Below are 55,904 nucleotides of genomic sequence, written 5' to 3'. Positions count from 1 at the left end.
GGCATCGCGCACTCGCCGACGTCCGCCTCACCCTTGCCGTCCTCCAGCGTCTCCTGCACGGCCGGTGGTCGACCTTGATAGACGTCGAGCGCATCGCCCTCATGCCGGCGAAGAAGCCAGAACTGCATGTTGCCGATCAGCCCGGCCTCTTCTGAGGAGGAGCGCCATGGCGCGCGTTCGCAGAGTCGTGCGAGCTGTCCACAGTTTGTCCACACCTCACCGCGACTGTGGATAAGTCGACTTGTCCCGATCGTCGTCGAAGGGTCCATCGCGATGCAAACTCTCGTTTGTCGGCCTATCGATCAGCTCACCGCCGGCAAGGCGTTCAGCGGTTAGCTACGTGCTGTACGCCGGGCCTGGTCGACCGAGCTGCAGCTGGACCGCGGCCAAGTCGACCAAGTAGCGCCCCCTCCCGCTCGACGTCAGGGAATTGCACCCCGCGAGTCGTGTGAGCGTGCTGCAGCGGAGCCCCCGGCTCGTCGAGCAGCTGTTCCACCGAGACGCGGTGGCTCAGCAGATTCGCCCGGGCCCGGCAGCCCCGGGGTGGCGTGCGCGCACTGGCTCACAAACAACTTGTAAAGTACGGACCTTCTCGTACGCTATGCGCATTCTACGGAGCTGCCTGTGTCGCGCCTCGGCCTTCCCGTCCGCCCAGAAAGTCCCAGAGAGTTGTGCTCTCAGACTGATGCGGGGGCGACCCATGTCGATCAGTGACTCGGATATCGTCGGCGCGTTCTCTGCCTACCTCGAGCGCTACCCCAACGAAGCCGCGCAGCTATCTAAGCCGATGCAGCTGCTGCGTACGGGAGAGAATTTCGCCTCGCGGCGAACCTTCCCGATGCACGTGACCGTCGGCGCACTGCTGGTCCGCAACGATGCCGAGATCCTGCTAGTCGAGCACCGCGCATACGGGATCACGCTGCAGCCCGGTGGCCACCTTGAGCCGACCGACACCACACTGATCGACGCGGCGGTGCGCGAGCTGGCGGAGGAAACCGGCCTCGACCCCAGCAAAGTCGTCCCAACGTCGCCGACCCCTGTCTACGTCGAGTACGGCCAGGTCCCGGCACGACCGGCGAAAGACGAGCCGGAGCACTACCACCTCGACATCGGCTACTCCTTCACGACGGCGCAGGCGGACATCGGGGACATCCAGGAGTCCGAGGTGACGGGTGCCGCCTGGTACCCACTCGCCGTGGCCGAGCGCCTTGTCGGGCCCCGCATCGCGCGGGCGATCAGCGCACCAGCCCAGATCGGCTGACCGGGCCTTTCAGATGCCCCTGGTCGGCAGCGGACCACCGTGCGGACCGGCCGAGGCTGCCCGGCGGTGGTCGCATCTTTCGAGCCACCCGCCGACGGTCGACGAGCTCACTCCAGCCGACGCTGGTCAAGGTAGCCGGATGCCCACTCACTCGAAGGACGGTTTCCGGTCCCGGCTCCGCTTGAGCTCGAAAAAGCCGTCCGTACCGGCGACCATCACCAGGCCGTCCCAGAGTCGACCGGCAGCTTCTCCGCGCGGGGCCGGCGTGACCACGGGGCCGAACAGGGCCGTTCCGCCGATGCGGAGAACGGGAGTCCCGACATCGAGGCCGACCTCGTTGAACGCTTCGTCGTGGGAGTCCTTGATGAGCTGATCGAACTCCGTGCTCGTAGCGGCCGACGCCAGCGAATCGGGCAAACCCGCCTCCGCGAGCGCTTCGGTGATGACGGTGGGATCGTCGCGGCGGCGGTGATTGTGCAGCCGGGTGCCGATGGCGGTGTACAGCGACCCGAGGACGCTGCTGCCAGCGTGCTCAGCAGCTGCCGCGCAGACCCGTACCGGCCCCCACGCGTTCGTCATCAGCTCGCGGTATTCGTCGCTGAGGCCCTTGCCCTCGCGCTGAACGAGATTGAGGTAGGCCAGCGACATGATCCGCCAATCGGCGGACACTGGCCGAACCTGCTCGACCTCCAGGAGCCAGCGCGAGGTGATCCACGCCCAGGGACACAGCGGATCGAACCAGAACGGGACCTCGTCGCGGCCCGACTGTTCCTTGATCACGAGAATGAGCACCGTCCAATCTCAGTTCGGGTTTGCATGCGCCCTTTCCTGTTGGCAGTCCTATATGTCGAACAATCCACTTTGGACAGGGACGTTGCATTTGGCCGTGCGCCCGGCGACTTTCACCAATGCTGCAAGATCGCTGATCTGAGACGTCTCGGCGGTAGCGTTGATGAGCCGGAAGAACACCTCCGCGGTGACATCGACGTCGGCGGCGGCCCGGTGGCGATCCGCCGGCAGCGGGACAGAGAAATGTGCCAGCAACGTGTCGAGCTTGTAGTTCGGCAAACCTGGAACGAGGTGTTTGGCGAGCGGGATCGTGTCGAGAAAGTCGACACAGGCCAGCGCTGGGCAGTGCTCACGCTGATTGTGGATGACGTTGGCTTCGGTGGCGGCGTGCTGTGCCACCAGCAGGTACCGGGTGTCAGCAGTGAATCGCCGATCCAGTGCGCCCAGCGCATCGGCCGGGCCGGGGGCCTGCTTCACCTGTTCGGGGGTCAGCCCGGTCTGGGCCGTATCTGCTGAGGTCACCGGGGCGAACGCGGGCGGGCGGATGAGGGAGGCGTACCTGCCGACCGTCGCCCACGTGCCTTCCTCGTAGCGCAGCGCGAGAGCAGCGACCTCGATGGGCTGGGCCGGGTAGCCCGAGGGGGTCGTCGTCTCGAAGTCGATGACCACGAACGTCGTGGCCAGGAAGGCTGGGTCTTCGGTCAAGCCCATGTGTCCACCGTTCTCGTAGGTTCCGTGACGGCCTGCGGCCTGCGCCGGCCGGATCGCGGAGAGCATGCCCGAGCGCCTGCCGCCGTGCTGCTCGTCACTGGCTGATGAGGCGAGCAACGGCCCGCGTGGCCGCCTGCAGGTCCGGCGCGTCCCAGAGGCGCTCGCCTGTCCAGGTCTCGCTCAGGGACCGGTACAGGTCCGACATCACCGGCAGGAACTCGGGCGGGAGTGGCGCTGGCCGCGGCCACCGGCTCCGGGGCACGCCCTCGGCGATCAGCCTGCTGACCGGCACCTCGAGCCCGTTGTCGACGTACCAGTTCCGGATGACCTGTTTGCCGCAGTGCACGCCGTTGAACATCAGGCGGCTTTCATCCGGTGTGCCGGGACTGTCGGCAAGCACGAGGTTCGCATCGCTCGACATCATGAACTCGATCTTGCCGTCGCAGTGAGTCAGCCCGAGTTCGCGTGCGCGCCTGGTCAACACGTCGTTGACGATGACGGTGGTGTCGCGCATCGCCTGGAACTGCTCGTCGCTCAGGCCGGCGAGGCGCTGGGCCTCCGACCCGCTGATGAACCGGTTGACGTCTTCCCGCGTCGTCGCGTACTCGATGATCGGATGCCGCAGCGTTTCGCCGACGGCGGGAATGCCGTCGAGCCCGACCTCGGCCGGTGTCAGCGCGCCTGCGGCGATTCGACGGTGAACGGAGCTTCCTTGCGGGAGCTCGTTGCGGAAGAGGACCTGCACGGGAACCAGGTAGTTTCCAGCGTCCGAGGTGAGTGGCCCTGCGTCCGGGGCCGGGACCCGCGCGAGCACGAATTCGACCCGGTTCGGGGCGATGAACCGGCGGAAATGCGTGCGCACGCCCGCCGCCTCCAACATCTCGAAGTTGAAGACGGCCATGCGGCACGTCGCCTCGCCTTTCCCGGGGATCGGGTCCGGCATCCTGCCGTAGTGGAAGACCGTGTAGTTGTCCGTGTACTCGAAGATTCCGACTCCCTCCCTCGTTGCCGTGGGCGGTTCGAGAATCTCGAAGTTCTTGGTCGAGCGGAGGACAGGCATCATGCTCCCTGGCGCGACGGCCTCGTGCCGTCATCTGGTGTTGTCCGCTGATCGTGGCGATGCTGCGGCATCCCGGCGTTCGTGGAGAAGCGGGCGGCTGCCGCAGCGCCGTCAGCGGTCGTCAGGTGGCCGTCGAGCACCGTGATGACCTGCATTCCGGCCGCGCGGGCGGAGGTGACACCGTCGGGAGCGTCGTCGACGGCGAGACAGCGGTCCGCCGCGACGTCGAGGCGGCGGGCGGCCTCGGCGAACAGGTCGGGGGCCGGCTTGCCGTGCATGACGTCCTCTCGTGCGACGACAGCCGCGAAAACGTCCATCAGACCCAGCGCCTCGATCCCGGGACGAACCAGAAGCCGGCTGGCTCCCGAGGCCACGGCGCAGGGCAGTCCAGCGCGGCGAGCGGCGCGCAGGAGCGCGACGACACACGCGACCGGGGTGATCATGTGCACTGTGGCCAGCAGATGGGTACGGCTGTGTCGGATGATCTCGTCGTGGGGCAGCAGCTGGCCTCCAGGGAGCGTGGTCAGCAGGTCGTGGATGGACAGGCCGACGTGATGGCGGTACCAGTCCAGGTCCAGGTCGAGGCCGTGTGGCTGCAGCGCCGCTCGCAGCGCCTGCTCGTGACTGTCGGTCGTGTCGGCGAGGGTTCCGTCGAAGTCGAGGATCAGGGCCTCGACGCCCTCGGGAATCACGGGCACGCAGCTCCTCGTTGGAGCCGGGTCCGGGCCGGTCGAAGGGTGCGCCGTTTGACTCATGCCGGCGCCGCATCCCCGCGGCGGCCGCAGCACATGCACCGGGCCCCAGGTCCCTGCCACGGCTCGCGCACGCAGCCGACGCCGGTCCTGGCGCCATGGATCCACGCCCGAATCTGATCGACGGCCTCGTGCTCGCTGATACTGCGCCGGTCGACGACTCGGTAACGTGCCGGATCGGTGGCGGCGACCCGCTCGTAGAGGACGGCTGCGTCACGCATGAACGTAGCCTGCTCGGCGGTGATGACGCACCCGTCGCGCCGTTGCGCGCGCGCAACGGCCTGTGAAGCGTCGTCGGTGACGAGGATCGTGAGGTCGGGGAGCGGCCGGTCGGAGGACGCGAGGTCCAGCAGGTCGGTTGCCGTCCGAAGGGCCGCGTCCGGGTTGTCGGGGTGCAGCAGCAGCGCTTGGCATACCGCTGTGGAGTCGACGCTGCGGCCCTCGACGACGGCACGTCCGCTGGACAGCTCGGGCAGTACGGTGTCCAGGTCATGGCGCTTGATGGCCAGCAGGATGAGTGCCTCGGCTAATGGAGCGCCCCCGCGCAGGAACGGATCCCCGGCGCTGGCCTCGCGCAGTGCGCGAAGCAGAGCCTTGCCGAGTCCTGGCTGCCCAGTCGTTCGCTGGGAGAACCCGTCGAGTATCAGCGGCTTGTCGTCGAGGGCGTCGATGGCGCGTTTGGTCAGGTATGTCTTGCCGACTCCGTTTATTCCCTCGGCGGCGATCAGCGGGCCGCGGGTGCAGGAGTGGCGTACCTGTGTGGTCGTCATGCGGGCAGGTCCGTTCGGGGACAAGGACAATGCGCTGTCGGAAGGGGGCGGTCCCGAGGAATTTGTCGATGCTGGTTGCGGAGCGTCGGTCACGGTGCCCATGCGGTGGCCTCTCGGGCGATGACGGCGGCGTAGCGGTCGAGCGTGGTCTCGGTGTCGCGTTCGGTGAGGACGACGGCGAGGGTGTGGTCGAGGATCTGCGCGGCGCCGCGGCACGGCCGGTCAGGGCTGGTGAACATGGGCCGGGTGTCGCAGGGCACAAGCCGGAAGCTGCCGGTGGAGTTCGGCACTCCCTGGTGCGCGAGATGTTCGGCGAACGCCCGGGGGTTCGGCAGGTCGATGTGCAGCAACGGCGAGAAGCCGTTCCACTCCTCACCCGCAGCTGGAGTGAGAGCGGCAAGGCCGGGTGTCTGTTCCAGGGCGTGCAGCACACGCCGGGTCTGTTCTTGGCGGAGCTCGACCAGGCGCGAGATCCGCCGGAGGTTGGCAAGGGCGATCGCGGCCAGGGGGGCGGCGAGGCGGGAGTTGGTTGCCAGTCGGCTCAGCGGTTCTTCGCCCGCCGGAGCCTGCTGCCAGTGGCTGCGGGACGCCCTCGCGTGCTCCGCCACCTCGCGGTGGGTAGTGAGCAGGAAGCCGCCTTCTCCGCTCCAGAGGATCTTTCCGTCCTTCATGCTGAAGCAGCCCGCAGTGCCGGCTGTGCCCGCCCGGTGCCCGTCGCGCGTGGTGCCGGCGGCCTGCGCAGCGTCCTCGATGACGTCGAGACCGTGCTCGGAGGCGAACGACGTCAGGGCTGCTGCATTTCCCATTCGGCCCCACAGGTGTACTGGGATGATCACCCGGGTTCGTGAGGTGACCTTTCGTGCGGCGTCGTCGTAGTCCAGGTCCAGGGTGGCCGGGTCGCTGTCGACGAACACCGGCGTTGCCCCGAGAGCGTGCAGCGGCGCCACCGTCATGACGACGGTCAGTGCCGGAACGAGGACTTCGTCGCCCGGGCCGATGCCGCAGGCGGACAAGGCGGCGTGCAGGGCCGCGGTGCCGGAGGCGACGGTCACGGCGTGCGGGACACCAAACGCCCTCGCCAGATCGCGTTCCAGTTCCGCGGCGGCCGGTCCGCCGCTCGGGTCGGGCATCTGCCTGAGCACGGCGCCGAGCTGTTCTTCGAGTGCCTGTGCGTCGCCGCGGGTGTGCGGAATCGTCATCGGGCGGCCCCCTCGTTCTGCAGCAGCTGCGGCATGCTGGGCACGAGGGGCCACATGTTCACGCAGTCTCGGCTGAACAGTGAACAGTCCGTGCACGTCGGCCTCGTGGCGAACAGCGTGCGCGCGTCGCCGTCTCGGATGGTGCGTCGCCGTTCGGGCGGGGTGGCGGCGATCCGGCGATCGGAGGGGCAGTCCCAGACCGAGCCGTCGGGCTGGATGAAGAACAGGCGAGCGCCGCCGAAGCAGTCGGGGACGTTTCCGCTGTCGTGGGTGGAGATCGCGGCGACAAAGCGCTGGACGTACGAGGGGTCGGGCAGGTTCAGTCCGTGGGGGTCGCTGTAGAGGCGGTCGAGTTGCTCGCTGACGTCGGCGACGTCGTCGGCGGTGTGGGACATCTGGTGGAAGAGCTTGTGGTCGGGCGCGAGGGAAATCGGTTGCGGCACGTAGTAGTCCACGCCGAGGTCGGCGGCCAACCGCGCCACTTCGGTGATCTCTTGCGGACGTGATCGCGTGACCACGGTGTAGATCCCGACCCTCGGTGCTGCCCGTCCGGCGCGGACGCGGAGCAGGGTCTTGATGCCGTCCAGGACGTCGTGGTATCCGAAACGACCCGACCGTGAGGGTCGCATCCGGTCGTTGGTTTCCTCGTCCGCGCTGTCGAGCGATACCGAAACGCCGTCGACGCCGAGGTCGACGAGGCGCTCGGCCACGTGCGGGCGGGTGAGCGGGACACCGTTCGTCGCGATGACGACTTGGCAGCCCGCGTCCTTGATCAGGGAGATGACTCCGAGCGTGCCGGGCCAGTCCAGCGGCTCGCCGCCCGCGATGACCACCCGCTCGACGTCCGAGCCGGCCAGCGTGCGCGCGAACGCTGTCACAGCCTCGGCGGACAGGTCGGTGCGGGACAGGTGCGACAGGACACCTGCCTGCCCCGGCGGGTTGTCCTTGTGCTCCTCGATGGTGCCGAAGTAGCAGTGCGGGCACGCGAACGCACACGGGGAACGCAGGCCCCACAGCAACGTCACGTCACGAGGCATGGGCGGCCTGCCGATCCAGCAACGTGGTCACGATGTCCTCGACGGCGGCGGCAGTGTCCTGCGGCGACAAGTCGCCCACGTCGACGAGGGTGTACCGCCCGGGATCGTCATCCGCCGCCGCCCGGTACAACGCGTCGACCTGTTCGATCACCCGTACGTCCGGAGGCGCCAGCGGATGCCCGATCCGGTCGGCGAAGCGCGCCGCACACACCGGGGGGTCACCCGTGAGCAGGATGGTCACGTCCGGGAACGCCCTCCACCGCCGGATTCCCGAGAGCACGTGTCGCACCACCGCGTCCGGCGACGCCTCCGAATACTGCGAGCAGAGGATCGCGGCCTGGTACACAGCGACGGAGTCCACGCCGCGGTCCTCGATGATCACGTCGACTCCGGCCAGGTCTCGCTGAGCCAGGCGCTCGGCTTTGCGGACCTGAAGAGCGAGCAGGGCGAGGGTCTCCACAACCGGATGGCCTGTGCGCAGGAACGGGTCGCCCTGAGCGCTCAACGCGGCGATCACCAGCCCGGGGAGCGTGTCGCCGGGCTGGTCGGTCAGCTCATCCAGAAGTAGGCCTCGCGCACCGAGCGTGGCGGCGACCGAGCGGGCCGCGGTCGTCTTCCCGACGCCGTTGATGCCTTCGATGCTCACCCACAGCGGCGTGGCACCAGGTATCGGCGTGGTGATCGACATCGTCATGCTGGCCTCCGGCAGACGTAGAGCAGTTCCGTCGCGACCTCGTGAACGGCGACGGCGGAGACCGCGTCCAGCAGCGCCTTGGGTACGCGTTCGACGAGGTCCCGGTACCAGGCGGCTGCGGGGTCCCCGTAGCGGTCGGCGAGCGCGGTCGCCAGGACGTCCGGCGCAGGCGGCAACAGGCCCAGCACGTTCTCGATGACCAGGCCCGTCTCGCCGATGACCTGCTCGACCTCGTCGCGCGACCACTCGTAGACGTGGACGCGGTACTGCAGCGGGCGCGGCGGGGGGCCGACAGCTGCCGGGGTGGACAGGTAGAGCACTCCGCCCGGCGCCAGCGCGGCGGCGGTGTTGCGCAGGCTCTGCGCGCCGAGTTCGAACGGCAGATGCTCCAGCGCCGAGGTGTAGAGCGCGATGTCGAACGAGGGCAGCGTCGGCCAGGGCTGGGCGACGTCGCATTCCACCAGGTCCACGGGGAAGGGGTCGCCGTATGTCGCGCGCAGGGCCTCGATCCGCTCGCGGGCCTCATCGAGGTTGTCCACGCTGATGTCCAGGCCGACGTATCGCGCGATCTTCGGGGCGTAGCGGTAGAGCAGCGGCAGCGCCAGCCCGCGGCCGCAGCACACATCCAGCACTCGCGAGTCCGGCGCGCACTGCTCGGCGACGATCAGGTGCTGCAGGAGGTTCATCAGGCCCGATGGCTTGGCTTCACCGCGGCCCAGTGCGTGGTAGAAGTCGTCCATCTGGTTTGTGCTGTAGGGCCCCACCATCGGGGTTCCCGGCCGGGTCGCGTACTGCTCTGGCAGTTGCGAAGCGTTCATCGATGTGCTCCCTGTGGATCGTCCAGATGGAAAGCTGGCGCCGCGACGGCGTATCGGCGCAGGTCCGGCCCGACGGAGTGCGACCGGTTCTGCCCGCTCATCCGTGGCCTCCGCGTTCGTTGGCTTCGACCTCGACGCCGCTGAGCGCGGAGCGGCCCCGCGGTGAGGTCGGCACGATCAGGTCCTCGCTGGTTGGGACCGGCTCGTTCCAGGGGAAGACGACCCAGTCCAGCGTGTCCCACACCCACGTGTCCGGGGTGAAGGCCGCCGCCTTGCTGCTGCAGAGCGCTGCGGTACGCACGGCGGCCGGCGCCAGGTGCGTAGCCAGCCACGGAATCACCGCGCGATAGGTCGAGCCGGTGCCGCAGATGTCGTCGACCAGCAGCACCCGGGCACCGTGATGCGCGATCAGCACCGCATCAGGTTCCTTCGGCAGCTCGACCTGCCCGGTCGCGGGAACGTGCAGGTCGTCGCTGTGATTATGGCGGGCCGTCACCTCGACAACCGGCACGCTGTAGTGGCTGGCGAGCAACTGGGCCAGCGGAACTCCCCCACGTGCGATCCCGACGACCACGTCGGGCGTCGGCTCCTGCCCGGCGATCAACGCGGCAGCGGAGGCGAAGGCGTCCTGCGTCATGCGCCAGATGCGCCGGTGCTCGAAAACGCGCTGTACCAAAGCTGTGTCGATGTTCTTGGTCATCAGCTGGCCTGCCATGTGCCGGTGGCGAGAGTGAGGAACTGTTGGGATAGAACGGGGTCGCTGTGAAATCGGCCGCGAGCCTGATGTGTGGTGGTGCGGGCGGTTTCCATCCGCACGCCCCGTGCGCTCATGCACAGATGCGTGCCGCGCACGGTGACGGCCACGTCCGTGCTCTCGATCAATGCGGCGATGTCATCAGCGACGTGACGCGTGAACCGTTCCTGCACCTGAAGGCGGCCCGCATGCCGCTGCGCGATCCGGCCGAACTTCGACAGGCCCACGACCTCGCCATCGGGCACGTAGCCGACAGCGACGTTGAGGTGCATGGGCAGCAGGTGGTGCTCGCACAACGACCAGACGCTCATGCCGTCGATCACGACCAGCTGGTCGCTCAGACTGTTCTCGGTGAAGCACGTCGGTGCGGCCGAAGGGTCCGGGGAGAGGAAAGTGCTCCACCACGCGGCGACTCGGTTCGGTGTGTCCACGAGTCCGTCTCGGGTGGGGTCTTCACCGAGTGCGGCCAGGAGCTGGTTGACGAGGTCGGCGACGCGCTCGGTGTCGACCGGCCTCGGTGCGGTCGGCTGGAGCTGTGGTGCCAAAGCCAGGCTCCCGCCGGCCGCAGGGCTGCAGACGGAGTTGGTCATAGAGGTTTCCTCGCTTCCGGGTGGCTGGCGAAGCTGGGCTGAGCACGACGCGGGTCAACTATGTGCGCGCGGGGAAGGCGTCCCACCAGGGCATCCGCGACGACTCGGATAGTCCTCATAAGACATTCGGCCGCAGCCTGCCGATGCACCTGCTCCGGAAATAGCTGGTACGTAGGAGAATTGGCTTTCGCACTCGGCGATACTCGATTGGCATCATCGGGCACCGGTCAGGATGTGCAGCCGAGTCGAGACGTTCCACCTTCGGGCGGTTGCCTGGTCGTAGAGCGCGTCCATGCCGGCCAGGACTTTCTCGCGGTCGGTGCCCTCCGGCATCACCCACACCGGGTCCAGTTGGTATTCCTTGACGAGCTGGGCGATCTCGTCGAGATCGTGCTCGGGGTCGGTAACGACGAACTTGAAGATCGCGCGACCAGTTGCGGCCAGCGCGGCGAGCGCATCGGGCTTGATCCGAACCCCATAGGGCATACCGGAGTTCGCAAGCTTGGGGCTCACCACCCACAGATCTACCAGGGGCACCAGTTCGGGGATCGGTGTCCTCGTTCCGTTGGTCTCGACTTGCACCCGCGACGGTCTGGCGCCGCGGGCGAGAGCGGCCATGGCAGGTTGCTGCAGCATGGGTTCCCCGCCGGTGAGCACGACCAGGTCCACGGCGTGTTCGCGCACCCACGACACCAGAGCGGTGACGGGGACTCTCTCGCTGACCTCGGTCGGGTTGTACTTGGTCCAGTCCCAGCTTTCTGGGGTGTCGCAGAAGCCACACCGGAGGTTGCAGTGAGAGAACCGGACGAACGCGCAGCGCTGACCGGTCCATGGCCCCTCGCCTTGGAACGACTCGAACTTCTCGGTCAGGATCGCGGTGCCCTGTACGCGCTCGGGTAGCAGCGCCGGTGCGTTCACGCCGCCCCTCCCCGTTCCCACAGTCCTGTGGTGGTTCCCGACTTGATTCGTGCGGACAGGAGACGACCGCGGATCTTCGGTTCGAGGTTGTCGACGAACCAGTGGGCGAGGTGGGCGACCAGCGCGGGGCCCGCGCGGCGTAGCCCCGCATCGGTGTCGCGGGCGCGCAGGTGGGCCGCGAACGGCTTCAGGTCACCGAAGTCGGTGACGAAACCGAATTCGTCGAGGCCGTCGGACCCCAGGACCAGTGTGATGTCGCCGTGGCCGGTTGGGAAGGTCTTCGAGATCGTGATCTCGCCGGTGACGCCGTCACAACGAGCCGCGGTGGTCGTCGTCTCGGAGACCACCATGGCGACCAGCGTGATCGGCGTCGCGGATTCGATGGTGTCTTGGAACCACTCGGCGAGGTGAGCAGCGAGATGTTCACACGTCGGGTGGAACGGGACCCGGTCGTTGAGGAGACGGTGGTCGAATGTCTCAGCGAGGTAGTCTCCCAGGGCTGACAGACTCTCTCGTGTGCCGTCACCTACGAGCGCCGAGGCAGTAACCGAATAGTTGTGCCCGTGGTTGCGGTGACATTTGTGACTGTCCGGCAACAGCCTCAGTTCATGGCTGGCACTGAAGTCAAACCTTTCTGAGATGGTGATCTGCTCGTCTGCGAGCGAATTCTCGCTCGTGGCCCTTGCCTTCATGCGGCCCTCCTTCCTCGGTCATGCAGAACGAAACGTGGGCGGCGTAAGCCGGCTGGCACGACCGCCTCAGGAGACCCGGAGTTCCGTGCCGGTCGGCTGTCCGGTAGCAGCCGCGTGCCTGCCGGGGGTGGCTCCACAAGGACCGCCGTCGGTGATCAGGTGCCGTTGGGCGATGGTCCACACCGAACAGGGATGGTGGCGAGGACGTCGCCATCCGGAGCACTGCGGGCATCGGCCGTGTTCATCGGGGTGGTGCGCGGCGAGCAGGTCCCGCCAGCCGGTGGTGAGCCGCGAGATCTCCGTGCTGGCCAGGGCTGCGCGGGACCGCTCATCGCCGTCGTCCACGAGCTGGTCCAGGTAGTTGAGGCGCCCGTACACCGCATCGCGCATGGTGCCAGCGAGAACTTCATCCATCGTGCTGCTCCCTATTGATCCGGGTGTCGGTCTGGCGGGCGGCAGGCGGTGACGGCTGAGGCCAGGCCGGCGGCCACAGGCGAGTGTGCAGGTCCGGTGGCACCAGCTCGCCCAGTCGAACGCCAGCTGCCTGAACGTGATGGGCGGCGTTCTCGAAGGGGGCGCAGGGCCACGACTGAGCAGAGCACAGCGGGCACGCACCCGGATTATCCGGTGGCGGCAGGTGCGCGGACATGTCGTCGATCGCCTGGGCAGCCCGGCCGGCCGGGCTGTCGGCCGCGACGATGACGGCGACGATTTCGCGTATCCCGCCCATGGCTCACTCCGCCGCGTCGGGACCGGTCGGGGTCTGATAAACGGGCAGGCGACGTCTGCCGCGCTCCACGTCGGCAACCAGGTCGTCGTAGCCGGTACACAGCTCGCCGAGTTGGTGCAGCGCCACCCGGGCCCAGGTGGACGCGGCCGGGCCGGTGGCGTGGTTGGTGATCAGACGGGAGCGGGTCCATGCCGCTGCTAGCCGGTCTACGAGTTGGCCCAGGGTTTCGGTGTGCAGCACCGAGGCCCTGGATTCGCCGAACTCGACGGCCGCCCAGCGATCGATCTGCTCGATCAGCACCGCGCAGGCGATCTCCCGTAAGGCGAGCGTGCGAGCGGCGGCGGCCATCACGTGATCGTCGGCGCGAGGATCGTGGATGAGTTGCTGGGCCTGCGCGCGCAGTTGATGCTCTGCGGCCAGCTTCACGGCAACCGCGATCACGACGTCTCGGCCGCTGGCTTCGCCCTGGTGGTTGAACGCGCGCACCATTGTCGCGGCTCGCGGAATCTCGAGGCGCCGATGGCTCCGGTTGTGTCCACGGGGGACGGGATCGTGTTGCGTCACGACAGTGGAAATGCGAATCACTCCTTCGGAGGTGGCGCTGAGAATCGCTCGCCCGGAGGCCCCGGATGCTGGCCTGTCACGTGATCAGCCGGTGTGCAGACCGGACAGCCGGGCGGTGGCGAACGCGAGGGCACGGTCCAGCGCTTGGTCGTGGCCGTCGGCGAGCAGTAGCTCGTGCGGTAGCCGCATCTCGTGGAGGACCTGATTGACGTAGCGGTCGGCCAACACGCGGAAGGCGCGGTGGGATTCGGGCGTCGCGTTTCCGCCTGCGGTCGCGCCGGGTTCCAGAGTGGTCCGCAGCATCAGGTCGTAGTGGCGGCTGTGCGCCTTGACCAGGGATTCCAGGTCGGCCACTTCGTCGGTGTCAGGCTCTTCGTTGCGGTAGGCCAGCGCGGCGCGGTAGTACCCCAGGGCATCGGGCACGGCACGGTCGACCAAGACCACGTCCGCGTGCAGCCACGCCTCCAGCTCGCTGCTGATCCCTCGGGTGATGATCCACAAGGTGGAGGTGAAGGTGTGGTTGAACGCGATCGGCAACCCGAGGCGCTGCGCTTGCTCGCCGAGACCGGTGACAGTGGCGACGTCGATGTCGTGCAGCCGGAGTTCGTGCGCGAGGCGCGCAACAAAGGTGGATTTTCCTGTGGAATGGGTGCCGAGCACGCCGATGGTGACCGGTCTCTCGGGTGAAACGCTCACCACAGTCCTCCATGCCGATCGGGCTCGTCGGCTCGGTCCGGCCGGGATACCCGCCCGGGGCGCTCGGATCCCGGCCAGTCCAGGCCGGACTGTTCGGTCACGGCGAGTTGCAGCGTCACAAAGTCCTCCTGCTCCTGGGAGTGATGTCCGATTGAGCTGATTGCCATGTGACCAGGAGCACCTATGCTCACGGAATGGGGCAAACCCGCAACAGCGTGTGGTCGGACCTTGTTGCCCCCTCCGTGACACACAGCGCCAGGAGCCCACGATGACGGACGACACGGCCGACACCCCGGTTGGCGACAGGGACATCGAGCCCGCGGCGGCCCAGCTCGCCGAAGAGATCCGGCGCCGCCGTCTCGCGGCCAACCTCAGCCACGCCCAGCTCGGGGCGAAGATCGGCTACTCCCGGCAGTACGTGTCCCTTGCCGAGCGGCCTCGCAAAGGCCTGCCCTCCTCCGACCTGGTTCGCGCCCTCGACCACGGCCTGGGCGCAGACGGCGCATTGCTCGGCCTGCGTGAGGGTGCCGAAAACGCCAAGCAAGCACGGCGCCGCTCCCGCACCGGCGCTCTGGTGGCGGGAATCTCGATACCGGTCGCCGGCCCGCCGCCCGCCGGCGTCCCCGGACTCACCTTGGACACCGGGCGCAATTCCGAGGGCGAGGTGGCAGTGCAAGCACCAGCGGGCCGGTTCTTCACCGGCACCGAGATCGCGGCCAGGGCGTATCCGGCCAGCGACGACGGCCGCATCCTCGCCACCGTACCGACCGGGTTCGCCGACGATCCGTTCCTGCGACGGCACCGGCGTGGACTGGTCATCGGCGTCACCCACGGGGACGGGCACGGTCCCAGCCTCTTCGGCCTGGACACTCGACAGGCTCGCCGCCGCCTGGCCGGGACACCCGATCAGGCGCGACTCCTGATGTCACGCGCCTACGCACTCGACGACCTCACTCTCGGCATCCTCTGGGCAGTGGCCAACCTCGACGAGGCACTGCTGGACGACGACGGATCCTTGGACGAGAGCCGGGGGCAACTGGCCGCCTACGAGCGATTGCCCCGTTCCGCGGCCGGGCGAGAGATCGCCGGCAACCTCGCGCCGGTGTCGCAAATGTGGCTGGGCTCGCAGTTCTGCGCCAGTCACATCCTGCGCCACACCGAAAAACTCACCGACATCCCGGCGTTCTGGACCCGCGAGCAGCGCGGCGAAGAAGCCAGCACCTGGCTGTTGTTCGCGCACAAGTACGCCTACCTATGCCAATCCGGCAGCGCACGTCCCGGATCGGATACCGCGCCCACCCGCGCGTTCTGCATCCCACCATCGGCCGTGGCCGACTCCAGCCGTCCCGAACGGATCATGTTGCTGCTCGCGATGGCGCTGATGGAGTCGTTCGGCATCACCGTCAACGTCACCGCAGAGCCCGAATACGCCGCCGTCCCCGGCTTCGTCTTCGACGGCCAACGGCACGCCATCGTCGCAAACTGGGTCGGCACCGACGGCATCTGGCAGGTCGACGTCACCGACACCTCGCCACTGCTGCGCGAGTTCGCCGACGCCACCGGATACGCCCGCGCCCACTCGATCGCCGCCGCCGAGACACCGGAAGAACGACTGCGGGCGCTGGCGGAGTACCTCGACCTCGATTGGGCCTGGTTGGTCCGCCGCTGCGCCGAACTCGGCGACTACGGCAGCAGCGGCATCGCCCAACCCCGCAGCCGCCTGCTGTCCACCGACGGCGTCGATCAGGCCTGTCGCTTCCTCGCACAGGCCGTTCACTGCTGACCTGAGGCCACCTCAGCGCGAAGCAGGCAGCCCGGCACGCTGGCAGCGTCGGAGGCGAGGTGATCGCCGAACGTCGCGCTAGGCTGCCTGACCGATCCCACATCGACCCAGGGAAAGGGGCGCCCTGTGCCCGAATTCTCTACCAACTCGGAACGCCGCGTGGTCGTGTTCGGGTTGGGCGGCACGATCGCCATGACCTCTACGTCGGGCGGCGGTGTGGTGCCTGCGCTGTCCGCAGATCAGCTCGTCGCGGCCGTGCCCGGCCTGGCCGATTCGGGCATCTCCATCGAGGTGGAGGACTTCCGCCAGGTCCCCGGCGCGTCCCTGGCCATCGAAGACCTGACCGCACTGGCCACCGCGATCGAAGCGCGGTTCGTCGCGGGCGCCGACGGCGTAGTGATCACCCAGGGCACCGACACCATCGAGGAAACCGCCTACCTGCTCGACCTCGCACACACCCGGCCGGAACCGATCGTGGTCACCGGAGCCATGCGCAACCCCACCTTGGCCGGGGCCGACGGGCCTGGCAACCTTCTGGCCGCCATCCAGACCGCCGCCAGTCCCAACGCCCGCGACCTGGGCGCGCTGGTGGTGTTCGCCGACGAGATTCACGCCGCCGCTCGCGTCCGCAAGACCCATTCCACCAGCGGCCACACCTTCGCCTCCGCCAACGGAGGCCCTCTTGGCTACCTCGTGGAAGGCCAAGCCCGCGTCGTCAACCACCCAACGGGCCGCACCACCATCCCGGCAGCTGTCGAACCCCGTTCGGTCGACATCGCGCTGATCACGATGCTGCTCGGCGACACCGGCACCCTGCTGCGCTCCGTCGCCGGCAGTTACGACGGGCTGGTCGTGGCCGGATTCGGCGTCGGCCACGTGCCCGCCACTGTCGTGGACACGCTGACCGACCTGACCGCGGCGATGCCCGTGGTGCTGGCCTCCCGCACAGGAGCCGGTTCGGTGCTCGCCCACACCTACGCCTTCCCCGGATCCGAATCCGACCTGCTGGGCAGGGGCCTGATCTCCGCAGGGTTCCTTGACCCCTTCAAGGCCCGCATCCTGCTGTATCGCCTCCTGGCGAGTGGACACGACCTGGCCAGTACCCGCGCTACCTTCGCCCACGCCGGCGGATACGCCGACCTCGATCAGCAGCCCGACCCTGCCAAGTCCGCCGTCCCGGGAGTCGCCCGTGCGTAGCCATGAACTGACCCTCGGCCGCAGTTTCGCCGTCGCTTTCGACCACGGGGACGACTTCTTCACTGCCCTCACTGACTTTTGCCGCGACAACGGGGTGCGTCAGGGCTTCATCCCCGGATTCATCGCCGGATTCAGCGAGGTGCAGATCGTCGGCACCTGCGACAAACTCGACGACCCGAACGCACCCGTGTGGACCAAGGTTCACCTGACCAACGTTGAAGCCTTCGGCGGCGGCACCCTCGCCTACGACCCAACCAACAACAGTGTCGCGCCACACATCCACGTCGCGGTCGGCCTCAAAGAACACAGCGCCGTCGGCCACACTAGCCACCTCCTTGGCGCACAAGTCCAATTCCTCACCGAGATGCTCGTCATCGAAGTCGCCGCACCTCAGATGCACCGCGTCCGCCAACCCGACCTCTACGATGTCCCGCTTCTCCGATTCGGCCCCAACGCCGACTAGAATCACGCAACCGTCGCCACCACGGACCGAGACATTCTCGACGTCGGCTCCAGCGTCGTCGACGCAGGCGCTTCGACCGCAGAAATCCTCGTCATACTGGTACACGTCAGCAGAGGGCGACCGATGAAGATCACTCCGCTGGGTCAGCACGACATCCCTGATGTCATCGAACTCATGACGCTCGGCGCGCCGTACATCCGGCCGCGCACCGCCTCCGACTACTGGCTCTACGCCAACCTCTTCTCCAGCACCTGCCCCATCGCACGCCACAACGAGCACCTTGTCGGCGCCATCATGGCCTTCCGCAGCCAAGACAACCCCGACGACCTCTACATCCAAGACGTCATCACCCACCCCGAGCACCGCCGTAAAGGCGTCACCTCCGCCCTACTGGATACCGTCTATGGGCGCGCCACCGCACTGGGAGCGGTTCGTCTCTATCTCACGTCGGAGCCGGACAACACCGCAGCGCACAACACCTGGACACAGCGCGGATTCGTCAATGTTCCCGGCGATCAGGAAGTCAACGGCGTATCTGTGATCTCTGACTACAAGGGGCCTGGCAAACACCGAGCGGTATACGAGCGCGTGCTCTGAGGCCACTGATTATCCGGCTTCAGCGCTAAAAAAGGATATTCGGAAGTTTTGAGAGCGTCGGCACCGTCAGAGTCGCTCCGGCGTGACGCAACTCAGCTTCACTTGTCTTGCCGGTGGCCACGGCGACGACGCGCACGCCAGCGGATAACCCGGCCTTCACGTCATTGGGCGTATCCCCGATCAGCACGACCTGTTCGTTCTTGAAGCGTGCTCCCGCTCTCGCTTCAGCTCGTTGCCGTGCGATCTGGACCAGTTCCGAGCGCTCGGCGTGATCGTCGCCGAAGGCGCTGCTGTCGAAGTCGAGGAAGCCAGCAAGCCCGAATACCTCCAGTTTGATTCGCGCCACCTTCCGCAGGTTGCCCGTAAGGATCGCTTGGTGGACCGACCGGTCGGCCGCGAATCGTTCGAGCGTCTCCCGCGCGCCGGGCAAAGCGCGCCCCGTGGCGGCCAGCTCGCCGCGAGCGTCCTCATAGCCCTGCACCAGGGTGTCAGCCAGCTTCTGCATAGCCCGGTCAGTTGGCTCGAGGCCGTTGACGTGTAGCGATTCAGCCATGATGTCCAGTTCGGTGCGCCCGGCGATGGTCGCTAGTTCGGCCAGCGGCTTGCCAGTCGCAATGGGAAACGCCCGGTCGTAGATGGCCCGCCCGACGCCCCTCGTCTCGATGAGCGTGTGGTCGATGTCCCACAGCACCAAGGTCCGAGGTGCGGCGTCAGGCGCGGTCATGTCGTGAGTGTGCCATCCGTGACGAATCGAACGCGGCGCGATACCATATGGCCTGGTCAGACGCCCTACTGGAGGCGACGCGAGATCGTGAACGACGAGTTGGCACGGGTAGTGGGTGACCGGCTGCGGTTCTACCGCACGGCCGCTCACCAGACGAAGACCGTCGTCGCCGGGCTCACCGGTATCACACCGGACTACCTTTACCAGATCGAGCGAGGGCAGAAGCTCCCCACGATCCCGGTGCTCACTCGACTGGCCGACGTGTTGGGCATTGAGCCGGGCGACCTGCTCAACAGTCGGCCGGCAGCACCGGTTCGGCGCGCATCCAACGTGACCGCGGACGCGATCTACCGTGCCATGACCACGCAGGCGACAGCCAGCCCGCTTCCGGTTGGCGAGCTCGGCCGCCAGGTCCGCGAAGCCTGGAGTACCTGGCAAACCTCCGGTCACCGCTATAGCGAACTGACCACCGACCTGCCGGAACTCATCGCAGCAACGGAAGCGACAATCCGCTGCGCGTCAGGTAAGCAGCGGCGCCAGGCTCAAGCTGTATCCGCCGATTTGTATGGCCTCATCCGGACCGTGACAAAGCGCGTCGGCCGCGTCGATCTGCCGCTCCTCGCTGTTGACCGCGCGCAGCGAGCGGCTGAGCAAGCCGACGACCCGATTCGGCTGGCCGGAGCGCGGTGGAACCTTATTCAGGTCATGCTCGCAGACGGCCAAGCAGAGAATGCGGAAGGGGAAGCTATGAAGGCCCTTGCCAGCCTCCGATCAGCTCTCGCCCCTGACGATCTCGACGCCGCGGCGATGGCGGGTGCCCTCTTGCTGATCGCTGCAGTGGCGGCTGTCCGCGCGGGCAATGTCTGGACTGGTCGGGACAGGCTCCGCCAGGCCGCGCCACTGGCCGAGCGAGTTGGCGACCGCAACGTCTGCTGGACGGCGTTCGGGCCGACAAACGTGGCCATGTACGCCGTGTCGATCGAGGTGGAGTCTGGCGAATCCGTGGAGGGTTTGCGGCTGGCCGCGCAGATCGACCACGAGCGATCGCCCTCGATTGAGCGGCGTGTGGCCTTTCTGCTCGACCAAGCCAAGGGCTACGCGCAGCGTCGCGACTTCGCCCAGACGCTCGCTCTCTTGAAGGCAGCTGAAGTTGACGCGCCGGAAGATGTCCATTTTCGACCCGCAGCCCATTCACTCATCCGGACCGTCTTGGAGCGCGGGCGACGGACCGAGTCAGTCGTGGCCTCGCAGTTCGCCAACCGGATCGGCTTACCGGCCTAGGCAAGCCTGCACCTTTCACCTACCCGAACTGACAGTTCGGGTTACCGGTCAGTAGCCGTCATATCGTGGCGTCTGGCACCTCGGCGGCCAGTTGATCTTCCTCTTGCCTCCGAGGTCACGGACGAACTCCCGCACGCACGACCTTCGTTCGCCGTGAATAACCCGGTCGTCGGGGTGCCAACCAGAGACCGCGAGCAACGATTGAGGCGATCCCGGTGTCCCGTTCCACCGTGCAAAGCATGCGTCGAACTACGCAGATCAGCGTTCGCGGCCACCGCCAACAGCCCGACCTGGATTCCTCCCCCCAGGCCCCATCGCGTCTCTCGTCAGCCAGCCTGACGGTACGCGGCACAAGAATCGGCGAGCACTTATTGATCCCGGATGAGCAGCTCGACCTCGCCCATCCGGCGCGCAAGTCTCGCGGAGTTGACCTCCGACGAGCTAGTGTCCCGTGATTCCGTTTGGTTTACGTCGGGTTGACTGGGCATGGTGTTGGCTGACTCGGTGGAGTTGACGACGGAGCAGCGCGCGGAGTTGCAGGCCCTGGTGTACAGCCCGGACGTGGCGGCGACGGTCGCGACGAGAGCCCGGATTGTGTTGTGGTGCGCCGAGGGCAGGCAGAAGAAGGATGTCGCCGTGCTGGCCGGGGTGTCGCGGCCGACGGTGGATCTGTGGCTGGACCGCTACGGCGCGGAGGGCATTGCCGGCCTGCTCGACCGGCCGCGGGGTGCGGCTCGCGAACAGGTCGCAGCGTCGATCCGGGCTCGGATCCTGGCGCTGAGCCGGACCAGCCCGCCGGTGCCCACCGGGCTGTCGCACTGGTCGAGCCGGGAGATGGCCGCGTTCATCGCCCGCACCGAAGGCGTGTCCGTGTCTTACCACTATGTCGCGAAACTCTGGCGGGACAACGGGATCAGACCCCATCGTCACGGCACGTTCAAGGTCAGCAAGGATCCGGAGTTCGCTGCGAAGGTCGCCGACATCGTCGGGTTGTATCTGGAGCCGCCCGGCGGCGCGGTGGTGCTCTCGATCGACGAGAAAACCCAGATCCAGGCCCTGGACCGGACTCAGCCGCTGCTGCCGATCGACTTCGACGCGGCCGAGAAGCGCACGCATGACTATGTTCGCCACGGCACCACGAACCTGTTCGCCGCGTTGAACGTGGGTACCGGCGAAGTCCTGGGCGAGTGCACTCCGACCCGCGACGGCGCGCGCTTCCTGGCGTTCCTGAAGAAGGCCGTGAAACCGCACGCGGGCAAGGAGGTCCACGTCGTGCTGGACAACCTCTCGACCCACACCACGCCGGAGGTCATGGCCTGGCTCTCGGACAACCCGCACGTGCGGTTCCACTTCACCCCCAAGGGATCCTCCTGGATCAACCAGATCGAGACCTGGTTCGGGATCATCACCCGCCAGTCCATCCGCCGCGGCACCTTCACCAGCGTCAAGATCCTGATCAAACAGATCCGCGACTACATCACGCACTGGAACACCACCGCCCAGCCCTTCACCTGGACCGCCACCGCCGACGAAATCCTGGCCAAAGTCAAACTCGTCCAGGTCAACATCAAGAAGCTCGTCGACAACAACGCCAAGTAATGGCATCAGAATCACGGGACACTAGCTCTCGCCTCGCTAAACGCGGCACGGGCCGCGTCCAGCTCGCCAGCGCGAGCGTAGGACTCAGCCAGCCACGTCCGGTACAGCGCCACCTCACGGGCGTGCGCGTGGTCGTAACGGTCGATCGCAGCCGTCAGCAGCGGCGCTGCGGCGCCCGGGTCACCCAGCTCGATCAGGCACCGGCCCGCCATGACATCAATCTCGTCCCGCGACATCCAATACACCCATTCGGGTTCCGCAACGTCGACGGTCCGCTGGTCGAAAGCAATGTCAACCGCATCCAGCGCCCGCCGGGTGGCGTCCCGGTCACGAGCCCGTGCGCTGGCCCACGCGAGGCGTTCCAGCAGGAGAGTGCGGACCACCGGTGGGGCTCGTCGGGCCCCGGTCACCGCGCTCCTGGCCAGCAGACGGGCGTCGGCCAAATCGCCCACGTTCGCCATCTGGTAGGACAGCGACGAGAACAGCTGCCCGACCAGCGCACTGTCCCCGGCTTCGCGAGCTGCGGAAACACCGTCCAGATACGTGTGCTCGGCCTGCAAGTACGCTCCGGCGTCGCTGGCGACCCATCCGGCCAGCTGCGCGAGCTCACCGACCGCTACGCGCAGCCGTCGGCCTACCGGCTCGGTGTAGCTGCCATCGTTCACGACGTCGGCGGCGTCCGCCAGTTCGCGCTGGACCAGCGGGCTCAGATCCCCTCCGCCGACTGTGTCGTCCAGGTGGCGAAGCTCGATCACGCGCCTCTCCAGCTCCTGGACGAGGCTGGCGCCGACGCGACGTCCTGCCTTCCGGTGCGCGACCACGGGCGTGTCGGACACGAGCCATTCGTGCGCCAGGCGCAGCGGGTCCATCGACGGCCCGTACAGCGCGTCCACGGCAATGTTCAACGCACGCGAGTAGGCGGTCACGTGCTCCGGCTTCACGGCGCGTTCGCCGTGCTCCAGCTGCCAGAGGTATGTCTTGCTGTAGTGCGTTCTCGCCGCCATCGCCGACAGGCTGATCCTGGCGGCTTCGCGTGCCGCCCGCAGTCGCTCACCCAGCTCGTGCATGATCTCCCGCCTCGCTGCGAACAGTTGCGAACGGCGTTTCGATTCCCATCACGCCCCGTAGCTACCAGGCTACCCGATACACCCATTCGACCGCCTGATTCGAAGCGCAGTCGGTTGTTCACCCAGAAATGCGCCGAGACGGTAAACGTGAGGAGAGCACGGTGACAATGGACTTCGCATCGCTGGCAACGCTGCTGCCGATTACGTTCACTGCGCTGTTCGCCATCGCCTTCGCCATCGGCCTAATCCAGCAATGGGTGGCCAGCCGAAAGCAGATCCGAGTCAGCAGTCGGAATTCTCGTCCGCACGGAGCAGAGCCCGACGCCTCGGGACGTGATCGACGATGACCATGCCTGTCACGAGTCCGTTCGCGTTTCTCGCCGACGAACCAGCCTCCGATCCTTTCATCACCTTGCTGAAGCGCGGCTGGGACTTCCACCCCGAGTTCGACACCAACGGCCTTCCCGAGCGGGTCACCGGCTCGTTCACGTGGGAGGAAGACGGCTTCGTCGACGCACTCCGTATCAAGAGCGAGACCGACGCCGCCGCCATCCGCGTCGACCGCGCCGGCGGGACAGTCTGGGAACGCACCGGCGACGCCCCCGGCATCCTGCATCAGCTCGTCGACCTCCCCGACCCCAGCAGCCCGCTCGCGCCCCGCCTCGTGATCGGCTCGGCTCCGCGGTTGTGGACGCCGTGAAGTCGCCGTGGGCGCGGCGAAGCGCGCAACGACACGTTGCCATCATGCAGGCACGACATGCGTTGGGGCCACGCGCTGAGGTTCCTTCGCCCGGGCTCGGAGCAAGCGTTGACGTACGCGCAAACGTGGTCGACGGCGTGGCTGGTGGGCTGGGGAGACACCGCCTTGATCCCGCCAGCCTACGAAGCGCCGATGTACGAGCGCCTCGCGGCCGTCATGGGCGTCATCTCCGCCCGCCTGACACCGGCGGCAGACACCGGCCCGACCGCAGGCCCAGACGATCCAGTACCGCGATCGTGACCGCCCCGATAAGCCCGGCCCGGACAGACGACACACCCCTTGCTGTCCGGTCCGCGCGCCCCGGCCGCACTCGAACTCCCCGATTCCGGGCGGCCGGGGCGCTCCACAGACCAACACCCGAAACGAGAGCGTGATCACCGATGGAAGTTGTGGCTCATGCCCCGCCGGCACCACCGACTGCTCGGCCAACCGCAACAGTCCTCCGGTCGCCCTCCACCAATCATCCGCGCGTCCACGGCATCCACGTCGCGACGTTCGACGCCACCGGCGCGCTCGCACCTGCCTGCATGTCGGCGACGTCCCGCGGCGACATCGCCGCGGCGACACGAAGCCGCACCCCGCGCTACCGCGCCACCACCGCTGCGGTCACCTGCGAGAAACCCGGCTGCGACATCGGCGACGCCGGAGCCGCTGCTGACCAGTCGGTAAAGCCCGAGGCTAACGCGGAGCCGCTATGCCGGTGACCGACGGCGCGAGACCCGAGACCTACTGGTGGAGCATCGCCCGCGCGCGACCTCTCCACGACTATCTCGACTCGCAGACACCCACGGCTCGCGTGCGGCACTGGCCGACTCGAGATCCCGACTTTCCCGACACCATCCACCCTCTCCAGCACGCCTTGGACGATCCTGATGAGCCCGACCGACACCGGCGACCTCGCCCACGCCGTGGGCGCGGAACTGCAGCAGCAGCGAGAAGACCGCGGCTGGTCCCGCGCTGCGCTCGCCGCCTGGTCCAACGGCCGGGCGGTGCCGAAGGCCCTCATCACGTGGGAGAAAGCCACCCGTTCGATGTCCCTGCGCCGGCTCGGCGACGCCGGCCGGATCTACCTGATCCGGCCGTCCGAGCTGCTGGCCCGCGCTGAGCGCCGCATCGGCTGGAACCCCGACCTCGCCGTCGACCTCACCGCACTGGCCGCCACCTCGCTCAACACGCTCCGTCCCGCCGCCCGCTGGGCACAACAACAACTCCACGCCGGAGAACCAGCGTTTCGCGGGCTCGCCCCCGATGAGCTCGCGGTGCTCGCGGACCGCTGCCGCCTAAGCATCGCGCACCTGACCATCCTGCTCTCCACCGAGGCACCGGTACACCCATGACCCAGAAACACAGCTCGCCCCACAACCTTGTCCGCGAACCGGTCACAAACATCCCGGCATGGTGGACACCGTGCGGAACCAACCCGGACCGCGTGAACCTGGCCTACCTCTACGACGCCTTCCGCGAGGGCCTCAGCGACGGCCGTCGCATCCCATCCGGCAAAGACGCCCACCTCAACGAACACGACGCCGCCCGCGCGCTAACGCGGCGCATCCCGCACGCGGGGTTCGTGTTCCGGTCCGAGCGCGAATTCCTCGACCGCGCCGTCAACTACCTGATCAAGTACCACAGAATCGACACCTTCGTGATCGCCGGCGTCGGACTTCCCAGCCTGACCGGTAACGACCTGCACTCCTACATCCGGCGCTGCGAGAACAACCACCGCGCCCGGACCCGCGCCAACGTCATCTACGTGGAACGGGACCCGCTGACCCGTGCAGTGCTGCGCACGATGGCCGACGAACGGGACAGCGTCTACGTCCTCGGCGCCGATCCCTGGGATCCCACGCGAATGTGGGACAGCCTCTGCGGCCCCAACCACGAATGCCCGGCGTCGATCTCGCCACAGTACGAACGGCTGGCGTTGATTCTGGCCGGCGTGATGTCGTTTCACGGCGGCAGCCGCGGCGAGGTCGCACGCGTGGTGCAGGAACACATCGGGCACCTGCCCACCGGCTCGTTCCTGGCGATGACGCACCTGCTCGTCCCCGAACATCCCGAAATGGCCGCCCACGCCCTCGAACTCGAGTCAGCACTACACGAGGTCGGTCCCGGAACGGGAACTCTCGCCACCCGCAGCGAGATCGAGGCGATGGTCGCAGGCACAAACCTCGTGCCTCCCGGGATCACCCCGGCATTCGACTGGTACCCCGACGGGCCACCGAACCCGCCGGTCTGCGGGTATCTCAACGCCGCGGTCCTTGCCCAGAAACCCGCACCGGCCCACGAACTGCCCGACCCGCCTTGGCGGCCAGCAGGCACCTGACTTCCTGCCCGTCCACGCCCCGATGTCGCGGGCGGGCCGGGATCCGGAGCCGTTGCCCTCGCACGAAACGGGATACCTGCGCGAGGACACCGGTTGCCCGGAGACGACCGGCTACCCGAGGGTGGCCGGTCACCCACTCGCGATCCCAGGGTCCAGCAACCGGCCCTCACCGGGTCGCGGGTGACCAATCGGTGCCTGGCCGTGCTCACGGCTCCTGAGCACGGCCAGGCACCACCTACGCGCGCCGCGTCCGACGGCCGCGCGAAAACCACGACTGTGAAGGGACATTGTTGCTCGTGCGTTTCAGAAAGACACTCGCAGCAGCCCTGGCGCTGCTGCCGATGCTGACCGGCGTCTCCGCTGCCACCGCCGACACCGGCACACCTGCCCCCGCACCGCCCACCGCCACGGCGTCCCCGCGGATCGTCGGCGGCGACCCCGCCCCGATCGCCTACGCCGGCGCCGGATCCTTGCAGCTGCTCGACCACGACGACCCGGACTGGCACTCCTGCGGAGTCACCCTGCTCGCCCAGGGCTACGACGAAACCGGCCAGCCGGCCGCGGTGGCCGCGTCAGCCAGCCACTGCCTGAGCAACCCACCCAGCCTGGCCGAGCAAGCGCGGATGACCCCTCAGGCGAAGAAGATCTTCGCCAGCTTCCGCACCGACCTGCGCGACCCCACCATCGACCGCGGCGACCCCGCGACCTACCACGCGAGATTCGGCTCACCCAACCGGTTGCAGGGCGGTGTCGTCCGCACCGGCAGCAAGATCGTCGTCCCGCCGCGCTGGGCCTGGGGCCTACCGGACCCGGACGGCAAGATCTGGGATGCCTCCCTCATCCGGTTCGCCGGCCACGTCGACGGTGTCCGCCCGGCCCGCATCGCCCCCGCGCGGCTGTGGCAGCCCGCACGAGCGATCGGCTGGGGCATCACCACCGACCCCGCCGCCTGGACTGGCCCCGCACCCGCCCAGCTCAGCCAGCTCGACGTCCCGCTCCTGCGCGCGAGCCAGTGCACCCCGGGCGGCATCGGCGCTGGCGAGCTGTGCGCCGGGGTCCCGCCGACCGGCGGTGGCGTCTGCTCCGGTGACTCCGGCTCCGGCCTGTTGCAGCGCCACGGCGGTGACTGGTACCTGCTCGGCGCGGCCTCCCGCACCATCGCCGCTTTCTGCGGCAGCGCGGCCATCTACACCGACCTCAGTTCCTACGCGTCGTGGATCAGGCAGCAGATCCACCGGCTGCTGCCCGGCGCACCCACCGCCGCAACCCACAATCCGCCGGTGTTGGCCCCGATCGGCTGAGAACCGCCGACCGACGCAGCATCAGAAGATCTCGTCAACCCCACTTAGTCCATGACACCCGCAATCGCCGGTACCGCCTGCACTAGCTCGCCGGAGGCGCGAACGCGGATGACGGGTTCTCTCAGGCGATACCGATGAGCATGAGCCGTCGCCAGACAGGGATCGTCGATCCCCGACACCCGAATTCGCCTGAGACGGAACGAGACCGGGGCGAGCTAGGCCTGGTGTGACGGCAGATTCACACGTAGTTTCGGTGGGCTGTGCCGGCCCGCCGAACGAAGGGTTCCGCGTGCGACCCGACATCACACGCGGAATTACAAAAGGGACCTGGCATTTCTTCACAGTGGAGCCGGGCGTGACGTGCGCTGCGGACGCCCGGTTCCAGGACATGTCAGGCCAGCACATCGCGGACTGAAGCCAGCGGGACTCAACAAGTTCAGACCGCGATGCGGGGTGCCGGTCGGCATCCCCAGGGACGCGCCGATCGGCACTCCACTCCTCGCACCGCGCAGAAACCCGAATCTCTTGTCACGACGCCGCTCGCTCACCGTCAGCGAGCATGCCTTTGGGAAACACATGAACCAGAAAAAGACACCACCCGCGACGGAGCCGACACGGGCATCGTGGACGCGCATGTCGTCCTACTTCAGCGACAGCCCAGACCTCGACGACATCGACCGCGCAGCCGCGCGCAAGCTGCTCGGCGTCTCCCCGGAGATCGGCTACCTGTTTCGCGCCGAGCAAGGCTTCGCCGAACGCGCGGTCCGGTTCCTCACCCACCACGTCGGCCTCCGGCAGATCGTCATCGCTGGAGCCGGAATGCCGGACCGGCAAGCATTCGTCCCGATCCTGCGCTCCTCCGGCCTCGATGCGCCGAAACTGGTGTTCGTCGAACCCGACGTGGCATTGGCCGCCCGGTACCGCACGTACGCGACCGTCACGGACCCGGACATGATCCACGTCGTCGACGTCGATCCCATCCACGCCCACGTGCTGTGGCCCACGATCGCCCGAGACGTTTCCCTTGGGACCGCAGAACCGGTCGGCTTCCTGCTGATCGGTCACGTACCCCTGTTCCCGGGCGACCGCGAGCACGCCGCCGCGGTGGTCCGCGACCACATCGGGCATCTGCCGGCTGGGTCGTTCATCGGGCTCACTCACCTGCTCGACCCGCACACACCCACCTGGCGACCGACGGTGCGACAACTGAGCGACGCACTGCGGCGAACACCGCTGTTCGGTGGCGGCTGCGCGATCCGTGCCGAGCTGAATGCGATGCTGGCCGGCACCGAGATCATCTCCTCTGGTACCGAGGTGGTGGAACCCGGATTCGTGCCCTGTCACCAGTGGTGGCCCTCCGGCCCGCCGTTGCAGGTTCCCGAGATCGCCCGGCTGGACGTGTGCGCGCTGGCCCACATTCCCCTGCGCACAACCGCCTCGCCACACGAACAGGAGAGGACAGCCGATGTTGCCTGAGTCCGCATGCAGCGCTGGACCTCGTTCCGCCGAGGGCACGGTCCTCGACATCGAGTGCCCACGCCTGGACGCGATCGTCGACTACCTGCTCGGCTATAGCCACAACCTCACCATCGACCGCGAGTGCGGCGACGCCCTCATCGCCGAGCATCCGCGCCTGCCCCGTCTCGCGATCACCGGCGCCACCTGGGACAGAACGGCTGCGCACACCATGCTCGAACACGGCCTCCGTCGGTTCCTGTTCCTCGGCACCGGCGGATATCCGATTTGGGCCAGCTCGTCCACGCTGGCGGACCTGCACGAGGCGGGCGCACAGATCGTGGTGATCGAACACAACCTGGTCACCCGGCGCCTGCACAGCGTCATCGACCGGGGCGCTGCCGCCGACCGCGCCGACGTTCATCACCTGACCGCTCACCGCCACCACGACATCGCGACCGTGCCCGCGGTGGCTCAGCTGCTGACCGGCGCCGCCCCGCTGGGTATTCTGGCCGCGGGACTACTTCGCCCAGCCAGCCTCACCCTGGCCGTCATCCTGGGGCTGTTCGACGCCGCCCCGGACGGGAGCCTCGCGGCCATCAGCCAGCTCACCGCCCCCGCTCACGGCGATGGGTCCGACACCCACGTCAGCAGGCTCGCCGCTCGGACCGCCGACGAAGGCGGACCGATTGCTGTCGAAGACGCCGACGCTGTCGATCGCCAGTTGCGGGATCTCGTACACCTGGCGGACGGGTCCGGCGTGCCGTTCGTCGCGGACTCCGACGCCGCCGGCTTATCCCTGCGCGTCGCCCTTCTCGCTCGCACTCGCCCCCGCGCAGCCCATCCCGACCAACCCCGTGACGCCGATCCCCCAACGGACGCAACGGTTTCCTCCGACCGTCTTCGCACAGTCCCCGGCATCGACAGTCGGGCCGACAGCATGGCGAACGAATCGAGGGGCGCATGAACACTGCACTGACCGCGCTGCGTCAAGCCTTCTGCGAGAAGACCGCGGCGCAGATCCGCTGTTACGGCGGGGAAACCATCCCCGATCTCCTCAAAACGCCAGAGTATGCCCGGTTCTGTGGTCAAAACGCTCCAGTAACGCGGGCACGCCTGTGGATGCGCCTTCATCCGTGGCGGGTCACCGCGATCAACGGTCGCGGGTGCCCTCGGATAGAGGTGATCCTGAGCGAAGCGGCTCTGTACCGGCTCGCCGCCTTCGCCCCCGGATCGGAAATCGTCACCGGGCAGGTACGGCACCTGATCTGCCTGATCGGGCTGACGCACGTCAGCCTCCGCATCTATGGCTTCGAACACCTCCTCCCGCCGCCATCCGGCCTGACGACAGTGGCGACCACTAGGCGCGGTCGCACGCGAACATTCGTCGGCGACATTCTCTCCCCGTTCGGCGTGAGGCTCATGGCCGACGACGAAGCCGCAGATGTCATCGCCAAGATCGACCGGATTGCCCAGGCTTGCCGCGACAAAGGCGACAGCCGCGGCGTCCTCGTGGAAGTCCTCGCGCACCGGTCGAACCTCTGCTCCCACCAGCACTGTCGGTTCTGCGGCAGCCGAACCCCCGGCACGAGCGGAAGAACCGCTACCGCCGAGGAAAAGAAGATCTGATGGCGAACCACCAGCCGCGCACCTGCGGCCGCCGCCGCATCCTATTCGTACTGATCGGAGCTGCCGTGGCGCTGGCCCTGATCGTGCGCACGCTGTTGCGTGACGATCGCGCGGGAAGCATGACGCGTCCATGACGTTCTCGGTCGGAGACCTCAAGCTCACGATTTCGCAAGCACAGCAGTCGATCGGTGGAAATGGAGCGACCTACTTCACGGACCGGGAGTGCGTCCTGACCGAACACGAGGCCCTGTTGTCGGCTGTCCTGTCAGGCGTGAACATGCAATCGTGCCAACAGCTTGTGGCGAGACTCGTCGATCTGCGGCAGGCCAACGAAGCGCTCTTCAGACACAGTGTCAGTTCGACTACGCATGCAGCGACGCGCTGAGGGCGCTCTGAACCCCACTATGGCGGCCTCTCCGCCGCTCAGCCCGAGCGACGACAGCACCGGGAATGGCGGGGACACCTTGGCGAGCCGGCCGAACGGATACACCGGCCCGTCGACAGAAACGAATGAAAGGACCGATCTTGCCTCGTCACCCACCGCCGCAAGAACTGACCGATTTATGGGCGGCTCAGTACAACAGCGGCCTGAGCCTGCGCCGGATCCAAGCGGACACGAACGTCTCCTACGGCACGGTGCATCGGTACGTGAGCGCGCATCCGACGGTCACCATGCGCGGGAAGAACGGCCGCCCCAGCCCCGTCCACCCGTGGAACCGGTAGGCGGCATGGCAGACCGCCGACCGGTCGCCGGCACGCGCGGCAACGGCGCGCCTCGCCGCACACCCGCTCCGGCTGCTGTGTACCGGAGCCGCCGCCTACGACCTCGCCCTGGTCGAGCTGCTCGTCCTCGACGGGCGCTGCCTGACCCACCCGGCCACCGCAGGCTGCTCGCCACTGCGGCTGCACCTGGCCCAGTTCTTCCCCGCCTACGCCACCGCCCTCGCGCTGCTGCACTGCGCCCTAGCCGGATCCGTCCAGCTGTGCCGACGGCGAGCCATCACCGCGATCGTCACCGCTGACTGGCTGCTCCTCGCCACGGCCACGCTTGCCGCCCTGACGCTGGCGTTCTGACTCGCCCGTTCCACTGTCCGCTTCGCTCGAAAAGACCGACACCTATGGATTTCCTGTTCACTCTGCTGCTGTGTGCGCCGTATCCGGCCCTCGGCATCCACACCGCGCGCAGCGTCCTGCGCGAAGCCCGCGACCAACGTCCCGGCCGGCGGTGGAGCTTCCGGCACCAGCGCACCCGGGCGTGGCTCTACGCCGCGGTCATCGTGGTGTTGTGGCCAGCTGTGGAGATCCTGCCGCCGCTGGCCCGGTGGACTCGGTCCAGTGTGAGCCGTCTGCGCCGGTGGACCCCTCGGACGGAACGTTCCGCATGAGTCACAACCTCGCCGCGTCGCGACCACACGTTCTGCGCGAGCTCCGCCGGACGCGAGTCCGGTGAGCCTCGTGTACGAGCACCTGCCCGAAGTCGCGCGGCGGGTCTACGAGCTGCTGGTCGATCATCCCGGGCCCGACACCACCGCAGCGCCACTGGCCGCCGCCCTAGATCTGGATGAGACCGATGTCGCCGACGCGTTACAGCTGCTGCACACCGCGCGGCTCGTCGACCGGTGGCCCGGCGACCGCTACCAGCTGCCCGAACGACGCCAGGGCCACGCCGCCGGCCTGCGTGGCCGGGTACGGCCGTCGGTGCGCACCAGGCAGAGTGCCCGGCTAATCGACTTCTACGCCGCGACCGCCGCAGCCGCCATCCCGCTCATTGCCCCTGACGCCCACCGTTTCAGCCCACCCGCGGCCCACGAGGCCAGGCCGCATCTCCACGCCGACGAACGCCACGCCCGCGTCTGGTTCGGCTGGGAACACCAGGTGCTGCGCCAGGTCGCCACGACCGCCGCCGGGTGGCGCTGGGACGACGTCGTGGTCGAGCTGGCCGAGGCCGTCTGGCACCTGGCCCGACCCAGCTACCACCACGACGACCTCGCCGTAGTCCAGCACGCCGGCCACACGGCCGCCCAGCGCAGCCACCTGACCATCGCGGCGGTGTTCCGCGCCCGCGAAGGCGCCGCGCTATCCGACCTCGGCCACCACGACCAGGCCCTGGCCGCCGCGACCGACGCGACCGCGGCCGCCGACGACAGCGGTGACCCCCGCCTGGTGGCGTCGGCGTATTCCCTCAGCGGACGCATCCGGCTTGCCGCGGGCCACGCTGACGACGCATCGCTGGATCTGCATGCGGCGCTGCGGGCACAACGGCGGGTCGCCCGCGACCCGCACGGCCACGCCGTCCTGCACCGTCGGATCGGACAGACCCATCTCGCCCTCGGCCGCGTCCCCGACGCTCTCCGGCACCTGCGCACTGCACGCGAGGAAATGACCCGAGCCCGCGATCCGCTTGGCGCGGCCCGCACCGCGGTCCCGCTCGCCGACGCTCTGGTCGCAGCCGGTCACGCCGGTGCGGCGATGGCCGAGCTGAGTGACGCACGCTCCCGCATCGGCGCCACCGCCGCCGTCCGCTACCTCTCCGGCCTCGACCTGGCCACCGCCCGCACCGCCTACCACCTCAACGACACAGGCATCACCCGCCGCCTCACCGACTCCCTCATCGCCCAGCTGCAGCACGCTGGCCCCGGCGCGACCGCCGACCTGCGCGCCGCCCGCGACCTGCGTGACCTGCTCTGACCGACAGCCCCACCACAGCAACAGCCACGATTGCGAGGACCCACGCGATGGAACCGTTCTTCCAGACCGACCGGCTCTGGCCCGCTGGGCACCGGCAGCTCCAGCTCATGATCATCCCCGACCTCGGTGCCAATCCCGGCTTCGCCGACTTCGTGACCCAGTGCCGCACCGTCATGGCCGATCACCCGGGCACCACCGAACCGGTCCCCGATGAGAGCCTGCACCTGACCGTCCAGCCTCTCGGCTTCCCCGGCCGGGGACACGTCGACACGGCCACCCGGGCGCGGCTGATCGCAGCGCTCGAAGGCACGCTGGCCGAGGTGCCGGCGTTCGACTTGCTGATCGGCTCGGCGCTGGTTTATCACCGCGGTGTCGTCGCCGACACCCACCGCCGCGCCGGCTTCGATCACCTGCTTCAGCGCGCCCGCCCGGTCATCGCCGACGTCTGCGGACCGGAGGCGACCGTCTACGACACCCGCCCCGCGCACATGGCACTCTGCTACGCCGGCGGCCACGGCTCCAGCGACGACCTGCAACGCCAGCTCCGCAAGCAACTGGCACCCGGCCACGCCACCCTCACCGTCTCCGCCGTCGACCTGGTCGAGACCGTCCAGATCCCGGACCGGTGCCGCTACGACTCCACCGTCCTGCACCGGTTCTCTCTCGCCACCGCACCGCAACAGGGAATTCCCGCCGCAATCAGCCAAGCGGCGTCCGCATGAGCGCCTCCAGCACCGGCACCCACCTCACCGCAGTCGCCCCGTGCGGTCACGTCCACAACAACGGCGGCTGCCTCGGCGGCGACTTCCTCCGCCAGCACCGCATCACCTGCACCTCCTGGGATCTCGGCACCGTCGCGAACGGTCCGCACCTGCGCCAGCAGTGGACGCTACGGATGCAACGGCACGACGCCACCGGCGTTCCCTACGCGCTGACCTGGGTCCACGACTGGAACACCGGAACCGGGGCACTCGATTGGGACTGGGCGGTATTCCTGCTCGCCCGCGACGCCCAAGACGGCCGGTTGAACTGGGACGACTACACCCGGGAAAACCATCTCACCGGCTCCACGCCCACGGAGCTCACCGCCGAACACGAGCACTGGACCCGCTGCCAACACACCTGGCACCGAGTCCGAGACTTCCTCGGCGACGACTCGACCCTGCTCGCGGCGTTCTTCGACGTCCTCCCACCGGAGTACTGACCTGTAGGTCACCTCTCCCGACCACCGACCGCGATTTCGCCTACCGGCGATCCCCCGAAACTCACACCAGAAGGGCAGCTCCATGCGTATCGCTGGGCAAGGGCGACGTGGGTGTCAGCGCGACGATGCGCAGCTGCGCCACGGCGGTATCACCGGATGCTGACCTCGCAACGACGAAACGCCGCCGACGGCTCACCGGACGGCCGTGCCGCCGACCCGTTGCCGGGGCGTCGGCGATGGCCCACGATCGGCCACTACGTCGCGGCCGAACACGCCCGGCTGACGACCGAGACTCCGGATGCCGACTGGTTACCCCGCGCTCTTGAGCCGAAGGACTTCGGGCTGACCTTGCCGCGTTATGAACGCACTCCCTTCCGCATGTGGTCGGCCATCGAGCAACGGGCGCACGCCGTGCCCTGGTCGCGTATCGCCACCAGCCTCGGCGTCGCCGAACCCACACTCCGCGGCTGGGTCCGCCACCACGCCACATCCGCACGTCGACCGTCGGGGCGGCGCCGCACCACCACTATCCATCCCGCGGCAGTCCCGATCGCCGCGTCCGGAAACGAAAGGCCAGCAACCATGTCCGGAGCGCTCGACCTGCACGTCGTGACCGCCAACCTAAAACGCGCCGGATACAACTACGGCACCCGTCGCCACGACCACACCCTGCTCCGCCAGATGCTGTCCACTTTGGACCACCCGCCGCACGTGCTATTCCTGTCCGAGTGCACGTTCTACGATGCCCGCACCTACCTCTCGACACCATTGTTCGATGCCCTCGACGTGCTCGACTCCCTCTGGGGCACCACCCTTGATAAGCACGGGCGCACGGTGCCGGCCGCCCAGTACACGCCCTTCCTCTCCTCTATGGCGGGATCGATCAACTCACCGGGGCTGTTCATCGACCGCCGCTACGTGCGGCCCCGATCCTGGTATCCGCACGACTGGCGCCACGTCCTGGCCAACTCGCTGCTGGCCGACATCAACGGACACGACGTCCTGCTCAAGTGCGTGCACTGGAGCGGATCAGGCGGCCACACCGGCTTCGACCGACTGTCCTCCCAGGACGGTCAGCTGGCGCAGCACAACGCCATCCTCGGCGGCGACTTTAACGCCACCAGCTCCCACCCGAACGAACACCTCCCTGACGACTGGCGAGAACTCTGTCTCAGCCAGGGCAAGGCCCACAAGCTGAGCCAGAAAGGGATCCGGCAGCCCGACGGCACGTGGCGCATCAACACCCAGGCCCTCGACGCCTTCCTCGAACACGGCTGGTGGGACACCGGCGAAGCAGCCGGCGACTTCACCCCCACCGTGCACCCGGCCATCGACGGTGGCTCCGGCCTGCGGATCGACCGCATCACCGTCAGCAACCGCACCCCCGCCAGGCTAGTGCCCAGCTCCTACACCGTGCACGTACCGGATGGACCCGCGGTCTCCGACCATCGCATGGTGTCGTGCTGGCTGACCATCGACCCACCGGACCTAACCACAACCACCGCGCCGAATGCCACCACACGACGCTAGAGGAGGACTTCGCTTCCGATGATCGCTCATCCCTCGCCCGATCACGCCGACGGCCCCGTCGAAAACCCGGCCGCCGCCGAGCCCGGCGTGACACCGACACCGCTTCAGGTCGACCAGTGGGTACAAGAACTGGTTCACCTCACGCAAGCGGGACAATCGGGCACGCCCCCAGACGACTGCCGCACGCCAGATCCGGTTCTACCAGACCAGAAACAGACCCAGACTACTGAGCTCGAAGAGAACGCTATCGCGGCGCGACTGATGGCCGAGTCCGTCGTCCCGAGCGCGTTCGACCGGGGCGCGTATCAGCGCATCCTCGCCGATGAGTTGGGGAGGCTGCGTCGTCAACGTGGCTGGACGCGAAAGCACCTGTTGGCCCGGATGACGGCTGATCTCTCCGTGCAAACGCTGGCCACTTACGAGCAGGGCACCCGGCAGGTCTCTGTGGTGCGCCTCGTCGAGCTCTGCTTGGCGATGAACGAACTGCCGCACAATCTCATCGCCAGAGTGCACCGACAGCTTACGCACGAAGGCGTCACAGTGAACTTGCCAAAGATGGCCGAACTGGTGGAGCCCCACATGCTCCCGCTGCGGAAGTGGGCCCAGCAGCAGTTGAGCCAACACCCCGAGGTCACCGATTTCCGCTTCGATCTGGGGGCTCTTCAACGGATGGCTGAACTGTGCGACATGTCGCTGCCCGACCTGATCCGACGTCTGAACGCCCTCGCGCTCAACACATCGACGTAGTTCTGGCGCCGGCGCGGGAAACGATCACGCGCACGGACTGCTGACACGATGCCCGGACCCGCCACGTCGCCTTGCGAAGCGGGGTTCGCTGGATCCGCCGACCCCGACGCCACCTCGACAGCGACAGTGAACGCAGTGGATGACCAACCGACCTACACCGGTAGCCCGCTGCGGCTTGACTTCACCACGTACACAAGCCGAGCGCGGCGCACCGACCCTGCCGTGACGAGCGAGCAGGCAGCCATCGACGATCGTAACCCCGCAGCGCTCATCGAACTGCTGACACGCAAGGCCGAACGCGCCGACCGTGACGGCGATAGGCGACTGGCCGAGGCTAGCTGGGTCCGGATACTGAGCCTCCGACGCATTCAAGGCGATCACGCCGGCACCCGCACAGCATTGGCTGAGCTGAGCGATCTCTACTGCCGATGGGGCCGATGGCACCGGGCCATGGACGTACTCACCGCGTTGCTCGACCTCTGCGACAACGCCGGCGACGGCGACGGCGACGGCTGCCCGGCCGCGCGACGCGACCTCGCCACAGTTCTCCTGTCAGCCGGGCGCGCTTCCGCGGCCGTGCCGGTCTTGCTCCAGGCGATCGCACGCGCACCCGGCACTGTCGACGACACGGTGCGTGCCGACCTGCAACTTCTGCTCGGCCGAGCGTACTGGGCGGACAACCGGATCCGCGCCAGCAGGAAGAAGTTTGCCGACGCGTTGGCTCTTCTGGCCGATCGTGACGATCACGGCGCCCGCTACGTGCGCGTGTTGCTCGCGACACCCGCCGGGCAATCACTGCCACCGGACGACGCTGCGGCTCATCTGCGCGTGCAGAAATCAGACGGTCGGACCCGCCGGGCTCGACCGTAGAAAGTTTTGACTCGGGGCAGGTGCCCTCCCCAGAGACCCACCCCGAGCCGGGAACCCGTTGACCGCTGGGGGGTCGAGCGGTGCCAGGGTCCCCAGAAGGGTCCACTGTGGCCGCTCCCGGTGGGCCACCGCGAATATCCTTCTAAACCCAGAGTGCCCCAAGAACCAGTAATTCGCCACAACTGTGGCCATTTTTCTGCGCTAACTTTGAGTGCCGACTCCTGCGCAAAGCGCAGCACCCGACGACATCCTCCTCGCCTGCCCGGCCACAACTGGCCTGACGGTCGCCCAGTGGAGCAGACCCGCGGTCCGGGGCAAGCCCACAGTCCACAAGAGATACACCGGAAGTCCGTTGGCTGGCTTGCCCCGGACCCGCGGGGCCCGCTGGCCAAGGCCGCGTTCACAGCCCACCCGGGCCGCGGCCACCGAGGAGGAATCCGTGCTCAAGTACTTCGTCTCCACCCATCGCACCCAAGGACACCGGGACAACGACTTCAACAACCTTCAGGGAACCGAGATCGTCGACCTCGCCAGCCTGTCGCATCAGGACCCGGACAACACCTACTGTGGTTGTGCGCGCAGCTTTGTCGGGATCCACAGCCGCCAAGCCACCACCACCGCAGAGGTCGTTGAATCCGACCTGACACCGGTGCAGTTCGTCCGCCGGTTCTACTTCGCACTCCTCGCCATGGGCGTCCCGCGCAGCGACGAGCTGCGTGACGACGCCGCCAACGCGGCCACCGAACTGCTGCGGCTGGCGGCTGGGTGGCCGGTCGGAACGGTTGTCGAGCGCCGGGGCCACTCGATCCGCGTACGCAGCTTCTCGGACGAAACCTGAGCCTCCCCAGCCATCTCGTCCTGCAGCCCGCATGAAGGAGCACCTATGTCCAGTTCCGCCGAAGCGCGGCGCGCCCGCGCCGTCCTCCAGCACGCCGCCGAACCCACCAACCCGGTCCTCGCTCGCTACGTCGCCGAGGTCGGGCCCGTCGACGCCGCCCACCACATCGGCGAACGTAACGCGCCGGCCGAGGTAATGTCGGAAACCCGCCCGGGAGTCGACTGGACGCGCGCCGACACCAGCCTGCGCGCGGCCGCCGAACTGGGCGCCCGCTTCGTGATCCCCGAAGACGACGAATGGCCGGCCGGCCGAGTCGCGGGTCTGGGCGGCTTGGTCGACGGCGCCTCCATCGTCGGACCGCCGCTGGGCCTGTGGGTCCAGAGCGAGCCGCGGTTGGACGAGTTGGTGGTCGCACGCTCGGTCGCGATCGTCGGCTCCCGGGCCGCCTCGGCGTACGGCGAGCACTACGCCGCCGAATTTGCCTACGCGCTGGCTTCGCGCAACGTCGCGGTATGGAGCGGCGCCGCGTACGGCATCGACGGCGAAGCCCACCGGGGAGCGTTGGCGACCGACCGCTCGCGCGCCACCGTCGCCGTCCTGCCGTGCGGGCTCGACATCGGCTACCCGGCTGGACACGTCGGCCTGCTCAAGCGAATCGCCAGCTCCGGCGCGGTCGTGTCCGAGTACCCGCCCGGTACACCGCCGGCCCGGCACCGCTTTGTGCACCGCCACCGCCTGCTCGCCGTTCTTACGACGGCGACGGTCGTGGTCGAGGCCGGTCCGCGCAGCGGCGCCCGGCACGCCGCCAGCCTCGCCGCCAAGCTTGGCCATCCCGTCTTCGCCCTGCCGGGTCCGCTGTCCTCGACCCAGTCCCTCGGATGCCACCAGTTGATTCAAGAAGCCACCGCGCGCCTGGTCACATGCGTCGACGACATCACCGCCCTGTTCGGCGACGCCAGGCAGGAAACCGGCGAATCAGCAGCGGCACGGCGGGAGCGTGCGGCCGATTAACGCTAGCGCGCCCCCGACGGCGACCCGGACGTGATGAGCGCCAGTCGCCGCCCGATCACGGCAGGGCCGCCGTCGGGCGCGCGCTCGGGCGGTGGCGGCCCACGCCTCCGTGGGCCGCCGCCGCTTCCCCTTGTCCACATGCCAGGGGAGCTCAGCCAAGGAGCACCGACCGTGACCCAGTACCTGACCCCGGGTGAACTGATCGGATCCCTGCCCGACACCGCCACCGACACCCTGCACGTCATCACCCTGCCCGCCCACGCGCACCTCACGACTCGCAGGCAGCTCATCTCGCCGCTCGGCGCGGCGTTCCCCGCCTCCCGCGTACGGGGCATGACCACCAGCGAGATCGCCGAGCACGTGCAGGGCGCGTTCCCGGCTGACCACGACTTCGACGTGGTCGTCATCATGATCGCCGAGGAACGCCCCCGGAAGTGGCTTCCGCTGCGGGCCGCGATCGCCGCACTCGAGAACGAACTGCGGCCCGCCGGGCACGCCGTCGTCGGCCGCTACTGGGCACCGCACACCCACCCCGGCGCCCCCTGGCGCGACTACCGCCGCCCCACCCACCTCGGCACCGTCATCGCGCCCCACGCCGAACTCGACTTCGCCCAGCCAGTCCAGCTCGGCGGCGACGCACCCACACCGACCTGGGGCCTGGCCTTCACCGAGTCCGGCGAAACCCTGCCGGCCGGCCTCGGACGATTCGACCGCCTGGTCGTGCCTTTCCTGGTCCGCCGCGGCGACGAAGGCAGCCGGATCGTCGAGCACGCCATCACCCAGGCCAGCCGCGGCGAATTCATCGACAGCGTCACAGCCTTCTCCGTCGCGACGGCGCTGGCCGACAACGCCACCTACGGGCCGCTGCTCCTGCCGCCAGCCGATCTCGACCCGCCGCGGGTCGAGCAGCTGTGGATGGCCCTCTACCGCGGCAGCACCGAGCCCGACATCCGTGCCCGGCTGGCCACGCTGATCGCGGCCAGCGCCGTGCGCCGCGGCGACCGCCACCTCACCGCCTGCGCCCTGGCCCACGCCCACGGCTCGCCGGGCGCGGCCACCGTCGGACTGCTGTTCCAGCACCATGCCGGCGCCAGCGACGTCGAGAACGAACTGCTCGCGACCGCCGCACGAGTCGGCGCGACCCGCTGGTAACCCACGCTCTCACCCCCACGACGCAGGACAACGGTCTCGGCCAGTGCCACGCCGAGGCTCAACCATCTCGCGCTGTTCGTACATCAGCTCGCAACAGCCCACCTGAATGAGCCGGGTCCCGAGTTCGGCGCGCCTTTCTCCGGGCTACGCCGAACCCCGGTTCGGGGCTGGCCGCGGCAGCACACGCGCCTCGTTGCCCCGGCCAGCCCCCGCCTCACCGACCGATCCACGGAGGTCCGAGCATGTCCCGCACGACCGAACTGACCGCCATCGAACGAGAAGTCCTCCGCGACGCCGCACTCGGTCTGAACAACGTCCAGATCGGATTCAAACAGTTCCGCTCACCCGAAACCATCCGCACCCACATGAAGAACATCTTCGCCAAGCTGAAGGCACGCAACCGCGCGCACGCCGTCGCCATCGCTTACGACACCGGCATCTTCCGCTGCCGGATGCCACACGTGCCGCAGACACAGGCGATACCGCGGACGTCCTCACCACCCACCGGTCGACCGTGCCGCAGCGGCGACACCGCGACCACTGCGACCGTCAGCCGGGCCGCCGGCCGCAAGCCCATGCCGGGAGGACGACGATGACCGACCCCAGCCCATCGCCCCACGCGCGGACCTACCTCGACGATCCCGGCTTGACGCTTGTCATCGATCCCGCCGACGTCGGCGCTGACGCCGAAACCGTCATCGACCAGCTGCTCGCGCGGGCTCCGGCGGACACCGCGCTGATCGTGCGCGGCGCGGCGAAGCTGTCCGCTGCCGGAGCTGGGACCGCCGCCGAGTGCCTCGCCACGTCGATGACCTGGCTCTATGGCTGATCCGGCACAGCATCAGTCCGGTACGCTGAATATTACGGAACGTGATACGTCGATAACGGTGTACGAGGTGCGGTATCGAGGCGGAGCGATGAACGAGCTGGGCGAACGGATGCGGGCGGCGCGCAGCGCCGCCCGTGTCAGCCTGTCGGCGATGGCGGCCCGGACCCACTACAGCAAGACCTACCTCTGGCAGCTCGAGAACGGCGAACGCGTCGTCAAGCCCGAGCACGTCGCCTCCTACGCCACCACCCTCGGCATCTCCGTCGACGCGCTCTACGGCTCGCCGCTGGGGCCCCTGTGGACTCTCTGGAACGCCCGCGACGACCTGCCGGGCGAGGCCGAACGCGACCGGGTCGCCGCCCTGGTGGACCACCCCCGCTCCGTAGACCAGACCACTCTCACCACGCTCGCCGACGTCCTCGCCGTCGTGCGCCACATCGAGGACGACGCCGGCGCCGAGCACGTGATCCCGATGGTGGATGCCCAAGTGCGGCTCGTCGAGCAGTTCGCCGACGAAGCACGCTCCGGCGTCCGGTCGGCGGCGGTCGGACTGCTCTCGGAACTGGAGCAGTACCGCGGCTGGCTGGCCATCCCCGGCAAGCAGTGGAAGCTGGCCCGAACGCACCTCGATCGCGCGGCCGTCCTCGCCTTCGAGATCGACGATCCGCTGCGGCTGTCGACCGCGCTGTCGTTCTCGGCCTACCGCGCGATCCGACGCACGAAATTCCGCTCCGCCGACGCGCTGTCTGAAGCCGCGCGCCGCGACACGCGAATCCATCCCGGCCTGCGCACCTACGAGACGTTCCAGCGCGCCGAAATCCTCGCCCGACTCGGCGAGCACGCCACCGCGCTGCGGCTGCTGTCTGATACCGACACCATGATCGAACACTTGCCGCCCGCAGACGAGCTGCCATCCTCGGGCTACTGGTACACCGCACCGTTCTTTCTCGGCCAGCGCGCGTTCGTCCTGGGCGCCCTCGGCGATCACACCGCCGCCGGTCAGGCCGCACGGGACTGCCTCACCGAGATGCCGCGCGCCTGGACCTCGTCGGAGTGGGCATCCCGCCGCCGCAAGCTCGCCGAGCTGACCTGAACTGATCCTCCGACCGATATTCCACTTAGGACAGTCAGTCCGCGGTCGGCGATATCTCGTTACCAATCCGCAACGAGCGTACGGCGACGTAAACGAATCGTTCTCCGCGAGCGGGCTTCCCTCTCCGCCTACGGGCGTCACGAGGCTGACAGCGCACGCGGCTCGTCCACACGGCCGTTCGGCGCTCCTCGAACCCTGCCACGGCGGTCCGGGCGTCCGGCCACAGCACGCCACGGACACCCCGGCCGTCGCGGTGACCTCCCAGCCACGTCCGCGCATCCCGCGCGGGCGACCACGCTGAGAGGTAGACGATGGTGCACCGGTCCTGATCACCGGGTCCCGCGCATGGCATGACACCTCTGTGATCCGCCGTGCGCTCGCGCACGTCTGGTCCCCGAGGCGGTATTGGTGCCTCCGGCGCCTGCCCGCGCGGTGCCGACGCGCTCTGCCAGGCGCGCTGGGCCCAGTGGGGTGGACGCGTCGCGCTCCATCCCGCCCGATGGCGCCATCACGGCCGCCGCGCCGGGTTCGTCCGCAACCAGACCATGGTCGACGCGGGAGCCGATGTCTGCCTGGCCTTCATCCTCGACGAGTCCCGCGGTGCGCGCCACACCCCCGCGCTCGCCCGCGCCGCCGGTATCACCACCTGGATCTTCCGGGCGGCATCCCCTGCACCCGGCAGTCGTGCGGCAGATCGCAGCGGGCGGACCAGTCGGCGCGGATGGTCGCGGCTCATAGCTGCGGTGCCCGTGCAGTTTCCCCTTTCCCCTCGGCGTCGCTTCCGGTGTACGGTGGAAGAAACCAGATCTTGGTTGGCCTTCCCCATGCATCGAGTGGCATGAGGACGGTGGTCACGATGACCTTGCTGCGGCAGAACCGCGAACTGAAACGGCTGAGAATCTGGAACTGGTCCCTGCCCGCGTTCGCCGGGAAGCTACCGGACGGCCGTAACTACAACGCCTGCCCCTCGGCCGGGGTGTGCGCGCAAGCCTGCTACGCCCGCAACGGCACCTATCTCTTTCCTCAGGTGAAAGCGCGACACCAGGAGAACTTGCGCCAGACCCTGGACGACCTGCCCGGCTGGCAGCAGGAAATGCTGGATGAGCTGTCTCACAAGCGGTTCCTCGATGCGTGGGTGCGGATTCACGACAGCGGCGACTTCTACTCCCGCGCTTACCTCTCCGCGTGGCTGGAGATCATGCGCGCCCGGCAACACACCCGGTTCTACGCCTACACCAAAGAAGTCGCCGCGTTCCGCGACCTGGTCGAGCCGAACCCACCACGGAACTTCTGGTGGGTCTACTCCTACGGCGGCACCCAGGACTCCACATTGGACCCGACTGTGGACCGGGTCGCCGACGTCTTCCCCGACGAACAATCCATCGCCGCCGCGGGCTGGCACTCGCAAGAGGAGTCCGATCTCCTGGCCGTGCTCGGCCCGGCACCAGTCGGGATCCCCGCGAACAACATCGCGCACTTCAAAGCCCGCCAGGCCGGGCGCCGGTGGAGCCGCTGGCAAGCCGGCGTCGACGCCGCCCGCGCCGCCCGCCGCAGCGGCACACCGTCAACCGCAGCCGCCGGCGTTACCCAGCCGGGCACGTCCGGAGACCCACGGTAGCGCCGCCCGGGACCACGGCGGCCACCTGCTGCTCGGCAGTGCGGGCCAGGTGCAGCGCCGCCGTGGCCCCGGTCCGCGCTGTCACCGGCTCCACGACGTGCCACCCGGGACGCCGGCCCGGCGCGACCGCGGCACCGGCAACCGGACCGGCACACCTCACGATCGGAAGGAATCTCAAGAGATGTCGAACGAGTTGACACCGTATCTGCGCGCGGTCGCCGACGTGCTCGGCGAGCCGTGGCGGGCTGTTACGTCCCGCCGTGTCGGTGAGGACGCCGCGCTCATCGGACCGAAGGGCGGGTGGATCAGCGTGACCGTCACCTCCGGCGGGGCGGCAGAGCGTCTGGTTCTGGAGGCGTGGCTGGACTCCGAGCTCAGTCCCCATCAGCCCACCGGAATGATCCGGCCGTCGGTGACCGTGGCGCGGACCCGGCCCGCGACCGCGGTCGCCAAAGACCTGTCCCGGCGGCTGATCCCCAAGGTGGTCGAGATGATCGACGCGGCGCGGGACCTGGCGCACCGGCGCGCGTGCGACGCCGCCGACCTCTCGAACGTCCTGGCCGCGATCGGGGCGGGGTTCGGCACCACCCCGACGGCCGGGGCGAACACCGTGTCGGTCGGGGCCTACGGTCAACCGCTGTTCGCGACCGCGCAGGTGCTGCAGCCGTTCTGGCGTGGCCGTCAGCGGCGGGTGCGGTTCAGCATCGACGCCACCGTCGAAAACGCGCTCGCCCTGGCCGCGCTCGTCGGTGAACGCGCCACCACCGACCACACCGCACCCGCTGACACCAGCAACTGACCCCCGGCGCCGCTGCCGCGCAGACAACGAACACCCCCGACTCCGGCACCCTACCCGGCGCCGGAGTTCCTTTCATCTGCCCGAAGGACGATGCCATGGAAGCCCTTACCCGTGTGGTGACCCTCTCCGATCATCAGCCCCGGATCGTCGACATCCGCGCCGAGCTCCGCGTCGGCGACGCCGGACTGCGCGTGCACGGCCTCAGCCTGACGATCTCGCGCGAGACCCGCGACCGGGTCCGCGCAGCCATCCGCAACAGCGGCCTGTCCTGGCCCAGCGGCGTCGTGCACCTGACCGCCTCCACCGCACACCCACGCTCCGACATCGATCTCGCCGCCGCGGCCGCCGCGCTGCTGGTCACCGACGCTGTGCCGGTCCGGCGGCTGACCGCGACCGCGCTGATCGGCGAACTCAGCCTCGACGGCTCGGTCCGACCGGTCCCCGACATTCTGCTCCGCGCCGTCGCCGCCGCCCACGCCGGTTTCACCCACCTGGTCGTCCCCACGGCCAACGCCGCCGACGCACGCGCCGTCCCCGGCCTGGCCATCATTCCTGTGGCGCGCCTGGATGACCTCATCAGCTGGCTGCGCAGCAACCCCGGCCCGGCCCTACCTCCCGAATCAGGCCTGCGGGGACAGTCACGCACGTCGTGGGCTCCCGAAACCTGTGCCCGGCTGTCGCCCACGGCGGTCAGGGCCGCTGCTGTCGCCGCGGCGGGCGGACACCACATCCTGCACGTCGCCGCGCCTGGAGACCCGGTACTCCTGCTGCCGCGGCTGATCCGGACGCTGATGGCCGACTTCTCCGGTACCGAGACCCTCGAGGTCAACAAGTTGCACTCCCTGGCCGGCGAACCGCTGCCCGACAACGGAGGGCACACCCGCCCGCCCGCCGTGTCCCTGCACCCCACCGACACGATCGCCTCGGTCGTCGGCTCGTTCACCCGGCCCGGCCTTCTCACCCTCGCCCACCGAGGCGTCCTGACCGTCGAAGACCTCCCCAGCTTCTCCGCCAGGACCATCGAACTGCTGCGTCCGGCGCTGGAGAACGGCTTGATCGGCATCACCGCCGCGGCAGGCGCCGAATCGCGCCCGGCCGGAGCACGCATGGTGTTCACCGCACGGGACTGCCCCTGCAGCTGCGTCCGGACCGGTGAATGCCGGTGCACCCCGGCGCAGCGTGCGCGCTACCTCGCCAGGATCCCGCTGTGGTTGCTCGACCGTGTCGACCTGTTCGTGCGGGAGGTCACCGTCGCCGAGCCCGATCCGTCGCTGCCGTCCCTGGAATCGCTGTGGGACAGGGTCGCCCGAGCCCGGGAACGCGCCTGCTCCCGGTGGGGTGCGGCACCGGAACCCGGCGTCGAGATCGACTACACGCGGGCCGTCGCCGGCCTCCCCACCAACGCCGTAGGCGAGCTGGACGCCGCGATCCGAGAGGGTCGGATTACGTCCCGCACGGCTGCGCGGTGCCTGCGGCTGGCCTGGACACGTGCCGATCTGGACGGCCGGGCGCATCCGGACGTCGCCGACATCTGGCTGACGCTCTCCCACCGCAGCGGAATGCTGAGCCTGCTGCGGAATCCGGCTCCGAGGTGAGTTCAAGTAAGAGATGAACAGGAGGCTCTATGGCGATGAGCCTGCTGCTGTGGCCCGAGTAGAGGGATGAGGAAAGTGTTGCAGCGCTGAGAGAAGCGGATGCGGGTGTTCCGGTCGGGCCGACGCACTCTAGCGGAGCCTGGCGTCGGGGAAAGCCCGCCCCGTTCACGGTCACGGCTGCGGCTGGGCAGGAAGGGGCGGGCTTGCCGCCGACGCGGGCGGCCCCGCTTGGGCGAGTGCGTCCCGACCGGGACGCCCGCACATCGCCTTTCTCCTCAGCTGAACGGCAATTTGGAGGACGGCGCGGTGTACGGGGTTCGTGGTCGGTCATCGGGGTTCCCGGTGACCGACCGGCTTGTGTAAAGGAGCCCGCGTGACCGCCACGATGGATCTGCCCACCCAGTGCGCCGGCGAAGCCGACCCTGCAGCACCCGAAGTCGACCTCGCACCGTCCGACTTCGAGAGCGCCGTCACCGAACCCGCCGACGCCTGTGAGGCAGCGCCTGGCGGCAACCCGCTAGCCGGGCTGTCGGAGGAAGAACTGGCGGCCTTGCACGCCAAGTGGGACGCCGAGATCAACACGATCATCCACATCAACCCGTCCGACGCACTGCTGGTCGACAACGTGCGCACCGAGAACGCCGAGGCCGACCCGGCGACCACGGCGAACTTCAAGAACAACGGCATCAACACCGCGGCCAACGGCTACCGCAACTACGAGACCGGCATCGTCATGATCACCGAGGGGCAGCGCCGGTTCAACAACGCCCGCGCAGCCGGCGTCGAACTTCCGGTCTGGATGAAGACCCCACCGCCGGCCGACGAGCGCAAGGCCACGATCGAGCGGATCGTCCGCCAGCTGGAGGAGAACGACCTCCGCAAGCCGCTGACCCTCGGCGACACCGCCCGGGCCATCCAGCAGCTGGCCGCGTTCAACCTCACCCCCGCGGGCATCGCCCGCAAGCTCGCCCGCGGCAAGAACGGCACCGCCTACGTCACGCAGGTCCTGCAGGCCGGGGAGAGTGAGCTGGCGCTCAAGGCCGCCGACCGCTTCGACCTCGACCTCGTCCAGGCCGGGGTGGTCGCGGAGTTCGACGCCGCCGGTGACCGCGAGACCGCCACGGAACTGATCCGCATCGCGCGCACCGAGCCGAACAACTTCCAGGTGTTCGCTCAGGCCAAGCGTGACGAGCGTGCCGCGGCACAGCGGCTCGCCACCCTGGTCACGACGCTCACCCGGGAGCTGACCGCCGCCAAGATCACGATCTTCGCTGACACCCTGTCGGCCTATGACGGTGAGGCCCGCTCGCTCGACCGGCTGCGCCCCAAGCCCGAAGACGCGCCCCACACCGCGCTGACCGCGGAGGATCATGCGTCCTGCCCGGGCCACGGGGCCTGGATCGAGGACGACCACCACGACGACAACGGTGACCGTGTGCCGGTGGCCGTCTACGGCTGCGCCGACTTCCGGGCCTACGGCCATGCGCTCAGCCACGCCCCGGCCGGGCGTGTCGACCTCACGCCCCGCGCCACCGCCACGCCCAGCACGCGCGACGACGGTGGGGCCGCTGCGGCTGAGGAGAGCGACCTTGCGGCCGCGCGGGCCGCGCTGGCCGCCGACGAACGCGCCCGCACCGAGGCGCGGATCATCCGCCGATGGGTGCGCAAGAACAACGAGCTGATCGACGCCTCCGAAAAGCCGCGGCGTGAATGGCTGGCCGAATTCGTGCTGCGCAAGACCGCGCCCAAGGGCGCGCAGCTGTTCCTCGCCCGGCAGAAGGCTCACGGCGGCTACGAGCTGCGCCGCGCGTTCAACCAGAACCACGCCCTCGCCCGCCAGCTCCTCGGCTTGCCCGTCGGCAGCACGGTGACCGACCTGTCCGACAAGGTCGCCACCGCAGCCACGCCGGGCAAAGCGACCGTCTACGACATGTTCCTCACCTTCTGCGCGATGGAGGAGGCGCTCTCGCGCAACGCGTGGCGATACGCGCTGCAGGCGCCGCAGGAGTACATGACCGCGCTCGTCGGCGCCGGCTACCCGGCCTCCGACGTCGAGCGGCTGATCATCACACCGCAGAGCGAGCGGGACGTCATCGCCGCGGCGCTCGGCGAGACCACCACCAGTGACACAGCCGACGATGACGGCGCTGAGCAGCACGACGACGTGCTCGAATCCGGTGCCACCGGTGGCCCCGGCACAGCCGAGCCGGGCGACGATGGCTCGCACGTCAGTGCCGGGATCGACGACGCGACCCCCGACCGCCAGGGCGACAGCGCGGATGGTCCGGGAGACAACGTCGCGCCGGAACTCTCTGAAGGCTCCGACGCTTCGGCGGATCCGGACGACGCCTCCGCGGAGCTGGCCGAAGCCGCGAGCTAACCGGCCGGCGACACCTCGCTGTCTTCGGGTAGGGGCGGGCCCGCATCCCTCGTGCCGGGCCCGCTCCTGCCGTCGCTGTCCTCCTCGCCGCCCGCGCAGCGTTCTCGCGGCGCAGAAAAGAGTTTCGCCGATGCATCCGCATCTTTCGCCGATCGCCCAGCACCTCCGCCTCACCACCACCGACATCGCCCGGCACCGCCACGTCACCCCTGGTCCTGCTCTGGTTGCTGCCGAGCTGATGCCATGACCGCGTCCGTCACCGCGGCCGCGATCGCCCCTCCCAGGCTCTTCACCGGCGAACTCCTCCACGCCGCGCTGGAGGCCGCCGAGCGCGGGTGGCCAGTGTTCCCGCTCGTCCCCCGTGGGAAGAAGCCCGCCATCGAGCGTTGGCAGCAGCGGGCCACCTGCGACCCCGACCGCATCCGCCGCTGGTGGACCCGCTACCCGACGTGCAACGTAGGGATCAGCTGCGGAGCCGCGGGCCTGCTGGTGCTGGACCTCGATGCGGCGCACGGGCGGGTCCCCGAACAGTGGGCCCGCCACGGCGTCACCCACGGCCGGGACGTCCTGGGGCTGCTGGCCCAGCTGGCCGGCGAGCCCGACCCGGTCGACACCTTCACCGTCGTCACCCCGCGCGGCGGCGAACACCGGTATTTCCACCGGCCGCCGGGGTCGCGGCTGCGCAGCACCGTCGGTGCGCGCGGCCGCGGGCTCGGCTGGCACGTCGACACCCGCGGCCCCGGTGCGCTGGTCACCGCGCCCGGCTCGCTGGCGACCGTCCACGGCGTGCCGGTGCCCTACGCCGTCAGCGGGGACCTGCCGGTCGCGGTCCTGCCTGGCTGGTTGGTCACCGCTCTCACTCCGCTGCCTCCGCCACCGCTGGAGGCGGCGCCGCCGTTGCGGCTTCCAGCGGCCAGCCGCCGGGTCACCGCCTACGTCCAGGCGGCCCTCGACGCCGAGTGCCGCAACGTCGCGACGGCCACTGAAGGCCACCGCCACATCACGGTGTTCGCCGCCGCGGCCGCTCTCGGTGAGCTGCTCGGCAACGGCTGGATCAGCGCCGCCGCGATCACCCAGTACCTGACCGACGCTGCCCGTCGGCACCTCGGTGTCGCCGACTTCGACCGCGCCGAGCTGAGCAGAACCATCCGCGACGGTATCGCCGCGGGACGTGAACACCCGCGCGTCCTCCCCGATCGGCCCGCGCCGCGACCCGGCCGCGCACGCGCGTAGGAGCGGCTACGCGCCGATCTCGCAAACGCCCGACGCCACAGACAAAACGGGACACCCAACGTGCCCTTCAACAACACTGTCCATCGGAGACACCCGAGGTGATCGCCATGTCCGAGGACGTGCTTCAGCACGACCACGACGCCGTCCGCGCCGACGAGCAGCTCGTCAGCGGAGATGACCAGTCTGCCTTTCCCGCACAGCTCGGTGAACCACAGCTGATCGCCGAAACTGACAGCGGCCAACGGTTCTACACGATGACGCCCCGATTTCGGCGCGTGGTCGCCGAATGGGTCGCCATCACCGTCGAAGCCACCTCGGACCACCTGAGGTTCCGCTGGGACGGCGCCGATCTGCTCGTCATCGACGACGCCGCGGCCGAGCCCGATGATCCGACGGGCAGGCCCCACATCGACCGCATCCGGCCGGACTCCAGCGGCCGGTACTTCTTCGACGGCTGGTTGTGGAATGAGGCCGACGCCGCCACGCACAGATCGGACGACGCCGCTCGCGCGGCCTTGACTCTGCTGGCGCAGGACCGTCCCCGGCCGGTCGCGCCGTTGATCCGGTACGTCGCCGAGCACACCGACCCCTCGCTCGATCCGGCAGCACTGCGACGCATCCGCCGACGGCACCGGGCCCGAATCACCTCAGGCACCGCCGCGACAGCGTCACGTCGGAAGGACGGGGGAAGCCGATGAGTGACAGCTACGTTGCTGTTCCGCCGGATTCGGTGATCGAGGTCGCGCATCCGGGCGACGACGTGGGCGCCGACGTTGTTCCCGTCGGCGAGATCGCGTTGCTCGTGGGCGACCACGACACCGGCGTCGCCGTGATCCAGGGCACTCACCGGCAGCTCACCGCGTTCTTGCGCCGAGCCGCGCAGGCACTGAAGCCGGTAACGGAGGTCAAGGGCCCGTAGCCGCCCCGGCGCGCTGGCCCGCCGTCAGAAAAGCACACCGAGGCCCCGGGCCCAGCCCACCCGCCACATTCAGGGGTGCAGAGCACCCGGGGCCTCGGCGCGCACCGGGGCGGCTGGTCAACCGCGCCCGGCGCGGACATCCAGCCCGCCTGAAAGGAACGACCCATCGTGCACGCCCACACCGACCTCATCTGCTTCACACCGGCAGCGTTCTTCACCACCACGTTCTCCCAGCTCGTCCAGCTCAGCCTCACCTTCGCCGGTACCTACCTGGGCCTGTGGCTCGGGCTCAAGCTCATCGGATTCCTCGGCGAGCTGGGCGAAGCGGTCATCGAACGCGTGCGTGCCAACTCCGCGCACAACGCTGCGACAGCGGAAGGCGACGACAGGCCGATGCCGCCGGCACCATAGCCCCCTTTCGCGCAACGTGCGTCGCGCCGCCGCAGTCCCTTCCCAACGTCCGACGCTCCGCTGATACCTCGTGAGGTTTCCGATGCCTGCAGCCATGTTCTTGACCGACGCCGACCTCCTTGCCGCGATTCCGGCCACGCTGGGGTACGTGCCCGGCGACTCGCTCGTCCTCGTCGCGGCCACCGCCTGCGGCGACGGCACCGCCCGCATGGGCCCGATCACCCGCTTCGACCTCGACACCGTAGTCCGCCACCCCGGCTACGTCGTCGCGTACCTGCAGCAAGCGCTCTCCGAGAAGCCGGTCCTGCGCCTCATCGGCGCCGTCGTGCACGACAACCCCGACACCGCCGACCTGCCCTACCGCACGGAGCTGGCCACCTTCACTCAGAAGCTGCACGACCGCGGCTACACCAACATCGAGCTGCTGCACCTGCCCAGCTTCACGCCCGGGGTCACGTGGTCCTGCTACGACGTCGAGAGCCACACCGGCACCCTGGCCGACTACTCCACCTCACCGATGACCGCGCACGTCATCGCCCTGGGCAACCGTGTCTACCGCAGCCGCGACGAATTCCTCCAGCAGTTTCTCCCCGCGCCCGCCGGCACCCGCGGCCGCATCGCCGCCCTCGCCGAGCCGATCACCGACAAGGTCGAGCAGGAAGAACTCGCCGACGACCGCCCGCACCTGAACCGGCGCCTGAACCGGCTCGACGATGCCGTCACCGCCGCCGCCAGCGGCCACATACCGACCGACGAGCACGTGATCGCCGACCTCCTGGCTGCCCTCTCCAGCCTTCGCCTCCGCGGTATCCACCTCACCCAGGCCACCGCCGAGCGGGCCGCGGCCGCACACGCTCTGTGGCTGCACCTGTGGCGTCACGCCCCCGAACGGTACGCACCGCACATGGCTGCCCAGGCCGCCACGACGGCTTTTTTGCGCCACGACGGCGTTTCCGCCGCTGCGATCTTCGCCAAGGATCCGCGGCCGACCCAGTTCAGCCGGCTCATCCGCGCGATGCACCGCAACGGGATCGACCCGGCCACGGTCGATCCCGACTTCTCCAAGATCTCCCAGGAACTGCGCACCGAGCTGACCACACCCATCACCGAGTCCTAAGCAACATCCGACGTTCCTCAATGGACACAGCTCTCCCCACCGAGACGAAAGGGCCCGTCGCATGAAGGCCACACTCGAGTCCACGTGCACGAACACCGCGCCCACCGCGCCCGCAGCGCCGCTGCAGTTCCTCGAACCGACGATCACCATCGTCGGTATCTTCGTCATCGTGATCGGGTCGATCACCCTGCTCTACTTTCTCCCGACGCTGCTCACATCGCTCTCGGTCCGCCTGCGAGGGCGGAAATAGCTACACAGAAACCGTTATCTAGCAGCCGATAGCGGCATCTGTTTCCGCGCCGGCGTTGGGGCAGGACATCAAAACTCCACGCAGGGCGAGGGCGACCCCGGCACCGTCGGCCGTGCAGGCCATCGAGAGCACAGCACCCCCGGTCTCGGGGCGCCTGAACCCGGCGCCCGGCCACATCCGGCGCGGGTGAACCGGCGTCGCGGCACCGTGCGCACACGCGCGTCTGTGATCGCCGGTTCACACCGGCCGGACGAGCCCGCCGGGTTTCACGCCCCGGGCCCGCAGGCGCTCGGACGTGTCGAGTCCCGCACACCGACGAGGCCCCGGGAGGCCACCACAGCAACAACGGCAACCGTCCACAGGCGACGAACCGCACCAGGCGGACCAGCCTGCTGGTGCTTCTGAACTCGGTGTCCCGGCCGGGGCTTCCCTACCCGGACCGGGGCACCGTCCCCGAGGGCCGGTAGCGCGGTGCGCGCCGAACACCCAACACCGCGCTACCGGCTCTCCCTTCGTCCATGCGCCCCTCTCGGTTTCCCGCCGGGAGGGGCGCTTTTTCACGTCTACAGCGCGAAAGGCCATCGCCATGACCACACCTGTCGACGACGTCGTCCGCTGCGACGACTGCGGCAACGCGACCCCGACGCCGTTTCACCTCACGCCCGGAATCGTCTACTGCGAGGGTTGCGTCCTCGCTTTGCACCAGTGCAGCGGATGCGGGCAGATCACCGAAGTCACCTCAGTCACCGACGACGCTGGGCGGATCTGCGACTTCTGCGAGCGCGCCGGGCGCTATCGCACCTGCGATCAGTGCGACATCCTCATCCGCAACGGCTACCTGTGCCGGACGCACGCCATCGACGAGACCGACGAGTCTTATACGTGCGACCACTGCACGGGTGTCGTGCCGCTGCGACTGCACGAACCGCTCTACGCCACCGACGACCGTCGGCTGTGCTCGCCCTGCGCCCAGGTTTTTGACCTCTGCGACTACTGCGACCTCTACGACGACGGCCTGCGCGACACCGAGTCCGGCCGCGACATGTGCCACGAATGCGCACACCGGCTCGACTACTCGGAGTGCCGCAACTGCACCACCCTCATCGACAGCGGAACCTACTGCGACGACCACGACGTCGTCGATGAAGACGATTACGAGGATCTGCACGGCTACTGGTACAAGCCGCGACCGGTCTTCCACGGCATCGGCCCTCGCTACCTCGGGTTCGAACTGGAAATCAACGTCCCGCGCGGGCACCTGTCCGACCGCATCGACGACACCGTCGACACCCTCGATGGCCTCGGTTACCTCAAAGAAGACAGCAGTATCGGCTACGGGTTCGAGCTCGTCACCCACCCGATGGCCTACCGCTGGGCGCTGGACTCTTTTCCCTGGCATCTGCTCGAGACGCTCGAGGTCGCCGGCTGCAGCGGCGACGGCAACGGGCTGCACGTCCACATCAGCCGCGCCGCCTTCGGCGGGCCCTGTCACGTGTTCCGGTGGATGAAATTCGTCTACCGCAACGCCGACGACGTCCAAACCCTCGCCCGCCGCTCCAGCGGCTACGCCGCGTTCCGCGACTCCGAACGCAACCACATCAAAGACGCCTGCAAAGGCAAGTACTACGGGCCGCGCGGCTCCGCGATCAACACCCAGCCAGAGGAGACCTTCGAGCTACGGGTCTTCGCCTCCAGCCTCGACATCCAGCACGTGCAGGCCGCCCTCGCCTTCGCAGACGCCTCCGTCGCCTACACCCGCGACCTCACCATCCCCGACATCACCCAGGCCGGCGGGTGGACCTGGGGCGCCTTCACCCAGTGGCTGCTGACCCGTCCGCAGTACGCGCCGCTCACCGCCGAACTGGAGAACTTCGCATGTGCATGCTGACCTACCTTCCCGCGCGCATCCAGCCCGACACCACCGCCCTGGCCAACGGCGCCGTGCACAACAACGACGGCCACGGCTACGCCATCGTCGCCGGTGACCGCATCGTCACCGGCCGCGGCATGAACGCCGCCGCCGTCATCGACGAGTTCGCCGCCCTGCGCGGCCTGCACCCCGATCAGCCCGCGCTGTTCCACAGCCGTTTCGCCACTCACGGCCCGGTCACCGAAGACAACATCCACCCGTTCCCGATCGGCGGTGACCCCCGTACCGTCCTGGCCCACAACGGAATCCTGCCGAAGAAAGCCCACCCGTCGCGTCGGGATCCGCGGTCGGACACCCGCATCGCCGCCGACGAGATCCTCTCCGCGAAACGGTTCCTTGCCCTGGACCGCCCGGAGACCCGGCGGCGCATCGAGTCCTGGCTCGGCGCGTCCAACAAGCTGGCCATCCTGACCGTCAACCCGCGCTATCCGGCCCACGGCTACCTGTTCAACGAGCAGGCGGGGTGCTGGGACAACCAGGTCTGGTACTCCAATCGTGGCTACCTCGACTCCCACCCCGGTCAGACCGCGTGGTGGGGTCTGGACGAAGGCTGTCTCTACTGCGGTGTGACCGACGCCGTCGACGTCGACACGGGACTGTGCCTGGCGTGCGGCGCGTGTCCCTTCTGCGCCGCCGACAACCAGCCCTGCCCCTCCTGGTGTTACCGGTTGCTCGTCGGCGTCTGCTGCGTGGACTGCGGCGAGGACCTCGACGACTGCGTCTGCGTCGTCGCACCCGCCCTCAACGCCTGAACCACGCGCTCTTCGACTGCCGACCCGGGCGCGGCGGCTGCCGCCGCGCCCGGGCGGAAAGGGACCGCCATGCCCTCCCACGCCTGCCCCGCCGAGTCGGCACCACCGATTCCCGCTGCCCTGGCCCACCTGCCGGTCCTCGGCGGTCTCGTCGTCCCCTGGGTCACACCCCGCACTGCCGACGGCCGGTATCTGCTCGGCGCGGTCGACGCCGCCAAGACCCACATAGCCATCCACCGGCGGCTCTGCGGCGTCTGCGGCCGCGCCCTGGGCGACCGTCTGGTCCTCCTCGTGCGCGAGTCCGACCTGGCCCGCTGCGCCAGCACCGAACCCGGGCTGCATCCGCACTGCGCCGCCTACACCATCGCAGCCTGCCCGATGGTCGCCGGGCGCCGCAGCCACTACCGCACCAGCGCCCACCAGATCGACACCGACGCCGTCCACGGCGCGGATAACGAAAACCGCCTCGGCGCGCCCGCCGAGGCCTGGCATGCGGTCTGGCTGGACCGCTACGACGTCGTCACCCTCCACGGCCACCCCGCCGCCTGCTACCTGCTCACGCCGCCGCTGCGCATCCGCCCGGTCACCGCGCCGCCGCGACACCGCTCCTGACGATCCGCTCGATCCGGAAAGGACTTCCCAATGGGGGTTGTCAAGTCACGCAGCCACCGAAATCGGAGGTGAAGCGTGGTAGCCAGCGTCGTCGCGGAGCATGGCCCACAGG

General features: G+C 68.6%; 62 protein-coding genes. 44 read left to right on the top strand and 18 right to left on the bottom strand.

What is annotated here, in order from left to right; all coding sequences use genetic code 11:
• Positions 1-700 precede the first annotated feature (700 nt).
• Positions 701-1,261: an NUDIX hydrolase gene (locus ACZ7OH_RS28080; protein WP_470283544.1), complete on the top strand. Its 561-nt coding sequence runs from the start codon at positions 701-703 to the stop codon at positions 1,259-1,261.
• Between the two features lie 147 nt (positions 1,262-1,408).
• On the opposite strand, the gene ACZ7OH_RS28075 is transcribed toward ACZ7OH_RS28080, so the two are convergent.
• The 16 genes from ACZ7OH_RS28075 to ACZ7OH_RS28000 all read right to left on the bottom strand — a co-directional run bounded on the left by ACZ7OH_RS28075 (position 1,409) and on the right by ACZ7OH_RS28000 (position 14,035).
• Positions 1,409-2,053, bottom strand: a complete 645-nt coding sequence (locus ACZ7OH_RS28075) for a mycothiol-dependent nitroreductase Rv2466c family protein (RefSeq protein ID WP_470283543.1) — start codon at positions 2,051-2,053, stop codon at positions 1,409-1,411.
• A 48-nt stretch (positions 2,054-2,101) separates the two neighbouring features.
• Positions 2,102-2,827 carry a 3'-5' exonuclease gene (locus ACZ7OH_RS28070; protein WP_470283542.1) on the bottom strand — a complete coding sequence of 242 codons (726 nt, stop codon included), beginning with the start codon at positions 2,825-2,827 and terminating at the stop codon, positions 2,102-2,104.
• Between the two features lie 28 nt (positions 2,828-2,855).
• On the bottom strand, positions 2,856-3,821 hold the full coding sequence (locus ACZ7OH_RS28065; RefSeq protein WP_470283541.1) for a phosphoribosylaminoimidazolesuccinocarboxamide synthase: 966 nt from the start codon (positions 3,819-3,821) through the stop codon (positions 2,856-2,858).
• Positions 3,821-4,519, bottom strand: a complete 699-nt coding sequence (locus ACZ7OH_RS28060) for an HAD family hydrolase (RefSeq protein ID WP_470283540.1) — start codon at positions 4,517-4,519, stop codon at positions 3,821-3,823. The genes ACZ7OH_RS28065 and ACZ7OH_RS28060 overlap by 1 nt, the downstream gene beginning before the upstream one ends.
• 53 nt (positions 4,520-4,572) lie before the next feature.
• A complete protein-coding gene (locus ACZ7OH_RS28055) occupies positions 4,573-5,343 on the bottom strand; it encodes a dTMP kinase (RefSeq protein ID WP_470283539.1) in 771 nt (256 codons plus the stop codon).
• Between the two features lie 89 nt (positions 5,344-5,432).
• Positions 5,433-6,542: a DegT/DnrJ/EryC1/StrS family aminotransferase gene (locus tag ACZ7OH_RS28050; RefSeq protein WP_470283538.1), complete on the bottom strand. Its 1,110-nt coding sequence runs from the start codon at positions 6,540-6,542 to the stop codon at positions 5,433-5,435.
• A complete protein-coding gene (locus ACZ7OH_RS28045) occupies positions 6,539-7,579 on the bottom strand; it encodes a radical SAM protein (protein WP_470283537.1) in 1,041 nt (346 codons plus the stop codon). The genes ACZ7OH_RS28050 and ACZ7OH_RS28045 overlap by 4 nt, the downstream gene beginning before the upstream one ends.
• Complete coding sequence (locus ACZ7OH_RS28040) at positions 7,569-8,267, bottom strand: dTMP kinase (RefSeq protein WP_470283536.1); 699 nt, start codon at positions 8,265-8,267, stop codon at positions 7,569-7,571. The genes ACZ7OH_RS28045 and ACZ7OH_RS28040 overlap by 11 nt, the downstream gene beginning before the upstream one ends.
• A 2-nt stretch (positions 8,268-8,269) precedes the next feature.
• Positions 8,270-9,091: a class I SAM-dependent methyltransferase gene (locus tag ACZ7OH_RS28035; RefSeq protein ID WP_470283535.1), complete on the bottom strand. Its 822-nt coding sequence runs from the start codon at positions 9,089-9,091 to the stop codon at positions 8,270-8,272.
• 97 nt (positions 9,092-9,188) lie between these two features.
• Positions 9,189-9,791 (bottom strand): phosphoribosyltransferase, encoded by a 603-nt coding sequence (locus ACZ7OH_RS28030; RefSeq protein ID WP_470283534.1) that lies wholly within the window; start codon positions 9,789-9,791, stop codon positions 9,189-9,191.
• Entirely contained in the window at positions 9,791-10,435 is a 645-nt protein-coding gene (gene folE / locus ACZ7OH_RS28025) for a GTP cyclohydrolase I (protein WP_470283533.1), read from the bottom strand. The genes ACZ7OH_RS28030 and folE overlap by 1 nt, the downstream gene beginning before the upstream one ends.
• Before the next feature lie 213 nt (positions 10,436-10,648).
• Positions 10,649-11,353, bottom strand: coding sequence for a 7-carboxy-7-deazaguanine synthase QueE (locus ACZ7OH_RS28020; protein ID WP_470283532.1), 705 nt, complete (start codon positions 11,351-11,353; stop codon positions 10,649-10,651).
• A complete protein-coding gene (locus ACZ7OH_RS28015; RefSeq protein ID WP_470283531.1) occupies positions 11,350-12,045 on the bottom strand; it encodes a 6-carboxytetrahydropterin synthase in 696 nt (231 codons plus the stop codon). The genes ACZ7OH_RS28020 and ACZ7OH_RS28015 overlap by 4 nt, the downstream gene beginning before the upstream one ends.
• Before the next feature lie 66 nt (positions 12,046-12,111).
• Positions 12,112-12,459 carry a hypothetical protein gene (locus ACZ7OH_RS28010; RefSeq protein ID WP_470283530.1) on the bottom strand — a complete coding sequence of 116 codons (348 nt, stop codon included), beginning with the start codon at positions 12,457-12,459 and terminating at the stop codon, positions 12,112-12,114.
• A gap of 319 nt (positions 12,460-12,778) precedes the next feature.
• Positions 12,779-13,264, bottom strand: coding sequence for a DUF4254 domain-containing protein (locus ACZ7OH_RS28005; protein ID WP_470283529.1), 486 nt, complete (start codon positions 13,262-13,264; stop codon positions 12,779-12,781).
• A gap of 159 nt (positions 13,265-13,423) precedes the next feature.
• Positions 13,424-14,035 (bottom strand): hypothetical protein, encoded by a 612-nt coding sequence (locus ACZ7OH_RS28000; protein ID WP_470283528.1) that lies wholly within the window; start codon positions 14,033-14,035, stop codon positions 13,424-13,426.
• Between the two features lie 268 nt (positions 14,036-14,303).
• Between ACZ7OH_RS28000 and ACZ7OH_RS27995 the strand changes: the two genes are divergently transcribed.
• From ACZ7OH_RS27995 to ACZ7OH_RS27980, 4 genes are all read left to right on the top strand, one after another.
• Entirely contained in the window at positions 14,304-15,818 is a 1,515-nt protein-coding gene (locus tag ACZ7OH_RS27995; protein WP_470283527.1) for a helix-turn-helix domain-containing protein, read from the top strand.
• A gap of 126 nt (positions 15,819-15,944) precedes the next feature.
• On the top strand, positions 15,945-17,015 hold the full coding sequence (locus tag ACZ7OH_RS27990) for an asparaginase (RefSeq protein WP_470283526.1): 1,071 nt from the start codon (positions 15,945-15,947) through the stop codon (positions 17,013-17,015).
• Positions 17,008-17,478: a PPC domain-containing DNA-binding protein gene (locus ACZ7OH_RS27985; protein WP_470283525.1), complete on the top strand. Its 471-nt coding sequence runs from the start codon at positions 17,008-17,010 to the stop codon at positions 17,476-17,478. The genes ACZ7OH_RS27990 and ACZ7OH_RS27985 overlap by 8 nt, the downstream gene beginning before the upstream one ends.
• A gap of 123 nt (positions 17,479-17,601) precedes the next feature.
• Positions 17,602-18,075 (top strand): GNAT family N-acetyltransferase, encoded by a 474-nt coding sequence (locus tag ACZ7OH_RS27980; RefSeq protein WP_470283524.1) that lies wholly within the window; start codon positions 17,602-17,604, stop codon positions 18,073-18,075.
• A gap of 25 nt (positions 18,076-18,100) precedes the next feature.
• Here ACZ7OH_RS27980 and ACZ7OH_RS27975 read toward each other — a convergent pair whose 3' ends face one another.
• Positions 18,101-18,799 carry an HAD family hydrolase gene (locus ACZ7OH_RS27975; RefSeq protein WP_470283523.1) on the bottom strand — a complete coding sequence of 233 codons (699 nt, stop codon included), beginning with the start codon at positions 18,797-18,799 and terminating at the stop codon, positions 18,101-18,103.
• Positions 18,800-18,886: 87 nt separating this feature from the next.
• Between ACZ7OH_RS27975 and ACZ7OH_RS27970 the strand changes: the two genes are divergently transcribed.
• A complete protein-coding gene (locus ACZ7OH_RS27970) occupies positions 18,887-20,080 on the top strand; it encodes a helix-turn-helix domain-containing protein (protein ID WP_470283522.1) in 1,194 nt (397 codons plus the stop codon).
• Between the two features lie 504 nt (positions 20,081-20,584).
• Positions 20,585-21,679 carry an IS630 family transposase gene (locus tag ACZ7OH_RS27965; protein WP_470283521.1) on the top strand — a complete coding sequence of 365 codons (1,095 nt, stop codon included), beginning with the start codon at positions 20,585-20,587 and terminating at the stop codon, positions 21,677-21,679.
• An 11-nt stretch (positions 21,680-21,690) separates the two neighbouring features.
• Here the strand turns inward: ACZ7OH_RS27965 and ACZ7OH_RS27960 are convergent, their stop codons facing one another.
• Complete coding sequence (locus tag ACZ7OH_RS27960; RefSeq protein WP_470283520.1) at positions 21,691-22,746, bottom strand: helix-turn-helix domain-containing protein; 1,056 nt, start codon at positions 22,744-22,746, stop codon at positions 21,691-21,693.
• Between the two features lie 161 nt (positions 22,747-22,907).
• Between ACZ7OH_RS27960 and ACZ7OH_RS27955 the strand changes: the two genes are divergently transcribed.
• The 37 genes from ACZ7OH_RS27955 to ACZ7OH_RS27775 all read left to right on the top strand — a co-directional run bounded on the left by ACZ7OH_RS27955 (position 22,908) and on the right by ACZ7OH_RS27775 (position 55,792).
• Positions 22,908-23,093 (top strand): hypothetical protein, encoded by a 186-nt coding sequence (locus ACZ7OH_RS27955; RefSeq protein ID WP_470283519.1) that lies wholly within the window; start codon positions 22,908-22,910, stop codon positions 23,091-23,093.
• Positions 23,090-23,446 (top strand): hypothetical protein, encoded by a 357-nt coding sequence (locus ACZ7OH_RS27950; RefSeq protein WP_470283518.1) that lies wholly within the window; start codon positions 23,090-23,092, stop codon positions 23,444-23,446. Before ACZ7OH_RS27955 ends, ACZ7OH_RS27950 begins: the two co-directional genes overlap by 4 nt.
• Positions 23,447-24,378: 932 nt before the next feature.
• Positions 24,379-24,843, top strand: coding sequence for a helix-turn-helix domain-containing protein (locus ACZ7OH_RS27945; protein ID WP_470283517.1), 465 nt, complete (start codon positions 24,379-24,381; stop codon positions 24,841-24,843).
• Positions 24,840-25,829 carry an SAM-dependent methyltransferase gene (locus ACZ7OH_RS27940; protein WP_470283516.1) on the top strand — a complete coding sequence of 330 codons (990 nt, stop codon included), beginning with the start codon at positions 24,840-24,842 and terminating at the stop codon, positions 25,827-25,829. The genes ACZ7OH_RS27945 and ACZ7OH_RS27940 overlap by 4 nt, the downstream gene beginning before the upstream one ends.
• A gap of 296 nt (positions 25,830-26,125) precedes the next feature.
• Positions 26,126-27,130, top strand: a complete 1,005-nt coding sequence (locus tag ACZ7OH_RS27935; RefSeq protein WP_470283515.1) for a S1 family peptidase — start codon at positions 26,126-26,128, stop codon at positions 27,128-27,130.
• A 576-nt stretch (positions 27,131-27,706) separates the two neighbouring features.
• The gene (locus ACZ7OH_RS27930; protein WP_470283773.1) at positions 27,707-28,606 is read left to right on the top strand and encodes an SAM-dependent methyltransferase; all 900 of its coding nucleotides are present in this window, start codon (positions 27,707-27,709) and stop codon (positions 28,604-28,606) included.
• Positions 28,596-29,552, top strand: a complete 957-nt coding sequence (locus ACZ7OH_RS27925) for an SAM-dependent methyltransferase (protein ID WP_470283514.1) — start codon at positions 28,596-28,598, stop codon at positions 29,550-29,552. The genes ACZ7OH_RS27930 and ACZ7OH_RS27925 overlap by 11 nt, the downstream gene beginning before the upstream one ends.
• Positions 29,549-30,214: a Scr1 family TA system antitoxin-like transcriptional regulator gene (locus tag ACZ7OH_RS27920; protein ID WP_470283513.1), complete on the top strand. Its 666-nt coding sequence runs from the start codon at positions 29,549-29,551 to the stop codon at positions 30,212-30,214. Before ACZ7OH_RS27925 ends, ACZ7OH_RS27920 begins: the two co-directional genes overlap by 4 nt.
• Positions 30,214-30,348 (top strand): hypothetical protein, encoded by a 135-nt coding sequence (locus ACZ7OH_RS27915; RefSeq protein WP_470283512.1) that lies wholly within the window; start codon positions 30,214-30,216, stop codon positions 30,346-30,348. Before ACZ7OH_RS27920 ends, ACZ7OH_RS27915 begins: the two co-directional genes overlap by 1 nt.
• Positions 30,345-30,599, top strand: a complete 255-nt coding sequence (locus ACZ7OH_RS27910; protein WP_470283511.1) for a hypothetical protein — start codon at positions 30,345-30,347, stop codon at positions 30,597-30,599. The genes ACZ7OH_RS27915 and ACZ7OH_RS27910 overlap by 4 nt, the downstream gene beginning before the upstream one ends.
• Positions 30,600-30,739: 140 nt before the next feature.
• On the top strand, positions 30,740-30,937 hold the full coding sequence (locus tag ACZ7OH_RS27905; RefSeq protein ID WP_470283510.1) for a helix-turn-helix domain-containing protein: 198 nt from the start codon (positions 30,740-30,742) through the stop codon (positions 30,935-30,937).
• A 395-nt stretch (positions 30,938-31,332) separates the two neighbouring features.
• Complete coding sequence (locus tag ACZ7OH_RS27900) at positions 31,333-31,599, top strand: hypothetical protein (RefSeq protein ID WP_470283509.1); 267 nt, start codon at positions 31,333-31,335, stop codon at positions 31,597-31,599.
• A gap of 61 nt (positions 31,600-31,660) precedes the next feature.
• On the top strand, positions 31,661-32,902 hold the full coding sequence (locus ACZ7OH_RS27895; protein WP_470283508.1) for a hypothetical protein: 1,242 nt from the start codon (positions 31,661-31,663) through the stop codon (positions 32,900-32,902).
• Between the two features lie 47 nt (positions 32,903-32,949).
• Positions 32,950-33,624, top strand: a complete 675-nt coding sequence (locus tag ACZ7OH_RS27890) for a 2'-5' RNA ligase family protein (RefSeq protein WP_470283507.1) — start codon at positions 32,950-32,952, stop codon at positions 33,622-33,624.
• On the top strand, positions 33,621-34,106 hold the full coding sequence (locus ACZ7OH_RS27885; RefSeq protein WP_470283506.1) for a hypothetical protein: 486 nt from the start codon (positions 33,621-33,623) through the stop codon (positions 34,104-34,106). The genes ACZ7OH_RS27890 and ACZ7OH_RS27885 overlap by 4 nt, the downstream gene beginning before the upstream one ends.
• A 156-nt stretch (positions 34,107-34,262) precedes the next feature.
• Positions 34,263-35,636 (top strand): endonuclease/exonuclease/phosphatase family protein, encoded by a 1,374-nt coding sequence (locus ACZ7OH_RS27880; RefSeq protein ID WP_470283505.1) that lies wholly within the window; start codon positions 34,263-34,265, stop codon positions 35,634-35,636.
• Between the two features lie 18 nt (positions 35,637-35,654).
• Positions 35,655-36,383, top strand: coding sequence for a helix-turn-helix domain-containing protein (locus tag ACZ7OH_RS27875; protein WP_470283504.1), 729 nt, complete (start codon positions 35,655-35,657; stop codon positions 36,381-36,383).
• A gap of 135 nt (positions 36,384-36,518) precedes the next feature.
• Positions 36,519-37,253, top strand: coding sequence for a hypothetical protein (locus ACZ7OH_RS27870; protein WP_470283503.1), 735 nt, complete (start codon positions 36,519-36,521; stop codon positions 37,251-37,253).
• Between the two features lie 439 nt (positions 37,254-37,692).
• On the top strand, positions 37,693-38,091 hold the full coding sequence (locus ACZ7OH_RS27865) for a DUF7715 family protein (RefSeq protein ID WP_470283502.1): 399 nt from the start codon (positions 37,693-37,695) through the stop codon (positions 38,089-38,091).
• Positions 38,092-38,136: 45 nt separating this feature from the next.
• Positions 38,137-39,102 carry a DNA-processing protein DprA gene (locus ACZ7OH_RS27860; RefSeq protein ID WP_470283501.1) on the top strand — a complete coding sequence of 322 codons (966 nt, stop codon included), beginning with the start codon at positions 38,137-38,139 and terminating at the stop codon, positions 39,100-39,102.
• 171 nt (positions 39,103-39,273) lie between these two features.
• Complete coding sequence (locus ACZ7OH_RS27855) at positions 39,274-40,254, top strand: DUF4192 family protein (protein WP_470283500.1); 981 nt, start codon at positions 39,274-39,276, stop codon at positions 40,252-40,254.
• 242 nt (positions 40,255-40,496) lie between these two features.
• Positions 40,497-40,850: a response regulator transcription factor gene (locus tag ACZ7OH_RS27850; RefSeq protein ID WP_470283499.1), complete on the top strand. Its 354-nt coding sequence runs from the start codon at positions 40,497-40,499 to the stop codon at positions 40,848-40,850.
• Complete coding sequence (locus tag ACZ7OH_RS27845; protein WP_470283498.1) at positions 40,847-41,083, top strand: hypothetical protein; 237 nt, start codon at positions 40,847-40,849, stop codon at positions 41,081-41,083. Before ACZ7OH_RS27850 ends, ACZ7OH_RS27845 begins: the two co-directional genes overlap by 4 nt.
• A gap of 88 nt (positions 41,084-41,171) precedes the next feature.
• Positions 41,172-42,176 carry a helix-turn-helix domain-containing protein gene (locus ACZ7OH_RS27840; protein ID WP_470283497.1) on the top strand — a complete coding sequence of 335 codons (1,005 nt, stop codon included), beginning with the start codon at positions 41,172-41,174 and terminating at the stop codon, positions 42,174-42,176.
• Positions 42,177-43,032: 856 nt separating this feature from the next.
• Positions 43,033-43,794, top strand: coding sequence for a GP88 family protein (locus tag ACZ7OH_RS27835; RefSeq protein WP_470283496.1), 762 nt, complete (start codon positions 43,033-43,035; stop codon positions 43,792-43,794).
• Positions 43,795-43,891: 97 nt separating this feature from the next.
• Entirely contained in the window at positions 43,892-44,593 is a 702-nt protein-coding gene (locus tag ACZ7OH_RS27830; protein ID WP_470283495.1) for a hypothetical protein, read from the top strand.
• Positions 44,594-44,688: 95 nt separating this feature from the next.
• Positions 44,689-46,188, top strand: a complete 1,500-nt coding sequence (locus tag ACZ7OH_RS27825; protein WP_470283494.1) for an ATP-binding protein — start codon at positions 44,689-44,691, stop codon at positions 46,186-46,188.
• 373 nt (positions 46,189-46,561) lie between these two features.
• The gene (locus tag ACZ7OH_RS27820) at positions 46,562-48,568 is read left to right on the top strand and encodes a hypothetical protein (protein WP_470283493.1); all 2,007 of its coding nucleotides are present in this window, start codon (positions 46,562-46,564) and stop codon (positions 48,566-48,568) included.
• Positions 48,569-48,811: 243 nt separating this feature from the next.
• Positions 48,812-49,801: a bifunctional DNA primase/polymerase gene (locus tag ACZ7OH_RS27815; RefSeq protein ID WP_470283492.1), complete on the top strand. Its 990-nt coding sequence runs from the start codon at positions 48,812-48,814 to the stop codon at positions 49,799-49,801.
• Between the two features lie 107 nt (positions 49,802-49,908).
• A complete protein-coding gene (locus ACZ7OH_RS27810) occupies positions 49,909-50,499 on the top strand; it encodes a hypothetical protein (RefSeq protein WP_470283491.1) in 591 nt (196 codons plus the stop codon).
• Positions 50,496-50,720: a hypothetical protein gene (locus ACZ7OH_RS27805; protein WP_470283490.1), complete on the top strand. Its 225-nt coding sequence runs from the start codon at positions 50,496-50,498 to the stop codon at positions 50,718-50,720. The genes ACZ7OH_RS27810 and ACZ7OH_RS27805 overlap by 4 nt, the downstream gene beginning before the upstream one ends.
• A 168-nt stretch (positions 50,721-50,888) precedes the next feature.
• Positions 50,889-51,131, top strand: a complete 243-nt coding sequence (locus ACZ7OH_RS27800) for a hypothetical protein (protein ID WP_470283489.1) — start codon at positions 50,889-50,891, stop codon at positions 51,129-51,131.
• An 82-nt stretch (positions 51,132-51,213) separates the two neighbouring features.
• A complete protein-coding gene (locus ACZ7OH_RS27795) occupies positions 51,214-52,248 on the top strand; it encodes a DUF4192 domain-containing protein (RefSeq protein ID WP_470283488.1) in 1,035 nt (344 codons plus the stop codon).
• 61 nt (positions 52,249-52,309) lie between these two features.
• Positions 52,310-52,498 carry a hypothetical protein gene (locus tag ACZ7OH_RS27790; protein ID WP_470283487.1) on the top strand — a complete coding sequence of 63 codons (189 nt, stop codon included), beginning with the start codon at positions 52,310-52,312 and terminating at the stop codon, positions 52,496-52,498.
• A gap of 586 nt (positions 52,499-53,084) precedes the next feature.
• Positions 53,085-54,386 (top strand): hypothetical protein, encoded by a 1,302-nt coding sequence (locus tag ACZ7OH_RS27785; protein WP_470283486.1) that lies wholly within the window; start codon positions 53,085-53,087, stop codon positions 54,384-54,386.
• Positions 54,374-55,180: a hypothetical protein gene (locus ACZ7OH_RS27780; RefSeq protein WP_470283485.1), complete on the top strand. Its 807-nt coding sequence runs from the start codon at positions 54,374-54,376 to the stop codon at positions 55,178-55,180. The genes ACZ7OH_RS27785 and ACZ7OH_RS27780 overlap by 13 nt, the downstream gene beginning before the upstream one ends.
• 69 nt (positions 55,181-55,249) lie before the next feature.
• A complete protein-coding gene (locus ACZ7OH_RS27775) occupies positions 55,250-55,792 on the top strand; it encodes a hypothetical protein (protein WP_470283484.1) in 543 nt (180 codons plus the stop codon).
• Positions 55,793-55,904 lie beyond the last annotated feature (112 nt).

This window comes from Amycolatopsis sp. NPDC114478 (genome assembly GCF_055633805.1).
This window is presented reverse-complemented; position numbering and strand designations above follow the sequence as displayed.

What these genes read in the sequence shown, in the direction of transcription:
- ACZ7OH_RS27810 (WP_470283491.1), top strand. Translation starts at nt 49,909, where the DNA reads ATGTCCGAGGACGTGCTTCAGCACGACCACGACGCCGTCCGCGCCGAC.
- ACZ7OH_RS27890 (WP_470283507.1), top strand. Translation starts at nt 32,950, where the DNA reads ATGGAACCGTTCTTCCAGACCGACCGGCTCTGGCCCGCTGGGCACCGG.
- ACZ7OH_RS27900 (WP_470283509.1), top strand. Translation starts at nt 31,333, where the DNA reads ATGGATTTCCTGTTCACTCTGCTGCTGTGTGCGCCGTATCCGGCCCTC.
- ACZ7OH_RS27850 (WP_470283499.1), top strand. Translation starts at nt 40,497, where the DNA reads ATGTCCCGCACGACCGAACTGACCGCCATCGAACGAGAAGTCCTCCGC.
- ACZ7OH_RS27840 (WP_470283497.1), top strand. Translation starts at nt 41,172, where the DNA reads ATGAACGAGCTGGGCGAACGGATGCGGGCGGCGCGCAGCGCCGCCCGT.
- ACZ7OH_RS27825 (WP_470283494.1), top strand. Translation starts at nt 44,689, where the DNA reads ATGGAAGCCCTTACCCGTGTGGTGACCCTCTCCGATCATCAGCCCCGG.
- ACZ7OH_RS28010 (WP_470283530.1), bottom strand. Translation starts at nt 12,459, where the DNA reads ATGGATGAAGTTCTCGCTGGCACCATGCGCGATGCGGTGTACGGGCGC.
- ACZ7OH_RS27790 (WP_470283487.1), top strand. Translation starts at nt 52,310, where the DNA reads ATGAAGGCCACACTCGAGTCCACGTGCACGAACACCGCGCCCACCGCG.
- ACZ7OH_RS27805 (WP_470283490.1), top strand. Translation starts at nt 50,496, where the DNA reads ATGAGTGACAGCTACGTTGCTGTTCCGCCGGATTCGGTGATCGAGGTC.
- ACZ7OH_RS27835 (WP_470283496.1), top strand. Translation starts at nt 43,033, where the DNA reads ATGACCTTGCTGCGGCAGAACCGCGAACTGAAACGGCTGAGAATCTGG.
- ACZ7OH_RS27995 (WP_470283527.1), top strand. Translation starts at nt 14,304, where the DNA reads ATGACGGACGACACGGCCGACACCCCGGTTGGCGACAGGGACATCGAG.
- ACZ7OH_RS28005 (WP_470283529.1), bottom strand. Translation starts at nt 13,264, where the DNA reads ATGGTGCGCGCGTTCAACCACCAGGGCGAAGCCAGCGGCCGAGACGTC.
- ACZ7OH_RS27975 (WP_470283523.1), bottom strand. Translation starts at nt 18,799, where the DNA reads ATGACCGCGCCTGACGCCGCACCTCGGACCTTGGTGCTGTGGGACATC.
- ACZ7OH_RS27785 (WP_470283486.1), top strand. Translation starts at nt 53,085, where the DNA reads ATGACCACACCTGTCGACGACGTCGTCCGCTGCGACGACTGCGGCAAC.
- ACZ7OH_RS27910 (WP_470283511.1), top strand. Translation starts at nt 30,345, where the DNA reads ATGACGTTCTCGGTCGGAGACCTCAAGCTCACGATTTCGCAAGCACAG.
- ACZ7OH_RS27940 (WP_470283516.1), top strand. Translation starts at nt 24,840, where the DNA reads ATGACCCAGAAACACAGCTCGCCCCACAACCTTGTCCGCGAACCGGTC.
- ACZ7OH_RS28055 (WP_470283539.1), bottom strand. Translation starts at nt 5,343, where the DNA reads ATGACGACCACACAGGTACGCCACTCCTGCACCCGCGGCCCGCTGATC.
- ACZ7OH_RS28070 (WP_470283542.1), bottom strand. Translation starts at nt 2,827, where the DNA reads ATGCTCTCCGCGATCCGGCCGGCGCAGGCCGCAGGCCGTCACGGAACC.
- ACZ7OH_RS27960 (WP_470283520.1), bottom strand. Translation starts at nt 22,746, where the DNA reads ATGCACGAGCTGGGTGAGCGACTGCGGGCGGCACGCGAAGCCGCCAGG.
- ACZ7OH_RS27880 (WP_470283505.1), top strand. Translation starts at nt 34,263, where the DNA reads ATGCTGACCTCGCAACGACGAAACGCCGCCGACGGCTCACCGGACGGC.
- ACZ7OH_RS27860 (WP_470283501.1), top strand. Translation starts at nt 38,137, where the DNA reads ATGTCCAGTTCCGCCGAAGCGCGGCGCGCCCGCGCCGTCCTCCAGCAC.
- ACZ7OH_RS28050 (WP_470283538.1), bottom strand. Translation starts at nt 6,542, where the DNA reads ATGACGATTCCGCACACCCGCGGCGACGCACAGGCACTCGAAGAACAG.
- ACZ7OH_RS27885 (WP_470283506.1), top strand. Translation starts at nt 33,621, where the DNA reads ATGAGCGCCTCCAGCACCGGCACCCACCTCACCGCAGTCGCCCCGTGC.
- folE (WP_470283533.1), bottom strand. Translation starts at nt 10,435, where the DNA reads ATGACCAACTCCGTCTGCAGCCCTGCGGCCGGCGGGAGCCTGGCTTTG.
- ACZ7OH_RS28065 (WP_470283541.1), bottom strand. Translation starts at nt 3,821, where the DNA reads ATGCCTGTCCTCCGCTCGACCAAGAACTTCGAGATTCTCGAACCGCCC.
- ACZ7OH_RS27925 (WP_470283514.1), top strand. Translation starts at nt 28,596, where the DNA reads ATGTTGCCTGAGTCCGCATGCAGCGCTGGACCTCGTTCCGCCGAGGGC.
- ACZ7OH_RS27780 (WP_470283485.1), top strand. Translation starts at nt 54,374, where the DNA reads ATGTGCATGCTGACCTACCTTCCCGCGCGCATCCAGCCCGACACCACC.
- ACZ7OH_RS27945 (WP_470283517.1), top strand. Translation starts at nt 24,379, where the DNA reads ATGAGCCCGACCGACACCGGCGACCTCGCCCACGCCGTGGGCGCGGAA.
- ACZ7OH_RS27795 (WP_470283488.1), top strand. Translation starts at nt 51,214, where the DNA reads ATGCCTGCAGCCATGTTCTTGACCGACGCCGACCTCCTTGCCGCGATT.
- ACZ7OH_RS27930 (WP_470283773.1), top strand. Translation starts at nt 27,707, where the DNA reads ATGAACCAGAAAAAGACACCACCCGCGACGGAGCCGACACGGGCATCG.
- ACZ7OH_RS27845 (WP_470283498.1), top strand. Translation starts at nt 40,847, where the DNA reads ATGACCGACCCCAGCCCATCGCCCCACGCGCGGACCTACCTCGACGAT.
- ACZ7OH_RS27920 (WP_470283513.1), top strand. Translation starts at nt 29,549, where the DNA reads ATGAACACTGCACTGACCGCGCTGCGTCAAGCCTTCTGCGAGAAGACC.
- ACZ7OH_RS27775 (WP_470283484.1), top strand. Translation starts at nt 55,250, where the DNA reads ATGCCCTCCCACGCCTGCCCCGCCGAGTCGGCACCACCGATTCCCGCT.
- ACZ7OH_RS27875 (WP_470283504.1), top strand. Translation starts at nt 35,655, where the DNA reads ATGATCGCTCATCCCTCGCCCGATCACGCCGACGGCCCCGTCGAAAAC.
- ACZ7OH_RS28040 (WP_470283536.1), bottom strand. Translation starts at nt 8,267, where the DNA reads ATGTCGATCACCACGCCGATACCTGGTGCCACGCCGCTGTGGGTGAGC.
- ACZ7OH_RS28080 (WP_470283544.1), top strand. Translation starts at nt 701, where the DNA reads ATGTCGATCAGTGACTCGGATATCGTCGGCGCGTTCTCTGCCTACCTC.
- ACZ7OH_RS28045 (WP_470283537.1), bottom strand. Translation starts at nt 7,579, where the DNA reads ATGCCTCGTGACGTGACGTTGCTGTGGGGCCTGCGTTCCCCGTGTGCG.
- ACZ7OH_RS27815 (WP_470283492.1), top strand. Translation starts at nt 48,812, where the DNA reads ATGACCGCGTCCGTCACCGCGGCCGCGATCGCCCCTCCCAGGCTCTTC.
- ACZ7OH_RS28015 (WP_470283531.1), bottom strand. Translation starts at nt 12,045, where the DNA reads ATGAAGGCAAGGGCCACGAGCGAGAATTCGCTCGCAGACGAGCAGATC.
- ACZ7OH_RS27980 (WP_470283524.1), top strand. Translation starts at nt 17,602, where the DNA reads ATGAAGATCACTCCGCTGGGTCAGCACGACATCCCTGATGTCATCGAA.
- ACZ7OH_RS28035 (WP_470283535.1), bottom strand. Translation starts at nt 9,091, where the DNA reads ATGAACGCTTCGCAACTGCCAGAGCAGTACGCGACCCGGCCGGGAACC.
- ACZ7OH_RS28030 (WP_470283534.1), bottom strand. Translation starts at nt 9,791, where the DNA reads ATGACCAAGAACATCGACACAGCTTTGGTACAGCGCGTTTTCGAGCAC.
- ACZ7OH_RS27950 (WP_470283518.1), top strand. Translation starts at nt 23,090, where the DNA reads ATGACCATGCCTGTCACGAGTCCGTTCGCGTTTCTCGCCGACGAACCA.
- ACZ7OH_RS27915 (WP_470283512.1), top strand. Translation starts at nt 30,214, where the DNA reads ATGGCGAACCACCAGCCGCGCACCTGCGGCCGCCGCCGCATCCTATTC.